Source organism: Ferruginibacter sp. (assembly GCF_028288465.1).
Taxonomy (GTDB): domain Bacteria; phylum Bacteroidota; class Bacteroidia; order Chitinophagales; family Chitinophagaceae; genus Ferruginibacter.
Window position 1 is genome coordinate 1 of the sequence record NZ_JAQBNR010000051.1, and the last position, 57,671, is coordinate 57,671.

At 41.8% G+C, this 57,671-nt stretch carries 49 protein-coding genes, 1 pseudogene and 1 riboswitch (1 of these 51 running past the window's edge); of the genes and pseudogenes, 17 read left to right on the forward strand and 33 right to left on the reverse strand.

Annotation, left to right across the window (positions count from 1 at the left end; genetic code table 11):
- From JWR61_RS19540 to JWR61_RS19565, 6 genes and pseudogenes are all read right to left on the reverse strand, one after another.
- Window positions 1-430 (reverse strand): annotated as a pseudogene (locus JWR61_RS19540) (Mur ligase family protein); the annotation flags it as partial.
- A 115-nt stretch (window positions 431-545) separates the two neighbouring features.
- Complete coding sequence (locus JWR61_RS19545) at window positions 546-1,409, reverse strand: hypothetical protein (protein WP_301929407.1); 864 nt, start codon at window positions 1,407-1,409, stop codon at window positions 546-548.
- A gap of 228 nt (window positions 1,410-1,637) precedes the next feature.
- A complete protein-coding gene (locus tag JWR61_RS19550) occupies window positions 1,638-2,354 on the reverse strand; it encodes an SDR family NAD(P)-dependent oxidoreductase (RefSeq protein WP_301929408.1) in 717 nt (238 codons plus the stop codon).
- A gap of 3 nt (window positions 2,355-2,357) precedes the next feature.
- Complete coding sequence (locus JWR61_RS19555; RefSeq protein WP_301929409.1) at window positions 2,358-3,125, reverse strand: TSUP family transporter; 768 nt, start codon at window positions 3,123-3,125, stop codon at window positions 2,358-2,360.
- Between the two features lie 319 nt (window positions 3,126-3,444).
- Complete coding sequence (locus tag JWR61_RS19560; protein ID WP_301929410.1) at window positions 3,445-4,095, reverse strand: YggS family pyridoxal phosphate-dependent enzyme; 651 nt, start codon at window positions 4,093-4,095, stop codon at window positions 3,445-3,447.
- Between the two features lie 161 nt (window positions 4,096-4,256).
- Complete coding sequence (locus tag JWR61_RS19565; protein ID WP_301929411.1) at window positions 4,257-5,411, reverse strand: acyl-CoA dehydrogenase family protein; 1,155 nt, start codon at window positions 5,409-5,411, stop codon at window positions 4,257-4,259.
- A gap of 365 nt (window positions 5,412-5,776) precedes the next feature.
- Between JWR61_RS19565 and JWR61_RS19570 the strand changes: the two genes are divergently transcribed.
- The 7 genes from JWR61_RS19570 to JWR61_RS19600 all read left to right on the forward strand — a co-directional run bounded on the left by JWR61_RS19570 (window position 5,777) and on the right by JWR61_RS19600 (window position 16,001).
- A complete protein-coding gene (locus JWR61_RS19570; protein ID WP_301929412.1) occupies window positions 5,777-7,144 on the forward strand; it encodes an exonuclease domain-containing protein in 1,368 nt (455 codons plus the stop codon).
- A 68-nt stretch (window positions 7,145-7,212) separates the two neighbouring features.
- Entirely contained in the window at window positions 7,213-9,468 is a 2,256-nt protein-coding gene (locus JWR61_RS19575) for a Tex family protein (RefSeq protein WP_301929413.1), read from the forward strand.
- 383 nt (window positions 9,469-9,851) lie between these two features.
- Window positions 9,852-10,027, forward strand: a riboswitch (cobalamin riboswitch).
- 107 nt (window positions 10,028-10,134) lie between these two features.
- Window positions 10,135-11,115: a ribonucleoside-diphosphate reductase small subunit gene (locus JWR61_RS19580; RefSeq protein ID WP_290340211.1), complete on the forward strand. Its 981-nt coding sequence runs from the start codon at window positions 10,135-10,137 to the stop codon at window positions 11,113-11,115.
- A 123-nt stretch (window positions 11,116-11,238) separates the two neighbouring features.
- On the forward strand, window positions 11,239-13,629 hold the full coding sequence (locus JWR61_RS19585; RefSeq protein ID WP_301929414.1) for a ribonucleoside-diphosphate reductase subunit alpha: 2,391 nt from the start codon (window positions 11,239-11,241) through the stop codon (window positions 13,627-13,629).
- 219 nt (window positions 13,630-13,848) lie between these two features.
- The gene (locus tag JWR61_RS19590; protein WP_301929415.1) at window positions 13,849-14,346 is read left to right on the forward strand and encodes a WG repeat-containing protein; all 498 of its coding nucleotides are present in this window, start codon (window positions 13,849-13,851) and stop codon (window positions 14,344-14,346) included.
- 145 nt (window positions 14,347-14,491) lie between these two features.
- On the forward strand, window positions 14,492-15,136 hold the full coding sequence (locus JWR61_RS19595) for a hypothetical protein (protein ID WP_301929416.1): 645 nt from the start codon (window positions 14,492-14,494) through the stop codon (window positions 15,134-15,136).
- Between the two features lie 199 nt (window positions 15,137-15,335).
- Window positions 15,336-16,001: a DUF2013 domain-containing protein gene (locus tag JWR61_RS19600; protein WP_301929417.1), complete on the forward strand. Its 666-nt coding sequence runs from the start codon at window positions 15,336-15,338 to the stop codon at window positions 15,999-16,001.
- A 50-nt stretch (window positions 16,002-16,051) separates the two neighbouring features.
- On the opposite strand, the gene JWR61_RS19605 is transcribed toward JWR61_RS19600, so the two are convergent.
- From JWR61_RS19605 to JWR61_RS19625, 5 genes are all read right to left on the reverse strand, one after another.
- The gene (locus JWR61_RS19605; protein WP_301929418.1) at window positions 16,052-16,747 is read right to left on the reverse strand and encodes a LytTR family DNA-binding domain-containing protein; all 696 of its coding nucleotides are present in this window, start codon (window positions 16,745-16,747) and stop codon (window positions 16,052-16,054) included.
- A gap of 2 nt (window positions 16,748-16,749) precedes the next feature.
- Entirely contained in the window at window positions 16,750-18,105 is a 1,356-nt protein-coding gene (locus JWR61_RS19610) for a serine hydrolase (RefSeq protein WP_301929419.1), read from the reverse strand.
- Window positions 18,106-18,229: 124 nt separating this feature from the next.
- Window positions 18,230-19,816, reverse strand: a complete 1,587-nt coding sequence (locus tag JWR61_RS19615; RefSeq protein WP_301929420.1) for a sensor histidine kinase — start codon at window positions 19,814-19,816, stop codon at window positions 18,230-18,232.
- A 188-nt stretch (window positions 19,817-20,004) separates the two neighbouring features.
- Window positions 20,005-20,646, reverse strand: coding sequence for a leucyl/phenylalanyl-tRNA--protein transferase (aat, locus tag JWR61_RS19620; protein ID WP_301929421.1), 642 nt, complete (start codon window positions 20,644-20,646; stop codon window positions 20,005-20,007).
- Window positions 20,647-20,875: 229 nt separating this feature from the next.
- Window positions 20,876-21,172 (reverse strand): ATP-dependent Clp protease adaptor ClpS, encoded by a 297-nt coding sequence (locus tag JWR61_RS19625; protein WP_301929422.1) that lies wholly within the window; start codon window positions 21,170-21,172, stop codon window positions 20,876-20,878.
- 137 nt (window positions 21,173-21,309) lie between these two features.
- Here JWR61_RS19625 and JWR61_RS19630 point away from each other — a divergent pair, with 137 nt between their 5' ends.
- Window positions 21,310-23,337, forward strand: coding sequence for a hypothetical protein (locus JWR61_RS19630; RefSeq protein WP_301929423.1), 2,028 nt, complete (start codon window positions 21,310-21,312; stop codon window positions 23,335-23,337).
- Window positions 23,338-23,494: 157 nt separating this feature from the next.
- Here JWR61_RS19630 and JWR61_RS19635 read toward each other — a convergent pair whose 3' ends face one another.
- From JWR61_RS19635 to JWR61_RS19650, 4 genes are all read right to left on the reverse strand, one after another.
- On the reverse strand, window positions 23,495-24,082 hold the full coding sequence (locus JWR61_RS19635; protein ID WP_301929424.1) for a hypothetical protein: 588 nt from the start codon (window positions 24,080-24,082) through the stop codon (window positions 23,495-23,497).
- Between the two features lie 91 nt (window positions 24,083-24,173).
- Window positions 24,174-25,409: an MFS transporter gene (locus JWR61_RS19640; protein ID WP_301929425.1), complete on the reverse strand. Its 1,236-nt coding sequence runs from the start codon at window positions 25,407-25,409 to the stop codon at window positions 24,174-24,176.
- 26 nt (window positions 25,410-25,435) lie between these two features.
- Window positions 25,436-26,119, reverse strand: coding sequence for a DedA family protein (locus tag JWR61_RS19645; protein ID WP_301929426.1), 684 nt, complete (start codon window positions 26,117-26,119; stop codon window positions 25,436-25,438).
- A gap of 33 nt (window positions 26,120-26,152) precedes the next feature.
- Window positions 26,153-27,724: a dicarboxylate/amino acid:cation symporter gene (locus JWR61_RS19650; RefSeq protein ID WP_301929427.1), complete on the reverse strand. Its 1,572-nt coding sequence runs from the start codon at window positions 27,722-27,724 to the stop codon at window positions 26,153-26,155.
- Window positions 27,725-27,866: 142 nt separating this feature from the next.
- Here JWR61_RS19650 and JWR61_RS19655 point away from each other — a divergent pair, with 142 nt between their 5' ends.
- Window positions 27,867-29,522 carry an amino acid permease gene (locus JWR61_RS19655; RefSeq protein ID WP_290338843.1) on the forward strand — a complete coding sequence of 552 codons (1,656 nt, stop codon included), beginning with the start codon at window positions 27,867-27,869 and terminating at the stop codon, window positions 29,520-29,522.
- Between the two features lie 164 nt (window positions 29,523-29,686).
- On the opposite strand, the gene JWR61_RS19660 is transcribed toward JWR61_RS19655, so the two are convergent.
- The 3 genes from JWR61_RS19660 to JWR61_RS19670 form a co-directional block, all read right to left on the reverse strand.
- Window positions 29,687-30,157, reverse strand: a complete 471-nt coding sequence (locus JWR61_RS19660; RefSeq protein WP_301929428.1) for a single-stranded DNA-binding protein — start codon at window positions 30,155-30,157, stop codon at window positions 29,687-29,689.
- A gap of 123 nt (window positions 30,158-30,280) precedes the next feature.
- Window positions 30,281-30,736, reverse strand: coding sequence for an SRPBCC domain-containing protein (locus JWR61_RS19665; protein WP_301929429.1), 456 nt, complete (start codon window positions 30,734-30,736; stop codon window positions 30,281-30,283).
- Between the two features lie 55 nt (window positions 30,737-30,791).
- A complete protein-coding gene (locus tag JWR61_RS19670; RefSeq protein ID WP_290339231.1) occupies window positions 30,792-31,544 on the reverse strand; it encodes a LexA family transcriptional regulator in 753 nt (250 codons plus the stop codon).
- Between the two features lie 151 nt (window positions 31,545-31,695).
- Between JWR61_RS19670 and JWR61_RS19675 the strand changes: the two genes are divergently transcribed.
- Window positions 31,696-32,247 carry a YceI family protein gene (locus tag JWR61_RS19675; RefSeq protein ID WP_301929430.1) on the forward strand — a complete coding sequence of 184 codons (552 nt, stop codon included), beginning with the start codon at window positions 31,696-31,698 and terminating at the stop codon, window positions 32,245-32,247.
- A 168-nt stretch (window positions 32,248-32,415) separates the two neighbouring features.
- Here JWR61_RS19675 and JWR61_RS19680 read toward each other — a convergent pair whose 3' ends face one another.
- From JWR61_RS19680 to JWR61_RS19695, 4 genes are all read right to left on the reverse strand, one after another.
- Entirely contained in the window at window positions 32,416-32,961 is a 546-nt protein-coding gene (locus JWR61_RS19680; RefSeq protein ID WP_301929431.1) for an NUDIX hydrolase, read from the reverse strand.
- 87 nt (window positions 32,962-33,048) lie between these two features.
- Complete coding sequence (locus tag JWR61_RS19685; RefSeq protein ID WP_301929432.1) at window positions 33,049-33,573, reverse strand: YfiT family bacillithiol transferase; 525 nt, start codon at window positions 33,571-33,573, stop codon at window positions 33,049-33,051.
- A gap of 1 nt (window position 33,574) precedes the next feature.
- The gene (locus JWR61_RS19690; protein ID WP_301929433.1) at window positions 33,575-34,381 is read right to left on the reverse strand and encodes an FKBP-type peptidyl-prolyl cis-trans isomerase; all 807 of its coding nucleotides are present in this window, start codon (window positions 34,379-34,381) and stop codon (window positions 33,575-33,577) included.
- A 60-nt stretch (window positions 34,382-34,441) separates the two neighbouring features.
- Complete coding sequence (locus tag JWR61_RS19695; RefSeq protein WP_301929434.1) at window positions 34,442-35,203, reverse strand: ABC transporter ATP-binding protein; 762 nt, start codon at window positions 35,201-35,203, stop codon at window positions 34,442-34,444.
- Window positions 35,204-35,405: 202 nt separating this feature from the next.
- On the opposite strand from JWR61_RS19695, the gene JWR61_RS19700 reads away from it, so the two are divergent.
- Window positions 35,406-36,662 (forward strand): aspartate kinase, encoded by a 1,257-nt coding sequence (locus JWR61_RS19700; protein ID WP_301929435.1) that lies wholly within the window; start codon window positions 35,406-35,408, stop codon window positions 36,660-36,662.
- A 106-nt stretch (window positions 36,663-36,768) separates the two neighbouring features.
- Here the strand turns inward: JWR61_RS19700 and JWR61_RS19705 are convergent, their stop codons facing one another.
- From JWR61_RS19705 to rpiA, 3 genes are all read right to left on the reverse strand, one after another.
- Window positions 36,769-37,497, reverse strand: a complete 729-nt coding sequence (locus tag JWR61_RS19705; protein WP_301929436.1) for a murein L,D-transpeptidase family protein — start codon at window positions 37,495-37,497, stop codon at window positions 36,769-36,771.
- A 244-nt stretch (window positions 37,498-37,741) separates the two neighbouring features.
- A complete protein-coding gene (locus JWR61_RS19710; protein ID WP_301929437.1) occupies window positions 37,742-38,788 on the reverse strand; it encodes an NAD(P)-dependent alcohol dehydrogenase in 1,047 nt (348 codons plus the stop codon).
- Window positions 38,789-38,807: 19 nt separating this feature from the next.
- The gene (gene rpiA / locus JWR61_RS19715; protein ID WP_301929438.1) at window positions 38,808-39,488 is read right to left on the reverse strand and encodes a ribose-5-phosphate isomerase RpiA; all 681 of its coding nucleotides are present in this window, start codon (window positions 39,486-39,488) and stop codon (window positions 38,808-38,810) included.
- A gap of 662 nt (window positions 39,489-40,150) precedes the next feature.
- On the opposite strand from rpiA, the gene JWR61_RS19720 reads away from it, so the two are divergent.
- Window positions 40,151-42,766 (forward strand): glucosidase, encoded by a 2,616-nt coding sequence (locus tag JWR61_RS19720; RefSeq protein WP_301929439.1) that lies wholly within the window; start codon window positions 40,151-40,153, stop codon window positions 42,764-42,766.
- Between the two features lie 29 nt (window positions 42,767-42,795).
- Here JWR61_RS19720 and JWR61_RS19725 read toward each other — a convergent pair whose 3' ends face one another.
- Entirely contained in the window at window positions 42,796-43,509 is a 714-nt protein-coding gene (locus JWR61_RS19725) for an endonuclease/exonuclease/phosphatase family protein (RefSeq protein WP_301929440.1), read from the reverse strand.
- Between the two features lie 83 nt (window positions 43,510-43,592).
- Window positions 43,593-43,961: a VOC family protein gene (locus tag JWR61_RS19730; protein ID WP_301929441.1), complete on the reverse strand. Its 369-nt coding sequence runs from the start codon at window positions 43,959-43,961 to the stop codon at window positions 43,593-43,595.
- 159 nt (window positions 43,962-44,120) lie between these two features.
- Here JWR61_RS19730 and JWR61_RS19735 point away from each other — a divergent pair, with 159 nt between their 5' ends.
- Window positions 44,121-45,521 (forward strand): Gfo/Idh/MocA family protein, encoded by a 1,401-nt coding sequence (locus JWR61_RS19735; protein ID WP_301929442.1) that lies wholly within the window; start codon window positions 44,121-44,123, stop codon window positions 45,519-45,521.
- A 154-nt stretch (window positions 45,522-45,675) separates the two neighbouring features.
- Here JWR61_RS19735 and JWR61_RS19740 read toward each other — a convergent pair whose 3' ends face one another.
- From JWR61_RS19740 to JWR61_RS19755, 4 genes are all read right to left on the reverse strand, one after another.
- Window positions 45,676-46,095, reverse strand: coding sequence for a hypothetical protein (locus JWR61_RS19740; protein ID WP_301929443.1), 420 nt, complete (start codon window positions 46,093-46,095; stop codon window positions 45,676-45,678).
- Between the two features lie 156 nt (window positions 46,096-46,251).
- Window positions 46,252-46,800 (reverse strand): HPP family protein, encoded by a 549-nt coding sequence (locus JWR61_RS19745; RefSeq protein ID WP_301929444.1) that lies wholly within the window; start codon window positions 46,798-46,800, stop codon window positions 46,252-46,254.
- 57 nt (window positions 46,801-46,857) lie between these two features.
- Window positions 46,858-48,777 (reverse strand): chloride channel protein, encoded by a 1,920-nt coding sequence (locus tag JWR61_RS19750; RefSeq protein ID WP_301929445.1) that lies wholly within the window; start codon window positions 48,775-48,777, stop codon window positions 46,858-46,860.
- Between the two features lie 72 nt (window positions 48,778-48,849).
- Window positions 48,850-49,443, reverse strand: coding sequence for a Crp/Fnr family transcriptional regulator (locus tag JWR61_RS19755; RefSeq protein WP_301929446.1), 594 nt, complete (start codon window positions 49,441-49,443; stop codon window positions 48,850-48,852).
- A 231-nt stretch (window positions 49,444-49,674) separates the two neighbouring features.
- On the opposite strand from JWR61_RS19755, the gene katG reads away from it, so the two are divergent.
- Window positions 49,675-51,918 carry a catalase/peroxidase HPI gene (katG, locus tag JWR61_RS19760; protein WP_301929447.1) on the forward strand — a complete coding sequence of 748 codons (2,244 nt, stop codon included), beginning with the start codon at window positions 49,675-49,677 and terminating at the stop codon, window positions 51,916-51,918.
- A gap of 205 nt (window positions 51,919-52,123) precedes the next feature.
- Here katG and JWR61_RS19765 read toward each other — a convergent pair whose 3' ends face one another.
- Window positions 52,124-53,941, reverse strand: coding sequence for a DUF885 family protein (locus JWR61_RS19765; protein ID WP_301929448.1), 1,818 nt, complete (start codon window positions 53,939-53,941; stop codon window positions 52,124-52,126).
- Window positions 53,942-54,135: 194 nt separating this feature from the next.
- Here JWR61_RS19765 and JWR61_RS19770 point away from each other — a divergent pair, with 194 nt between their 5' ends.
- Both JWR61_RS19770 and JWR61_RS19775 read left to right on the forward strand, forming a co-directional pair.
- Window positions 54,136-54,549 carry a hypothetical protein gene (locus JWR61_RS19770; RefSeq protein WP_301929449.1) on the forward strand — a complete coding sequence of 138 codons (414 nt, stop codon included), beginning with the start codon at window positions 54,136-54,138 and terminating at the stop codon, window positions 54,547-54,549.
- Between the two features lie 50 nt (window positions 54,550-54,599).
- Window positions 54,600-54,977, forward strand: a complete 378-nt coding sequence (locus JWR61_RS19775; protein WP_301929450.1) for a hypothetical protein — start codon at window positions 54,600-54,602, stop codon at window positions 54,975-54,977.
- A 233-nt stretch (window positions 54,978-55,210) separates the two neighbouring features.
- Here JWR61_RS19775 and JWR61_RS19780 read toward each other — a convergent pair whose 3' ends face one another.
- Window positions 55,211-56,308, reverse strand: a complete 1,098-nt coding sequence (locus JWR61_RS19780) for a T9SS type A sorting domain-containing protein (protein WP_301929451.1) — start codon at window positions 56,306-56,308, stop codon at window positions 55,211-55,213.
- A 682-nt stretch (window positions 56,309-56,990) separates the two neighbouring features.
- Here JWR61_RS19780 and JWR61_RS19785 point away from each other — a divergent pair.
- On the forward strand, window positions 56,991-57,671 hold the start of the coding sequence (locus JWR61_RS19785; RefSeq protein WP_301929452.1) for a SusC/RagA family TonB-linked outer membrane protein. The gene runs 2,358 nt beyond the window's last position; only the first 681 of its 3,039 coding nucleotides appear in the window; its start codon is at window positions 56,991-56,993; the stop codon falls past the right edge of the window.

The following is a 57,671-nucleotide window of genomic DNA, read 5'->3' on the forward strand; positions in this document are numbered from 1 at the left end:
TTTCTATGATGGCAATATCTACTTTTTGTTGGGCAAAATAATCGAAAGCCATTGCCATGGTGAGTTCAAAAAAAGAGGGTTCAATCTGCTGTGAAATTTGCCGGGTTCTTGCAACAAAATCAACTACAAAGTCTTCCTCAATCATTTCCCCGTTGATCTTTATACGCTCCCTGAAATCTTTTAAATGTGGTGAAGTATACAAGCCTGTTTTATAGCCTGCCTGTTGAAGGATAGCCGCCAGCATATGACTGGTACTGCCTTTACCGTTGGTACCTGCAATATGTACGCTTTTGAATTTGGCCTGTGGATTATCGAGTGCATTACACAGGGCAATGCTGTTGTGCAGATCTTCTTTATAGGCTGCCGCACCAATGCGGCTGTACATGGGCAATTGAGCAAATAGGTAATCAATTGTTTGCTGGTAATTCATTGCGCAAATATAGAATGCTTACCGCTTAGATGAAAGCTAAATTGAAATACAAATTTTAAAACGTGCGACGCCATTGAAGCTAAACCAGGGAAAAAAGGCCAGGCTCAAAAAAGAATTAATTCTGTACTTTGAAATTGAATAAGATGGTTGACACACCTCCATCCGGACTTGTTGGAAATTTAAGACCTGCTGCTTTTCTTTTTGCTATACCGGTGATGGTTGAATTGGATGTTGTAGTCCCCTTTGCAATGGCACTTCCGGTGTATGCGCCAGCAGCATTGTATTGTACATCGAGGTATACTTTTGCATTTTCACTAAAATCATCTTCAAAACGGAGGGCACCTAAATTGAGCGGACGCACACCACGGGTAACACTTACGCCACTTCTGCCACCAGGCGTATTACCATAACTGTCAGGCTTTCCGGAGGGATCGCCGGCATCACCCTTACCACCGGGTTTATTGCCCTGGTAAGTATAGCCATTATCTTCGGTAGCACCATTTCCTCCGCCATTGCCTGCGCCATTATAAGTTGCTTTGGGCTTTTGAGGTTTGGGTGCAGGCATTACAACCGGCGCAGGATTGGTTGTTTTTACCGGTTTGCTAACAGGCTCTTTCGCTATGTTGGTTGCTTTAGGAATTACTTTTTCGGGCTTTGTAACAGGAGCCGCATCCTTGTCTTCAATATCATCCGGCTGAATGTCTTTTGCAGGCGGTTCGGGCGCCGGCGCTGCTTTTGCCTGTGTGGCGGCTACTGCCTGCGATGGCCCCATTTCTCCTTTGATGAGCGGCTGCACCTGGCCAAACCCTTCTTCATTGTTGCCCAGGTTGATTTCAATCAGGTCTTCCACCAACGGTTTGGGCGGTTGCACTATCGGCCACGTAATAAAAAAGGCCAGCAATAATAACACCGCTACAATGATAGCCGTGTAGATAAATGCCTTGCGTTGTCTTTCAGCTTCAAATGATGATGCGTACATAGATTGATTGTAATGTGCCAAAGTTATTTTATTAAAACCAAACGATGCAATTTCGGGTATAAATACATAATTGCTGCTAAAGGTTTAACAAAAGGAAAACAGTCAATAGTCAATGGGCAATTGTCAATTGTCAATAGCTAGAGTGCTTGACCAGTTACCTTTTATTGCTTATTTATTATGCCTGCTGCCTGCCTGACCAATATTTATTGTCTATTGCCTGCCATCAACTTAACCAAACTTTTTGTAGACGCCGATGGGCAATACATTCATCAGCCATGCCACGAGGCGCCACCTTTTTGTTATGTATAATTTGCGTCTTTTCTTTTTGATTCCTGTATAAATCTGCGCCGCTGCTTTATCGACCGGCGCTACCCAAAACTGGCCATTGCCTTTGGCCATTTTTGTTTTGATAAAGCCAGGCTGGATATCAGTTATACGAATAGGTAATTTAAGTTTATGTGCTTTGATGTAAAGTCCTTCCAGGTAATTACTCATGTACGCCTTACTGGCACTATATGCGGGGGCAAAGCTGTTGCCGCGGATAGCGGCGATGGATGAAGTGGCAGCGATATGGCCCTTTCCTTCCAGCATAAAATAATTAAAGGCAAAGTTTACAATTTCTGTAAAGCCATTTACATTGATCAGCGTTGTGTTTTTATCAATTTCCCAATCGAGCGATTCGGAAGGCTCACCATAACCGCTGTTATAAATCAGCAAATCAAGACCACCCAGTTGCTGAATTAAATTCTTCATGCAATCAATGTTCTCATCACCGGTCACATCAAAGCATTCCGTAAGAATATTATCAGGAAAATCTTTTTGTAAACTATCCAGCAAGGCTCTTCTTCTGCCCGTAACACCTACCAGCCAGTCGTTGGCGGCGTACAGGTGCGCCAGTTCTTTCCCTATTCCGGAGGTGGCGCCAATGATGATCACCTTGTTCATGCACTATTTTTTTACAAATATATCATAGCCAAAGCGTATAATCGTTGCCGTTATAACGAGTAAGAAAAACACGCGTATAAATTTGTTGCCCTTTAATATGGCAAGCCTTGCACCAATCACGGAACCGGTGAAATTACACAACGCCATCGGGATGGCGTACTGGTATAAAATATGTCCGCTGCGGGAGAAAAAGAGTATGGATCCGATATTGGTGGAAACGTTTACCAGCTTGGCATGCGCACTTGCTTTTAAAAAATCAAAACCCAGCATACTGATAAAGAAAAGAATAAAAAAGCTTCCGGTACCGGGGCCGATGAAGCCGTCATAAAAACCGAGCAGCAAGGCCATGACGCTGCCCCAGGTATATTCTTTTGTGACACTTACTGATCTTTCTACCGCCAGCCCAAAATCTTTTTTAGTGTATGTATAAATAAATACCAGGATGAGTATCACAAAGAATAACGGCTTCATAAAAGCATTGCTTACATGTGCCACCGTAAGTGAACCCGCATAGGCTGCTACCAATGCAATACTGCACATAACAGCTAACAATTTCCAGCGGATATTTACTTTAAAAGCATATTGAAAGGCAGCAATGGATGTACCGGTCAGTGAAGGGATTTTGGTTGTACCCAATAAACTGGCTACAGGATATTGCGGTAGCGTAATCAGCGTGGCTGGCGTTTGTACCAGGCCGCCTCCGCCAACAATTGCATCAATAAAACCGGCTGCAAAAGCCGCGGTACAAAGAATAATAATTTCCTGGGTCATTAAGAGTATCAGTTTTAAGACAATGGTTTACAACGTTTGGTAGTTGCGTAGTTGTGTATTCAGATTGTAAAAGACTTCGCTAGTTGTTGTTTTCACTTGACTTTTTTTGTCTTGACACAAAAAAAGATAACAAAAAAAGTCAAGCCCGCAACGAATACAGCCCGTTGCTTGCAAGCAGCTTTGTTGAACCATTGTGCATAGTAGTTCCGGCTTTGGTAACTCTATTCTTAGCTTTGTTACAGTTTAACTTTAAACCGGGAATTGCTGTTTTGGAAAACTTCTTAATATTTATTCCTGAAAGTCTTTTTCTTAATCATTATTATTTCACCGGATAATTCCTTTCCCCAAACAACAAACTACCAATACGAACCATCGTACTTCCTTCTTCCACCGCAATGGTGTAATCGCCACTCATGCCCATCGAAAGAACAGAAAAATCAGGGTACTGGTCATATAAATGTTTCAACGTTTTAAACTCTTCCCGAACAAGACTTAAGTCATCAGAAAAAGAAGCCATGCCCATTAACCCAACGACATGAATATTTTTTAAACCATCTTTCTCTTTCATTACTGCCGAAAGCTCTGTTGCATCCAAACCAAATTTTGTTTCTTCTTTGGCGATATGTACCTGCAATAAACAATCAATTACCCGGTTGTTTTTAGCCGCTTCTTTATTGATTTCTTTTAACAGGCTAAAGCTGTCCACGCCATGAATTAAGTGAACAAATGGTGCGATGTATTTTACCTTGTTGCTTTGCAAATGGCCAATAAAATGCCAGTGAATATCTTTTGGTAAAGCCACTTCTTTATCCACCAGTTCCTGCACATAATTTTCTCCAAAATCCCGTTGCCCTAAATCATACAGGGTTTGTATATCGGCTGCAGGCTTGGTTTTGCTGACAGCCACCAATGTAGCCTTGCTATTTAATTCTTGTTGTAGTTGGGTGTATTTTTCTTTATTGATGCTCATGTTTTATTAGATGTTTCATTTTGCACTATCACCTCATCCCTACTCTTCTCCCTCAGGAGAAAGAACTGGAAGTATGGAGTACAGTAATTCGATGGCTTTAATGCATTTGCAGGCTCCATCTCCTCCCTGTCCTCGCCTTTGGGGAGGATAGGTGGGGCTATTCACTTCAAAATACTCCTGCTAATCACAATCCGTTGCACTTCACTTGTACCCTCATAAATCTGCGTAATTTTTGCGTCCCGCATCATGCGTTCCACATGGTATTCTTTTACAAAACCATAACCGCCGTGAATTTGCACGGCTTCAGTGGCAGTCCACATGGCCGTTTCACTGGCGAATACTTTCGCCATACTGCCACTCAGTGTATAATCCAAATGTTCATCTTTTTCCCAGGCTGCTTTCAGGCACAATAACCTCGCACAAGATATTTTAGTAGCCATATCCGCCAGCTTAAATTGTATTGCCTGGTGATGCATAATTTCTTTACCAAAAGCCTTACGCTGTTTGCTGTAGGCAAGTGCTCTTTCATAGGCGCCGCTGGCAATACCCAACGCCTGCGAAGCAATGCCAATGCGGCCGCCCGCCAGCGTTTTCATGGCAAACTTAAAACCAAAACCATCTTCGCCAATACGGTTTGCTTTAGGCACTTTTACATCGTTGAATAAAATGGTATGCGTATCACTTCCGCGAATACCGAGCTTATTTTCTTTAGCGCCCACCACTACACCCGGCCAGTTTTTTTCAACAATAAAAGCATTGATCCCATGACTGCCCTTGCTGATATCTGTTTGCGCAATTACCAAATAAACGCTGGCGCTGTTGCCATTGGTGATCCAGTTTTTTACGCCGTTCAATAAATAATAATCGCCCTTATCTTCCGCCGTGGTTTGCTGCGAAGTTGCGTCGCTGCCCGCTTCCGGTTCACTCAGCAAAAAAGCGCCTATATATAATTCATTGTCTTTTTTACCCTGCGCCAGGGGAATTAAATATTGTTGCCGCTGTTCTTCACTCGCATATTCCTGCAGACCATAACATACCAGGCTGTTATTAACACTCATGCAAACACTCACACTAGCATCTACTTTACTGATTTCCTCCATAGCCAGCACATAACTAATGGTATCCATTCCGCTACCGCCATATTCAGGCTTTACCATCATGCCCATAAAGCCAAGGGCCGCCAGTTTTTCAATTTGTTCCTTTGGAAATTGTTGCAGTTCGTCTCTTTCAATCACGCCGCGCAGGCATTCATTGATGGCAAAATCCCTTGCCGCTTTTTGAATCATCAGGTGTTCTTCAGAAAGTTGAAAATCCATAATCGATCATTTTTATTGCTTTGTAAAAATAAGGTATCGCAATTAACCCATAACAGGGTAAATTTTTTTGTTTACCGGCATTTGTTCCCTGGTTAAGCTTTACAGGCGTCGCACGTTTGAACTGTTGTATTTCAATTGAGCTTTTATCCAAGCGTAAAAAATAAGCGCCGTTTTAAATTTTCTCTCAAAAAAAATAAAATCACATTTAAAAAGGGTTCAAACGGCGTGAATAGAATAACAACACTTGACGAAACTAAAGGGCATTTTTTTACATTTTTACTTTTTAATTTTACCTTTTTCAGTTTTGTCACAAAACAAAAAAAGATCATTGCTAACTCCTTTAGTATTGTTACATTTGACGTCCAATGTATGCAATCGTAGATATAGAAACAACCGGCGGCCATGCGTCAGCAAATGGCATTACTGAAATAGCCGTATTTATACACGACGGTCAAAAAGTGGTAAAGCATTTTGAAACACTCATCAATCCACAACAAAAAATACCCGCCTATATCACATCGCTTACCGGCATCGATAATTATATGGTAGCTGATGCGCCTTCATTTGACGAGATTGCTTCGACCCTGTACAACCTGTTAAGCGATACCATATTTGTAGCGCATAATGTCAACTTCGATTACTCTTTTGTAAAACACCATTTAAAAGCCGCCGGATACGAGCTGGCAGAGAAAAAATTATGCACCGTCCGGTTGAGCAGAAAAACTTTTCCTGGCCTGCCATCTTACAGCCTGGGCAATCTTTGCCGTTCACTGGCATTGCCCATCAACAACCGCCACCGTGCTGGCGGAGATGCCAAAGCAACAGTTATGTTACTGGAACATTGTATGGCCAATGGTGGCGAAGCGCACATCGCACAGATGCTTAAAAAATCATCTGCCGAACAATGGCTGCCATTGCATTTAACCAAAGCCGATGTAGCTGGTTTGCCAGCCGGACCAGGCGTATATTATTTTCATGATGTCAAAGACAAAATCGTTTATGTAGGCAAAGCCATCAACATAAAAAAAAGGGTGAGCAGCCATTTTACGCACAACGATCCGGATAGAAAACGGCAGAATTTTTTGCGCACTATCTGCAAAATAACCTGTAAAGAATGCGCCACCGAACTGGAAGCCATTGTACTGGAAAGCGCAGAAATAAGAAGACTGTGGCCCAAATACAATGTAAGTCAAAAACAGCCACAGCAAAAATATGCATTGTATTTGTTTGAAGATAACAGAGGCTACAAGCGGCTCGCCATCGATAAAAAGAAAAAAAATTTCCCCGCCTTGTATAGTTTTAATTTATTGCACGAAGGATTGGTGATGCTGAAAAAAATGATTGAAGAATTTGAATTACACGAAAAGCTTTGCTTTATAGATAAGACTGCTTTTACTGAAACTGATATCGCTTTTTTAGATCCGCCCCTGGTGTACAATGGTAAAATTAAAAAAGCCCTGGAAGCGCTGGAAGAAAAACTCCCCACTTTTGCGGTGATGGATGACGGCAAAAAAGAAAATGAGAAATTGTGCCTGCTGGTAGAACGGGGCAATTTCTGGGGAATGGGCTACCTGCCTGCAAGCACAAACATTTCCTCTGCCGACGATTTAAAAATATATTTAAACCCATACGCCGATAATGATACCATCCGCAACAGCATTTACCTGTTTGTGGAAAAACATCCCGACAAGCGCATCAGCCTGCCCGCAACTACTGTAAGGTTTCAAAATTAAATTTCCAGTTTTTTCTTTCGTTGCACACCGCTATTTTCGCAACCCTAAAATTAAAAAACAACAACGCAATGTCAGACTTCGTACAACCAATAGCGCAAAAATTAAATATAAAATTACAGCAGGTACAGGCAGTATTAACCTTACTGGAAGAGGGTTCTACCATACCGTTTATTGCCCGTTACCGGAAAGACAAAACCGGTGCGCTGGATGAAGTGCAGATACAGCAGATACAGGATGAAGCCAAATTTTTAAAAGAGTTTCATGAGCGCAAGACCTTCATTGAAAAAACCATTACCGACCAGGAAAAAATGACGGAAGCGCTGCAGGCCAAAATCAATAAGGCCACCACCATTGCAGAGTTGGAAGATATTTACCTGCCATACAAACCAAAGAGAAAAACCAAAGCGCAAACCGCCAGGGAAAATGGATTGGAACCCCTGGCTAATACATTGCTTGAACAAAAAGATATTGACTTAATTGCTACCGCCGCCACTTTCATTAATGAAAAAGTATTGGATGCCGACGCAGCCTTACAAGGTGCCCGCGACATCATCGCGGAGCAAATAAATGAAGATGCACAGGTAAGGGCGAAGCTTCGTAAACTGTTTGAAACCGAAGCCACTCTGCAAAGTAAAGTGGTAACTGATAAAGAAACAGAAGGCATTAAGTACAAAGATTATTTTGATTTTTCAGAGTTGATTTCCAAAACGCCTTCACACAGAATTTTAGCTGTGTTACGTGGCTTTCTGGAAGGCTATTTACGCATTGCTATTTCTCCTGCTGAAGAGGCATCGCAGGAGATGATTGAAGCCATGTATATCAAAGGCATGAGTTCCAGCAGCGACCAGTTGCGAAAAGCTGTGAAAGATGCCTACCGCAGGTTATTACAGCCCAGCCTGGAAACAGAATTCAGAACAGCTTTAAAAGCCAAAGCAGATGAAGAAGCCATCAATGTATTTGCAGAAAACCTGCGCCAGTTATTGTTAAGTTCTCCTATCGGCAGTAAAAGAATTCTCGCTATTGATCCTGGCTACAGAACAGGTTGTAAAGTGGTTTGCCTGGATGAAAAAGGAGAACTGCAAAAGACGGACCTCATCTTTCCGCATGAACACAACCGCGTTGCAGCAGAAGAGATAAAAATTAAAAATTTAGTACAACAATACGGCATCGAAGTCTTTGCCATTGGCGATGGAACTGCCGGCCGGGAAACAGATAATTTCATCAAAAAATTAAATCTGGGGCTGCCGGTATTTTTGGTGAATGAAGATGGCGCTTCTATTTATTCAGCTTCCGAAATAGCCAGGGAAGAATTCCCCAATGAAGACATTACAGTTCGTGGTGCAGTGAGTATTGGAAGAAGATTGATGGACCCGTTGGCCGAGCTTGTAAAGCTGGATCCTAAAAGCATTGGTGTTGGACAGTACCAGCATGATGTAAATCAGTTTCGTTTAAAAGAAAGGTTAGATGCTACTGTAATAAGTTGCGTAAATAACGTCGGTGTAAATTTAAATACCGCCAGCAAACATTTACTTAGTTATGTAAGTGGTATCGGCGGAACACTAGCCGATAATATTGTAAAATACAGAAATGAAATCGGCAAATTTACCAGCCGCAAACAATTGCTGAAAGTACCACGTTTAGGTGGCAAAGCATTTGAACAATGCGCCGGCTTTTTGCGCATCAAAGAAGGCGAAGATTTGCTGGACCAGAGTGCGGTACATCCGGAAGCCTACCCGGTGGTGGAAGCAATGGCAAAAGATTTGGGCGTGGAAGTAAAGGCACTCATCGGCAAAGAAGAATTATTAAAAAAAGTAGATGCAAAAAAATATGCCACCGAACAGATTGGCGAGCTTACCATTAAGGATATCCTGAATGAATTAAAGAAACCGGGGCTTGACCCACGCAGCGAAGCTCAGGCTTTTGAGTTTGCCAATATTTACAGCATTGATGATGTAAAAGTGGGCATGGAAGTGCCGGGTGTAGTTACCAATATTACCCGCTTTGGGGCCTTTATTGATGTCGGCGTAAAGCAAGATGGATTGGTACACGTATCAGAAATTTCGCATACCTATATTACTGACCCCAACGAAGTGCTGAAACTGAATCAGCATGTAAAAGTGAAAGTGCTAGAAGTGGATGCAGTAAGAAAACGCATTGCGTTATCCATTAAACAAACAGAGGAAGCCCCTGCAAGAAAACAATACGGCAACAACAACTCACAAGGCCGGCAGGGAACGCCTCACACAGGAGCCGCAAAAAAGCCAATCGCCGATTTGCCACTAAACGATGCCCTTGCAGCACTTAAACAAAAATTTGGTCGTTAACCCCGGTGGGTCACCCCAAAAAGGGTGGCTCACCGTGCGGTTAGGAAAAGCTCAACGGGCGGCGGGGAAAGGCTTGCTGGGCGCCGAAATCATTAACCATATTTGGCCATGGTGACGTTTTCCTGCAATCTTTTACACGCTTTCCGTTCTCTTGGGTGAGTCACCCTTTTTGGGGTGCCCCACCCGGCAGAACGCCGTTTTTCGGGCTTACAAATTTTGTGGAATTTTCAATATTTTTTTATACCCAATTCGTTAAAAAGATGTTGAAAAATAAGGTATCCCCGGCACAATACGCTGTACACAAAGGTTTCATGCGATATTAACAAATTGTGTGATTAACTTTTACCGCAGCCAATAAAAACCGGTAGTACTATTGCATTAGTTCTTGTACATCTTGTTCAGGTAATTAAGACAAACGAATTTGATAGGGGAACCATGTGAAAATCATGGACTGTTGCGCAACTGTAAGTAACACTATTGATACATATTTCAACCCGGTGAGTATGCCGGTGCGAATCAGTTACAAGTCAGATTACCAGCCTGAACAACCAGTGCAGCATCTTCGCAATAAAGATCACAGCACTTCAATAAACCAACTCAACACAGGGTTTACTGTCGGCCGCCGTTTTCAATATTGCGTTTAAATAAACGAATAATATCACCATCATGTCAGACAGTACAAACAGCAACGAATTACTTTTAAGAGAAAACAAAGAACGTTTTGTTCTGCTTCCAATCAACTATCCCAAAGTGTGGGAAATGTATAAAAAACACGAAGCCAGTTTTTGGACGGCCGAGGAAATTGATTTAAGCAGTGATCAAAAAGACTGGGACAACCTGAATGATGGTGAGCGCCATTTTATTTCTCATATCCTGGCATTTTTTGCCGCCAGCGATGGTATTGTAAATGAAAACCTGGCGGTTAATTTTATGAGTGAAGTACAATTGCCAGAGGCAAGGTGCTTTTACGGTTTCCAGATTATGATGGAAAATATTCACTCGGAAACCTATGCTTTATTAATTGATAATTATATAAAAGATCCGAAGGAAAAATTGCGCCTGTTTCACGCCATCGATACCGTACCTGCTGTAAAGAAAAAAGCAGAGTGGGCGTTGCGCTGGATTGAAAAAGGCAATTTTGCAGAGCGCCTGGTTGCATTCGCTGCCGTAGAAGGTATCTTCTTCAGTGGTAGTTTTTGCTCCATCTTCTGGATGAAGAAGAGAGGCTTGATGCCGGGCTTAACATTCAGCAATGAGCTGATCAGCCGTGATGAAGGATTGCACTGTGAGTTTGCCTGTTTGCTGTACAGCATGCTGGAAACCAAGTTAACAAAGGACGAAGTTTTCACTATTATTGCCGATGCTGTAACGATTGAAAAAGAATTTATAACCGATGCTTTGCCTGTAGCCTTAATTGGCATGAATGCCAAACTGATGCAGCAATATATTGAATTTGTTGCCGATCGCTGGCTGGCAGAATTGGGCTATCCCAAAATGTTCAATGCCACCAATCCTTTTGATTTTATGGAAATGATCAGCCTGCAGGGTAAAACCAACTTCTTCGAGAAGCGGGTGGGTGATTACCAGAAAGCAGGTGTAATGGGTTCCAAAGAATCGCAGGCTTTTTCCCTCGAAGAAGACTTTTAAAAAGTAATTAACATCTGTGGAAACAAAGTAAGCAGCAATTTTCAATATAATTGTTAGCTTTTCTGTCGCTAAGATTTTCAGCAAAAATTAAATTATCTACTCCATATATAAAGTTCAGACGCTATGCATGTAATTAAAAGAAATGGTAAAAAAGAAACCATTAAGTTCGACAAGGTAACCGCCCGTATAGAGAAGTTATCTTACAGTTTAAGCCCACTCGTAAATGCCATTGATGTGGCTAAAAAAGTAATTGAAGGGATATACGACGGCGTTCCTACCACCGAACTGGATAATCTTGCAGCAGAAACAGCGGCCTCACTCGCCACCAAACATCCGGATTATGCGATACTGGCTTCAAGGATTGCGGTAAGCAACTTACATAAAAATACCATCAAATCTTTTTCTGAAACAATGAAGAAATTGTATTTGTATGTTGATAAATCAAACGGTAAAAAATCTCCTTTGCTGGCGGATGATGTATGGCAGGTGATTGAAGAGAACGCCGAAGTACTGGACAGCACCATCATTTACGACCGTGATTTCAGCTTCGATTATTTTGGATTCAAAACACTGGAAAAAGCTTACCTGTTAAAGGTGGATGGTAAAATTGTAGAGCGTCCGCAACACATGTTTATGCGTGTGTCTGTGGGTATTCACAAGGGCGATATAGACAGTGTTATTAAAACTTATAACCTATTAAGCGAACGCTGGTTTACACATGCTACGCCGACCTTATTCAATGCAGGCACACCGAAAGCGCAAATGAGCAGCTGCTTTTTGCTGACTATGAAGGAAGACAGCATCGATGGTATTTATGACACGTTGAAACAGACCGCTAAAATCTCTCAAAGTGCCGGTGGCATTGGTTTAGCGATACATGATATCCGTGCAACCGGAAGTTACATCGGTGGCACCAATGGTACCAGCAATGGCATTGTACCAATGCTGAGGGTATTCAATGATACGGCACGTTATGTAGACCAGGGTGGTGGCAAACGCAAAGGCGCTTTCGCTGTTTACATTGAACCATGGCATGCGGATATATTTGCTTTTTTAGACCTGAGGAAAAATCATGGTAAAGAAGAAATGCGTGCAAGGGATTTATTTTATGCCTTGTGGATATGTGACCTGTTTATGAAAAGGGTTGAAGCCGACGGACAATGGAGCCTGTTCTGCCCCAACGAGGCACCGGGCCTGAGCGATTGCCACGGCGAAGCATTTGAAAAATTATATACGCAATACGAAGCAGAAGGAAGGGCAAGAAAAACCATCAAGGCACAGGAACTTTGGTTTGCTATTTTAGATTCGCAAATTGAAACCGGTACGCCGTACATGTTGTATAAGGATGCTGCCAACAGCAAGAGCAACCAGCAAAACCTGGGTACCATTAAGAGCAGTAATCTTTGCACAGAAATTATAGAATATACCAGCCCGGATGAAGTAGCGGTTTGTAATTTGGCTTCTATCGCTTTACCACGTTTTGTGATCAACGGTACGTTTGATATGGATAAGTTGTACGAAGTGACTTACCAGGCAACACTGAACCTGAACAAGATCATCGATTATAATTATTATCCTGTAGAAGAAGCAAAGAACAGCAATATGCGTCATCGCCCGATCGGATTGGGTGTACAGGGTTTGGCCGATGCTTTTATTCTATTGCGTCTGCCTTTTGAAAGCGACCTGGCTAAGATCTTAAATAAAAATATTTTCGAAACCATCTACTTTGCAGCTATGACGGCAAGTAAAGATTTAGCGATCAAAGAAGGTGCTTACGAATCTTTCCATGGCTCTCCACTGTCAAAAGGAAAATTCCAGTTTGATCTGTGGAACGTGCAACCATCTGACCGCTGGGATTGGGAAAGTTTAAGAAAAGAAGTAGTAGAACATGGTGTAAGAAACAGTTTGCTGGTAGCACCAATGCCAACAGCGTCGACGTCACAAATATTGGGAAACAACGAATGTTTTGAACCCTACACTTCCAATATTTATTCAAGAAGAGTTTTAAGCGGTGAGTTCATCATTGTAAACAAACATTTGCTGAAAGACCTGGTGAGCCTTGGTTTATGGAACAACGACATGAAGAACAGGATCATTGCCGCCAACGGTTCTATACAGAAAATAAATGAAATACCGGCTAACCTAAAAGAACTGTATAAAACAGTTTGGGAAATTAAGCAACGTAACCTCATCGATATGGCAGCCGACCGCGGTGCATTCATTTGCCAGAGCCAGTCACTGAATTTATTTGTAGACAATCCAACATCTTCCAAGTTAACCTCCATGCATTTTTATGGCTGGAAGAAAGGCTTAAAAACAGGAATGTATTACCTGCGTTCACAAGCCGCCACACAAGCTGTTCAGTTTACGATTGAAAAGCAGGGCAGCGAAGAAATGGCACCAGTAATACCGCATATCAATGCTGAAAATAAAAACAATGTAGACGATATTGAAGCTGATTTCACCGGCCAGACTTGCACCATGCAGGATGGTTGTATCAGTTGCGGATCGTAATTAACAAATAAAATAAATGAGGAACGCAGGTAATTTTTTACCTGCGTTTTTTAATCTCAACATATTCATGCGATAGGTTCTTTTTACTGTTGCATCGATGAAGCATATGTATGTTCATTGACGCAATTTAAAGGATTAGGTTGCGTCAATAAACGAGTTATATGCCATTTTAAGATGCGACTTCAAATAAACCTGTTACTCTTTTTATTTCTTTATTGTTTGACAGTATTTGGACAAAGCAATAAAAGCAATGACCATTGGTTATCCTTTGTTGACACGACAAAAAACAAATGCGGTTATTTAAATCAAAATGGCGACACGATAATTCGAGCTGACAATTACAGCTTTTGTTTTACCGACACTTTCAAAACTTTCGCAATAGTAGCGGACAAGACCTTTGGCTTTATTGCAATCGACAAGAAACAAAACATTTTATACAAGGTGTTTCCGTTTGACAACGGGCCAGATTATGCTGCTGACGGGCTTTTTAGAATTATAATGAATAACAAGATTGGCTATGCTGACGAAGCGACTGGAAAAGTTATTATCAAACCTCAATTTGAATGCGCTTTTCCATTTGAAAATGGTATTGCAAAAGTTGGCTTAAACTGTACGAAACATTCAGACGGCGAACATTCTTATTGGACGAGTGAGAGCTGGTTTTACATTGACAAAAAAGGAAGGAAAATAAAAGCCCCAAAAACAGTAAGTGACTAAGCTGACGGCATATGACATTCACTTTTACGCAAGAGTGCCCGACCCGCTAACAATGAGCTTTTAATTATACATTTGATTTCGGTTACGAGCAGACGAAAATATATTTCCCGGTCTGCATAAATGCGTGTCCGTTATGTTCCATTTTATGAGAAACCTAATAACTCTGTTTTCCATCTTCATTTTCACACACTCTTATGCTCAGGTAACGTTTGACAAAACAGTAGAACAACAATATCAAGATGCATATAACAAATTACCCGCTTGGTTACAACAGAAAGCAATTGAAGCTTATAAGGACACAAGTTTTCACGGAGGCTTAGTTGTTTTAACGGAACATAAAATTGACACACTAAATAAAGATGAGGTTGCTAATAGCTACAGTTATAAAAATGATGAAGAAAAGCAATATGACTTATCATTTTGTGGTGGACAAATTAACTCTGACACTTTAACAATTGGAGTAGGGACACAATTTTTTAGTCAATCTATTCAACACAAAATTTTTAAAAATTTGGCGACAACAATTTTCAATGAATATCGCGATAATGGAACTCCATTCAGAACAGAACTCACAAACGACAAGACAAATGATTTAACAATTCCAGCAGAGACAATAAGAATTGTTTTAAGTGCAGATAAATTCACAACGGACGAAACTATTTTTGGATATGCTGAAATAACGACAAAGGCTTTTTATGAGGATGCTGATTCATTCAAAAACGGTTACATCAAGAAGCGGTTACATTATAAATATTTTTTTAAATTCAAACCAACAAAAAACGGCATATAACAAAAATATTTGCAATAGCAGGGTGCAACGGAACGCAATTCAGCAGTAGTAATTATATTCATCATTTGTTATCGGCTGACATTTCTCTGTTGAACATTTGTAGTTAACGTGGGCAAAAGAAAATAAATCAGCTTTGGCGTCGGCTGATGGAACACACAAGCCCTGCCATCGCAAATACTTACCGTTAGCAGAACTTATTATGGAGAATAATCAACCTATTGACATACTTGACTCTGTAGTTTCAGAAACTCTGACTGAAATCAGTACCGAAATTCTAGAAGCTGGTATTGATCAGTTAATAGAAAATGAGTTACTTAAGGACATTCCTATTCTTGGTATCGGTTATAAAACATATAATCTTGCGAAAAAAATTACTGAACATTTCTTAATCAAAAAGATTTTAAAATTCTTATTTCACTTAAAAGATATTTCGCAAGACAAACGAGAGAAATTTATTAAGGAACTAGAAAAAAAGAAGCAATCTAAAACCGTAAGCGAGAAACTGCTTATAGCCCTAAATAGACTTGATGATCTAAATAAAGCCGATATAATCGGCAAGCTATTCAAAGCACTAATTGAGAACGACATAACACAAGAAGAATTTTTTAGACTTTCATCTTACGTAGATCATGCATATATTGATGATTTAATTGGACTCAAGCAAAATGAACAACCATATGGAGTTCCTTACAGTATAAAAGAAAATTTAGCTCAAGTAGGATTCTTTACAAGGATAATTAAAGACAACAGAGCTCAAGAAGAGTATATACAAAAAATGACAGATTCTTCAAGGCATAAAATCGCTCCTACTTTTGAATATAAAATCAACAAGTTTGGCGAGTTGCTATTGAAATTTGGATTATAACTTCTGCTAACATGAACATATTTATACTATTGGGGCTTGACCAACTAACATCAACTAAAAGCTATTTTTTCAATTGCTGAAATATAAGCGGCGCCAATTGGAAGCTCTGTTTGCTTTATCCAGATACTTTTTCTATCCATTTTTTGAATGTGTTTTTTTGATACGATATAAGAGCGGTGAACCCTTATAAAATCGGAAGCAGGCAATAAAGCTTCTGTTTCACTCATAGTGAGGCGGGAGGCAATTTTACGGTTCTCTAAAACAAACTGCATGTAATTGCCGCTGCTTTCTGCATACAGAATAGTCTCCGGTTCCACTTTGATCATTTCGTAACCACTCTTAATAAAAATGGCTGTTGGTTCCTGTGATGGCGCAATGGTTTTATTTCTCAGTAGAAATTGTTCATTGGCTTTATTACAGGCTTTTAAAAAGCGGGCCAGCGAAAAAGGCTTTAGTAAGTAATCAATCGCATCCAGTTCAAAACTCTGTACCGCATGCTCGCTGTAGGCGGTAGTAAATATAACCATCGGCGGGTTGGAGAGGGATTTCAACAAATCAATCCCCGAAATATCCGGCATTTTAATATCCAGAAAAATAAGATCCACTTTTTCTTTCTGTAAATATTCAATTGCTTTAAATGCATTGGTAAAAGTAGCTGCCAGGTCAATAAATGAAATTTTGGAGGAAAGGCTTTTGACCACTTCCAGTGCGATGGGTTCATCATCTATGGCGATTGCTGTAAGCATGTTTACTTTATTTTATTCGCATATTTTGTTACGCCCTTTTGTAAAATCTTTAAGCCTTTTACTTCGCCTGCAGCATCTATATCAATAGTCACTTTTAAGTCTTCATCATGCTCATCATAAAAATATATAGCACTCAAAGGATGCAACAGTGATGTTGGTCCCGGATGCCCGTCCCTTTTTGGTTGAGCAATCAATATTCCATCACCTGCAGTTACATCCACCGTTAAATGTATTTCTTCTATGGTATAAGTGCCGATATATTTCTTTAAAACCGCTGGCTCAATGGCAACTGGTATTAGTTTGACCGGTATGCTGTATGGCTGATGATATAACACAGCAAGCAGTTTATCCGTTATATGCATCACCTCTCCTGTTGAACCACTTTTATTGCTAAGCAAAACAACGCAAATATCATCCTCCGGTATTCTTGCAAAATTACTTCCGAAGCCTGAGATAGAACCACTATGCGACACCATCTTTCTGCCATACACAGAATCTATTTGCCAGCCATAACCATAATTATGCAAAGCGCAGGGCGTATAAGCTTTATCCATCCACTTTTTATTTACAACTTTATACGCCTGCAAACCAAGATGCCATTTATACATATCTGTTACTGTTGAGTAAATTGCCCCCGCACCAAAGGGACCTGTAGAGTCTGTGATGTCAGCAGGTTGACGGGAAGAGCCCATTAAAAAATCATAGCCGGTCGCTTTTTTATCACGGGCAACATGTATAAAATCGAAGCCGCTGTTGTTCATTTTCAATGGTGTAAAAATGTATTTCCTCACTGCCTGCCAGTAACTCATGCCTGACACTTGTTGAATAATGTAACTCAATAGTACATAGCCTGAATTACTGTAGTGCCAATCCGTTCCGGGTGCAAAATCAGGTTTTAATCTTTCAAAATACTGCACCGTTTTTAGTTCCTCAGCTGTATTAATGGAAGAGTCTTCTTCTGTAAAATTTCTTAGTCCTGAAGTATGTGTGAGTAAATGTTCTACGGTAATAACATCGCCATTGGGGAAATCCCTGTAATACTTACTGAGCTTATCATTCAATGCCATTTTATGTAACTCTACCAGCTTTAAAATAACTGCTGAAGTAAACTGTTTTGTGACAGATGCTACCTGAAATCTTGTGCTGACATCATTGGTACTTTTATCCTCCGCGTTTTTTATGCCATACCCTTTTTGCAGTAAGATTTTACCATGCTGTGCTACCAGTACAGCACCATTAAACCTGCCCACGCTTGTAAAAGCAGTCATTAGCTCGTCTAATTTTCTGACTGTAGAATCCTGTGCAAATACAACTTGCGTCAATGCTACTGCAAGGGCAAATACAACTATTTTTTTCATGTTCTTGTTAAGTTTAAATATGATGGTTGCTTTAACGACGCAGCATTTTTTTTGAGCCGGGCCTTGTTACTACTATCGAGCTTCGGTGGCGTCACACACTTGTACCTGCTGTTATCTTTTGATCTTATGGCTGAATGGATAGTTGCACAAAAAACTCTTTGCCCTCTCCGTTCGCTGTAATAGTGTGTTTGCCGGGGTAGATCAGTTTCAACCGTTGCAGCACATTTTTAAAACCAATACCTGACTTTTCTTTTTCAGGATCGTCCTGCTGCCGGAAATGCATGCTGTTGCGTACAGAAAAAATAATTTCTTTTTCATTGCAGGCGAGGTTAATTTTTATCCATGATTTTTCCGTGAGACTGATGCCATGTTTAAACGCATTTTCAACAAAAGGAATCAGCAGCATGGGGGCTATTTTGTGGTGACAGTTTTGTTCACTGATATTATCTTCAATAATAATTTCCGGAGATGATTGGGTACGCAATTTTTGAAGCGCTATATAATTATTGAGGTAATCAATTTCCCGGTTCATGTCAATCCGGTCGAGGTTGTTTTCGTGCAGCATAAAACGCATCATATCTCCCAATTGCTGAATGCCGGTGGCAGTGCGGTCTGCCTTTTCCTGCAGGGCGGCACCATACAGGGTATTGAGCACATTAAACAGAAAGTGCGGGTTAATCTGCGATCGCAAAAATTGCAGATCGGCTGTTGATTTTACCAGGGCTTTTTGTGCACCTACGAGTGCCAATATTTTATCTTTCTTTTGCTGATAAACCAGCCAGGTAACAGGTGTTATAACCAATAATTGCGTGGCCCAACCGATGATAAAAACGCTGATATGATCTGTGGGAAAAGCCAAAGGAAAAGGCAGGGTGAATAAAAAGGTTGTTATCAGCAAGCGGTTAATGACTGGTCTCGCAAAAAATGACCCCTCACCTTTAAGTGGAAAAAGCCAATAGGTATTGCTCATAAAAACCAGGAACAGCGGGATAACCAGCGAAAAAAAGGCTATGACAAACCTGCCACCATGCACCAGGTTAAACGAAACCAGGAAGAACGGCACCAAAAAAATCTGAATTAAAAAAACGGTTACCTGGTTACAAATAAAGGTGCGGAACGCCCGCCTGCCGGAAAATTCTTCAATAGCATTAATTACTGATTCACGAACGAAAGCATACAGCAAATAAGCACCCAATAAAAAAGCAATCATTGCATAACCGCCCCAAATATTCAGCTGGGAGTTGGGATTGTTTTTATTAAAAAAGATGGAAAATCCGGGGTAATGAAATTGCCACTCATGACTTAAATAGACGGCCGCGTTGTAAGCCGTACCAAGCAACAAAACAATCAAAACAAATTGTACTATCAGCCACAATACTTTTTTTAATATTTTTCCGGCAAGTGCGTAGATTATTATTTTTTTGAGCGAGACTGTTATTTGGGCCGTGCCAGCCTCCAACTTTTTTGGCGAGGTTAAACGCGGAATTGTTACCAGGTTTAAAAAAAGGTATGTACAATATAGCAACAGCGCTACGCCAATATCCGGCAATAACACATTGCGGAATAAATTAAACGGCACATGGTTATTGATAAAGGGCCCGGCATATTGCTGCCATGCTGTGTTACGCATGCGCCACACATAACCGCCCAGCAGCATCGCGGCAGCCATGGTTACAAATATCATTTCGTGCTGGCGCCATCTTACTTTCATCGTGTTGTATTTTAAACAAAAGTAAGCTCCGGGTAGAAGGCCTTACAGGCAATGTGACGGAACCTGCAAAAAATGTGATGGGAAGCGCAACCAATAAATTATTTGTTACGAAATGAAGCTATCAAAAGGAAAAATAAAACAGTATTCAGAAATGTAAAACAATAGATAGATCATAAATAGCCAGCCAACTATAGGTTATCGGCCAGTAGCGCCAGAAATTTATTGCGGCTGATCATACCAGCGCCCAGGCTTTCTAAATGCGCTGTGTAAACCTGGCAATCTATTAAGGCCACCTTTTCTTTTTGCAACTGGCGTACATAATTTATAAATGCAAATTTGCTGGCATTGCTTTGTTTGCTGAACATACTTTCACCAAAAAAAACATTGCCAAGGCGAATACCATACAATCCTCCTACAAGTTCACCGTTTATCCATGCTTCTGCGCTGTGTGCAAAGCCTTGCTCATGCAATTGCGTATAGGCGTGCTCGATAGCTGGTGTAATCCAGGTGCCTTCCTGCTCCTTGCGGGTGATGGTTTTACAGTTTTGTACTACTTTGGTAAAAGCCCGGTTAATCGTAAAACGAAAAGTGCCATTGTTGAGCACTGATTGCATGCTTTTTGTTACACGTAATTTTTCAGGAAATAATACAAACCTTGGGTCGGGGCACCACCATACAATGGGTTCGCCTTCACTGTACCAGGGAAATATGCCGCTGCGGTAAGCCAGTAATAATCTTTCCATGCTAAGATCGCCGCCAATGGCAATGATTCCTTCAGGGGTAGCTGTTTCAACAGGAGGAAATATGAGCTTATCATTTAAAACAACCATAGTACAAAGATAAAATTTGTACTCTCCAATCGAACTCCCGCTGGTAAAATAAAATTGTTTCAGCCGGTACGCTTCGGTTAAAGTTGCCCAATGGTATGCGGTAAAAGAGGGCGATGCAACGATGTTCAGCAGCGCTCTTAGCCCGGACCAGTAAAGTTAATGATTTGTTGATGTATACTCTTTGACAGGAAGTCGGGGCTTCAAATAACTCCCCTTCAGGGGAAGGGGGCTACCCTGCAATCACTTCAATCGTAGCACCGATGCCGCGTTCTGTAATGGCGTCACACATTGGTTTCAGGTAGTCGTAACTACCGTCTTTAACCGCATATTTTCCTTTGCTGTCGATGATGATAGCGCACTGCTCGGCCTGTTCGGGCGAATGGCCGCAAATGTCTACAAGGGTTTCTATTACCCAGTCGAAACTATTTACTTCATCGTTCCATACCACCAGGCTATGGTAGGCATCCAGTTCGGTGAGTACGTCCACCTCTTCTTTAAATTTAGTATGGTTATTTGTAGTTGTCATGCTTTCACTGCAAAAATAAGCTGAAATTTTGAAAACGGGTATGAATGCGGTGCAACATAATCCACAGTTATTTTGTCATGGATGTATAGAAGAAGGAGTATCTGGCGTTATTAATCCTTCACCCTTATAAACCAACTATGCTGCGGTCATCAAAAAAAAACAAGGAGGCATTGCCAAAGGCAGAAAAGCAGCAGGCGATTGTGTTGCCCTTGCATTCCGCCAACCGCAGCCTCGATTTTTTGGTTGAGCTGATTGACACCATCCGCCCCGACAGCGCCAAAGACATTGAACAAGCTACCCTGCGTTTTAAGGCATTGTTATACCAGATGAGCCAGGACAGGAGTTCGCTCTTTTCCATGCGCAAAGCCCTGCTGACGCAGTTTCTAAAAACAAATATTGTAAATGCATTAACTGAAAGCGGCATTGTAAGCAGCAGGGGTTTCGTGCAGGAACTCAGGGGGAAAATTTTGCATAAGATATTGCCCGAATTGCAAACACCCGATAATTTCCTGTATGTCATCAACCGTATATTTTATAAAAAAAGAGATCATATATGGGTAGACGGCATTGACAATGATTTATGGATACAGTTTTTTGAGATACTGGGCATACAGATCAACATGACGGAACCTGCGCTGATAAGCCAGCTGCAGCGTTCCTTACAAATATTGAGTCACCGTATCACCACCCTGGGCCTTGAAAAAGAAATTACGCAACGATATGAAAATATTGAAAATGCTATTTTCCCTTTTTTAGAACAAACCCGGCTGGTGAATGAATACCTGCACCTGCAAAACAGCGCTGCCAGCCTGGACACGCAACGGCTTTTACTCGCCAATATTACAGAGGCCCTGCACAATTGCAATCAAACCATTCAGTGGATAAGAGAGCAGCGGATAGCTTACGGCACGAGCCTGGCGCAAACCTTTATCATTACCCGCTTGCAGCAGCAGGTTGACAGGTTATTCATCATACTGGACGTGCTGGACATGGATAATTCCTTCAATACAGAACGGTTTGTTGCCTATTTTAAAACGGTTGTACACAACGAAAGCCGCAAGAATTCTATCCGCGAATTTTTGAGTGAAAACACAGGTTACCTTGCTTACCAGATTGCCGAACATGGTGGCCGAACCGGCGAAAAATTTATTACCACCACCCGAAAAGATTTCTGGCGCATGTTTAAAAGCGCTGCCGGCGGCGGTATTATTATTTCTTTTATCGGTGTTATAAAAAACCTGCTCTCAAAAATTACCATGGCCCCCTTCTGGCATGGCTTTTTGTACAGCACCAACTATTCACTGGGCTTTATTTTAATACAGGATACGGGTTCAACGCTGGCTACCAAACAGCCCGCCTATACCGCCAATAATGTGGCGAGTTCGTTTGACGCACAAAAAATTGGTGAGCAACCCGACCTTAGAAACCTGGCCATTACAATTGGTAAGGTAAGCCGCACGCAGCTGGCATCCTTTACCGGAAACCTCATTGTTGTATTTCCGCTTACCTATCTTTTAGCGTGGCTATTTTTCCAGGCCACCGGTGTAAAAATTGCCGAAGGCACAGCAGCGCACCAGTTGCTGGAGCAGCAGCAACCTTTGCATAGCTTGGCCTGGCTGTATGCCTGCTTTACCGGTTTCTTTTTATTTGCCAGCGGTTTAATTGCAGGGTATGTGGAAAATTATGTGGTGTACGGAAGAATCGCCGAACGCCTGCGCAACCTGGCTTCTTTTAAAAATAGTTTTGGCGAAAAACGGCGGTATAAAATTGTGCATTATGTAGAGAACAACCTCGGTTCGCTGATGGGCAATATTTCGCTTGGTTTCTTTTTGGGAATGGCCGGCTTTATAGGAAAAACATTTGGTATCCCCTTCGATATCCGCCACATTACTATTTCGGCAGCCAACTCTGCCATCGGCTTTTTTGGTCTGGATCACCAGGTGACAGCCAAAGAAATATGGTACACTTTCATTGGTGTGATGGGTATTGGGTTTTTAAATTTTGCTGTAAGTTTTGGCCTGGCATTTTTGGTGGCGGTAAAAAGCCGTGGCATTCATTTAAAAGATTACCCGCAATTTCTAGGCATTCTGTGGCGCTATATAAAAAAATACCCGCAGGATTTTGTAAGAGCGCCGGGGTTTCGCACTGCTGCGCATTTGAAATAATCTTTCTGTATCGCTATGTAATTTTTTTATCCGGGCTAAGAAGCTTTGTGGTACTTCATTGGCGTCGCACACTTGTACAAAAATATATTAATGGGGCTTTGGTTTCCGCGGCGGAAATACTGATTGATAGCAGCAGCCAAATAATACGGCAGCAATATTACTGCTTTAAATAAGCCGTCATCCGGGCATCAATTTTTTTATCCCATAATTCCTGTTTATCCGCCAGCTGACTGTTTTTTGTTTCAGCATCATAGGCATTCTGGGCGGCTGTTAAGTCAGCCTGGCATTGATTGTAAATTTTATCAAGCACTTTGGTGTAGTCGTTCATGGTATACTTCGCCGCTCTTAAGTTGTGTACAAACTGCATGGCGTACAGGTAGGCTAAATCAAAATGGTGCTGTTCGTGATTTAAAATATAGGGCGTTTTGCGGTTGTGTTTTACCCAGCTGTCACTTACCGAAAAAGTGCAATCCACGGTTAAGTGCAGTGTGGCCACATTGTTTTCTGATTTAAACATCATTTTAAAACCAAAGCCTGCATTGGTAATGGCGGCCGCTTCACTTGCTGACACAGGCTTGCCTTTAAAATCATCCCAGCTCAGTCTACGATCTGGTGTATAAAAAATAACGGGCTTGTCAGCCGAAGCATCGGTGATGACATACTGCACATCTACCTGTAATTTTTGCGCAGCTGCAGCAAATGAAAAAAGAAAGGTGATCAGCGGAAGAGCGAAATATTTTTTCATATAAGTTGATAAACGAAAATACAGTCAAATAGTACAGTGTTTAAATGCTGCCATGCAGAATTACAATTATATTAACAGCGAAGGCCGGCAATTATTGCTCCACATAATTCAAATCCTTGCCAAAAGTTTCTTCTGTAAAATAAGCTGCTACGATGGCAACAGACATCACAATGGCGCCCGTAACCCATCCCGCTGTAACATATGGATGTGGCATGGAAGAGAATACGGTTTGCAGCCAGTTAAAAATTAAAAATATCAGCGGCACTGCGCCCCTTACCATATTCGGTGCTGTAGTAGCGGCAGTGGCCCGTAAATTAGTACCAAACTGTTCGGCAGCCATGGTAACAAAAATAGCCCAGAATCCAGTACCAAAGCCAAGAGCAGCGCATATAACATACATGCCCGCAGCGGTGCCATTTTGCTGGTTAAAGAAAAATACAATTGAGATGATAGTGAGAATATAAAAAATATACAATGCTTTTTTTCGGCTTTTAAGCGATTGACTTACAAAACCAATCAGCAAGTCTGCAATCGAAATACACAGGTACGCAAACATGGTAGAAACCTTTGGCTTCACAGTTTCTGTGATGCCAAATTCCCTCGCAAAATTATTGGAAAAAGCCACTAGTACACCAATTACGTACCAGGTAGGCAACCCAATTAAAATAGCGCAGATATATTTTTTAAAACGCCGGGCATCTGTAAAAAACATGAAGAAGTTGCCGCGGCTGACACCGGATTTTTTTGTCTGTGTAAACATGCCACTTTCAAAAACGGTGATGCGCAGTATCAGTAAACAAAAACCTAAACCTCCGCCGATGAAATAGCACATGCGCCAGCTAAAATTCTGTGAAACAAAAAATGCAGCCACTGCCCCCATCAAGCCGATGCCGGCTACAAGTGAAGTACTTAGCCCCCGCTTATCTTTATGTACCAACTCTGTTACCAATGTTATACCGGCACCCAATTCGCCGGCCAGGCCAATGCCAGCTATAAAACGGGTGAGTGCATATTGGTCAGAAGTATGTACAAAACCATTGGCAATATTGGCCAGAGAATACAAAACAATAGAACCGAACAGTACGCTCAAGCGGCCTTTTTTATCTCCCATAACGCCCCAGATAATGCCACCGATTAACAGCCCCATCATTTGTATGCTGATGATAAATTCGCCCTCAGTTTTTACCTGGGCGGCTGAAAGTCCCATATCTGTGAGGCTGTCTACTCGTACAATATTAAACAGCAGCAAATCGTAGATGTCAACAAAATAGCCGAGGGCTGCAACCAATACGGCAATTGTAAAAATAGAAGAAGTAGTTTTTTGCATATGTCAAATCAGTTAGAACAGGCAGCTTATTTTTTCTTCTTTTTTTCGGTGAATATTTTAATAAACACCGGCGCTGTTGTAATCAGCACAATGCCTATTACAATTACTTCCAGGTGCTTGGTTAAGTCAAAATGAAATGCTCTTAAAAAAAGCTGCTGCAGGTAGTGGCCGGCGAACAACATAGAGAAAACCCAGGCCACACATCCAACAATATTGTACCAGGTAAATTTTTTACTATCCATGCCTACAATGCCTGCTACGATCGGCGCAAATGTTCTAACGATTGGTATAAACCTTGCCATGACAATTGCCCCGCCGCCATGCTTATCGTAAAATTCTTTGGCCTGTAATAAATATTTTTTCTTGAATAGAAAAGTGTCTTTGCGTTCAAATAAAAATGGTCCGCTTTTTCTGCCAAACCAGTAACCGGCATAGTTGCCGAGGATGCCTGCAAGAGAAATTACAATGCCCAATACAACCAGGTTGACAAACGAACCGCCGAAGCTGATACCCAACCCTTTTTGTACCAGGTCATTACTAAAAATACCGGTCACAAAAAGCAGCGAATCGCCGGGTAAAAAAAAGCCGGCAAACAAACCCGTTTCGGCAAAAACAGCAAACACAATAAACCAAAGGCCTCCATTTTCGATGTACCATTGCGGTTGCAATAATTGTGTCCAGTGAAAATCAAGTAAAATTAAATCAAGCATAAAAAATATATCTGGATGTAAAAATAGCTGTAATTATTTATGTTCAAGTTCGCCTTCCCACTTACTTACTACTGCGGTAGCAATGCTGTTGCCTACCACATTCGTAGCGCTGCGGCCCATATCCAGCAAAGGATCTATGCCCAGCAATAATGCAATGCCTGCTTCAGGTATATTAAATGTTGCCAGTGTACCTGCAATTACCACAAGCGATGCCCTTGGCACACCGGCAATTCCTTTGCTGGTAAGCATCAGTACCAGCAGCATGGTGAGTTGCGTACCCAGCGGCATGTGCATGCCATAACTTTGTGCAATAAATAATGATGCAAAAGTCATATACATCATGCTGCCATCCAGGTTAAAAGAATAACCCAGCGGCAATACAAAGCTTACAATTTTATCCTTGCAGCCAAAGCGTTCCAGCTCCAGCATTGTCTTTGGAAAAGCAGCTTCACTGCTGGAGGTACTAAAGGCCAGCAAGATGGGCTCTTTCATTCTTTTGATTAAAGTGAAAACCCGTTTTTTTATAAACAGGGAGCCAATTAGTATCAACAATATCCACAACATCAGCAACCCAAAATAAAACTCCCCGATAAAAATGGAATAAGTTTTTAGAATTCCAATTCCCTGCTTTGCGATAATGGCCGTCATGGCACCAAACACGGCAACAGGCGCAAAACCCATTACATAGCCGGTTACTTTTAAAATGATATGGGCGATGGCATCCAGTGCATGGATGACCGGTTTTGTAATCTCACCCAAAGCGGCCGCAGCAACGCCAAAAAACAGGGCAAATACCACAATTTGTAAAATTTCATTTTTAGCCATTGCATCAATTACGCTGGCTGGAAAAACGTGGTAGAAAAAATCTTTCAATGTCAACGCAGCTTTATCAATACCGGTTGAAACATGGCTGTCGGGAAGTGGCAGATGCATCGCATTTCCAGGCTCAAATAAATTTACCAGTAACATGCCGAGCAACAAACTCAACAGGGAAGCGCTGATAAACCAAAGCAGTGTTTTACCGCCAATTCGGCCAACGGCTTTTATGTCGCCTAATTTAGCAACACCTACCACAAGGGTTGTAAATACCAGTGGTGCGACGATCATTTTTATGAGGCGTAAAAAGATATCTGCCAAAATAGTAAACCAGTCAAGCTTGCCGTCTCTTGATTTGATACTGTTATTTTTTTGTACCGCGATGATATCCCGTTGCTTTTGCAATGTTTTATAACCTGCCGAAGCCGTGTCTGTAAGTGCCGCTAATCTTACCTGTAATTGCTGAATGGAATCTGAGAGTATTTTTATTTCGGCCAGTGACTGCGTTTCATCAGGCGTACTCAGCAAACTTTTTTCGGCTTCCTTTTTTTGCGACTGTAACTTTTTTTGTACAACCAGCAGCGCATTGGCAGCCGTGGTATCCTTAATGGTTTCGAAAGGCAGCATGGCATTATCAATATGTGCCAACTGAATGTCAGCATTGGAAATGCTGGCATTTTCGATACCAACATAATTTTTATTAAGAATAAACCCTGCCGCGATGCCGGCTAACAATGCAATACCAATGTATAAAGTGAGTTTACTGCGCCCTGCGGGTTTTATTTCCATACTTAAAAAATAGAATTGCAATATAGTATTTAATGCTTGTTATGGGCTGCCAGTGAGTAAAAATGATTAATTGCCACTGCTGGTAAGCTATTTTTGATTATTTTGCCTAATCATTATTTTAAAACCAAACCAAAACAGATATATGAGTTTATTTGTAAAGAAGCCAATGAGTGTATTAATGGCAGAGGCGACGGATACCGAACATGGATTAAAAAAGACACTGGGATCCCGTTCGTTGATTGCGTTGGGTATTGGAGCAATCATTGGTGCAGGATTATTTTCTATTACTGGTGGTGCGGCGGCTAACCAGGCAGGTCCTGCAATTACGATTTCATTTATCGTGGCAGCATTAGGGTGTGCATTTGCCGGGTTGTGTTATGCTGAATTTGCTTCTATGATACCTGTTGCAGGTAGTGCATACACTTATTCATACGCTACAATGGGCGAATTTATTGCATGGATTATTGGCTGGGACCTTGTGCTTGAATATGCAGTTGGTGCGGCGACCGTAAGCATAAGCTGGAGCAGGTATCTTGTTAAATTTTTGGAATCCTTTGGCCTGCATTTAGATCCTTCCTATACCGTAGGACCATGGGATGGTGGAATTATCAATTTACCTGCTGTGTTTATCGTGGTGTGCATGAGTTTGTTGCTGATAAAAGGAACTTCAGAATCTGCGAAGGTGAATGCAGTTATTGTAGGCGTAAAAGTATTGGTAGTACTTATTTTTATTGTCTTGGGATATGGCTACATCAACACCGCCAACTACCATCCTTACATTCCAGAAAACACAGGCAAGTTTGGTGAATTTGGATTTAGCGGCATCATACGTGCAGCAGCCATTGTATTTTTTGCTTACATAGGCTTTGATGCCGTTAGCACTGCAGCCCAGGAAGCAAAAAATCCCAAAAAGGATATGCCGATCGGTATCCTGGGATCACTGGCTATTTGTACTGTATTGTATATTTTGTTTGCACATGTTATGACGGGTGTTACCAGTTATACTACTTTCCGCGGACAGGATGGTATTGCCCCGGTAGCAGTTGCTATTGAACATATGGGTAAAGCGGATGCTGCTGGTGTTATTCACCCTGACTATCCCTGGTTAAACAAAGCCATTATCATTGCCATTCTCGGCGGATATGCTTCCGTTATTTTGGTGATGCTGATGGGACAAAGCCGCGTATTTTACAGCATGAGTAAAGATGGATTGCTTCCAAAAGTATTCAGTGAGGTTCATCCAAAATACCGCACACCTTCAAAAAATAATTTATTATTTATGTTCGTGGTAAGCCTTTTTGCTGCATTTGTTCCTGCACGGGTGGTGGGAGAAATGACCAGTATAGGAACGCTATTTGCCTTTATATTGGTTTGCATTGGTGTGGTGGTTTTAAGAAAAGCGCAACCAGATCTTCCCCGTGCTTTTAAAACACCCTGGGTACCGGTTATTCCGATATTGGGCGTTTTTACCTGCCTGTTTATGATGGTATTTTTGCCTACCGATACATGGATACGTTTAATTGTTTGGATGTTAATTGGTTTGGATGTATACCTTTTTTATGGTGTTAAATACAGCCTGCTTGGTCCTGGTGTATTTAACCGCAAAGGTGTATCAATTGTGAGCAAAGTAGGTCTGCTGCTGAGCTTGGGTTTGGTGGTCATAGCCTATATTCATAAAAGCTCGCTGGATGCAGGAAGCGACGATAATCTCTTCATGATTTCTACTGTAATTGCTGTAATTCATTTCATCATTTTTGGACTCAAATTATCGCAGGTGAAAACATCTGCCGAAGTATAAAAAATAAATATTGTTAATCAACAATAAAGCCCCGGATATCCGGGGCTTTATTTTTTTAATCATTCCCCGTTACCAGGTCCTTACCCGCGCAGCAATAATTTCTTTTTATGTAAAACAAAAAGCGCCGCAAACCTGCGGCGCTTTTTTATAAATTTTCTGTAAAATTAAAAGGGAAGATCATCTGCTGCGTCTGAAGCCACACTCGCCGCTGCGGAAGACATAGGATTGTTACTGGCAGGCGTGTAAGAGGAATTGCTTTGATTACCCTGATTATAATTGCTGCTGCCACCTGATTGCTGGTGAGCAGGAGCATCTACACCACTTCCGCCTAACAATTGAATATTTTGTACCCGCATACGCAATGTTGCGGCAGCCTGGTTGTCCTTGTTCATGTAAGCTTCCGCTTCCGGCGCCCCTTCCGCATATACTGTTTTGCCTTTTGTAAGGTATTGTGCCACGGCAGTTTTATCCGTCCAATAAGCACATTCTACCCAGGTAGTTCTTTCTTTTTGATTGCCCTGCCTGTCCTTGTAACGCTCTGTATGGGCTACGCTGAAATTGATTACGTTTTGTCCGTTTACCTCTTTTACGATGCAATCTTTACCTAAATTGCCTACGATTTGTAACTTGATCATAATTGTGTGTTTTAAATGTTTAACCGATGTATCTGAATGTGAAAATTATGAAAATGTACTTTTAAAAACTTATTTAGTTATAGGCTTTTTACTAACAAAAATTACCTGTTATAGTGATTGATTTCAGGCTCCTGATTCTGCAACGGCTTTTATTTGCACCAGTATCGGGTTCCAGCCGTCGCCATTATTATATACGTCCTGGTATCTTTTTTCTCCATCGGCAGCTCCTTCAAAACCATCCTGTGTTACCGTTAAATTTACTTCACCATCTGGGCCGGACAATTCATATGTCACGTTCAAATAATTTTCAGGAATATCGGCCATGGTTGCATTCGGATCTATGACGGTATACTTCAGCAATTTTTGTTGTACAATATCAACGATGGTACCTTTTACAAAAACTGTTTCCTTTCCTTCATACATGGCGCTCCATAATAATGGACTGCCTACTTTCCAGTCGGACACCGTTTTGCAACCAAACATATATTTTTTTGTTTGCTCCGGGTTTATTAATGCATCCCAAACCGCCGCCGCAGGTGCATTGATGATAATATTATTTTTTACAACTAGGTTTTCCATTGAACTTTTTATAATGCATGACCAGGAAATGAACAAAAAGGCCGAAAAGTATTTTTTAGTTCAGCTTTTTCTTTAGCGTGCTTACCTGGCTCTGCAAATTATTTACCATACTTGCCAAAGAGTTCATGTCCCAGCGCTGTTGCGCACTTACTTTGCTGATGACCATTTGCGCCTGCCACAGTTCTACCACGTCTTCTACATTTACCTGGTAGGGCTGGTATTGCGGATTGTCACTTACCAGTGTGAATTTATTTTTGAGCTTATTATTTTTTACCACTCTTTTATATACAATTCCTTCGTGCCGGCTTATAACAATGTAGGCCTGGTCACTTTTCACGTCTTCATTAAAATCTACCTTTTCACCTACAATAATACTGCCACTTGGGGTGGGTAACATACTGTCTCCAATAATTTCAAAGGCCCTGTAGTTACCGCCGGCAAGCATGGGTAATGTAAACGTGTTCAACTCATCAATAAATTCACTGTCTGCATATCCGGCCAGGTAACCGGCAGCAGCCTTTACAGGCACAAAATGAATGATGTTTCTTTCGGCTGTCAGCATTTTTTGCTGCCTTCGTTTGGCAAGGTAAGTACTGGCAGTGTTGCTCAAATCCTTAAGCAATAATTCGTCCAACGTAAGCTTAAAAATATCGCATACAATTTCCAGTACTTCCAAACGGGGGTCGGCCCGCTCTTCTTCGTAAGCACCGATTAAAGACCGCTTGATACCTAATTTTACTGCAAATTCTTCCTGTGTCCAGCCACGCAATTTGCGGAGATACTTCAGATTTTGTCCTGCTTGTGACATAATGCAACTAATTTGATTAGCACAAATATACTAATATATTTAGCTTTGCAAAATTTATTTTTTAGGTGAAGCGGGTGTGCAATTATATTAAGCCATCTTTCAGGCAACTTAATCTCTTGGTTATTGTTATCATTGCTAAAGCCATGCGTTTATGAAATCAGCCATGCAAAAAACAGCTGTTGTTTTAATTGCGTTCTTCCTTTGTATTCAAAGCAGCGCACAGATTTTTTTGCCTGTTGATGCAGAATCATCCATAAAATTCTCTATTAAAAACTTTGGACTGCCTACTGTTGGTCATTTTGCAGGGCTGAAAGGAAAAATACAATTTGATGCAGGTAATATAACATCCGCCAGTTTTGTGGTAAGTGTTGACGCCGCCTCTGTTAATACAGACAATAATACAAGAGACAAACATCTGCGAAAAGAAGACTATTTTGATGTTGCAAAATATCCTTTGATCAATTTTACTTCAACGAGTATAAACAAGGATGCGGCAGGTAAGTTTTTGGTGACTGGTAACCTCTCCATCAAAGGTGTAACAAAACAAATTTCGTTTCCGTTTACTGCAGGGGTGCAAAACAACGGGTATCGCTTTTCGGGGTCATTTACTATTAACCGGCGTAACTTTGGCGTTGGTGGCAACAGTATAGTGCTGGCAGATAATTTGCAGGTGTCTCTGGATGTTTTTGCTAAAAAGAATTGAGCTTTTTAGAATGGCTGATTCATACAACCTGAAACGGAAAAGGCGTTCAACTAATTGAAAAAAGTGGCACCGCACACCGCAGCTGCTTAGGAAGATACAGTACAAGAGGGCGATGCAACAATGCCCCACAATGCTTCCCTGCCCGGACCAATTATTTTGTAGCCGGATTTATTTCTCTTTGCTATCTAACTTTTGAAATGCATATAACATGCAGCTTACGTGCAGGGCCTGTGAGAACTCGTTGCGTTGTAACATGCTTCTCACCTCCTCTACCGGTACGAGATGGATGTCGATTTGTTCGTGGGCATCCAAACTTTGTGCGTTGACTTTTTTTCCGCCCGTGGCCAAAAACAAATGTGTATAGCCGCTTAACACACCGGGGTTGCCTGCTACTTTTCCTACCTCATCTATCTGGGTAAACTCGTAGCCTGTTTCTTCCAGCAGTTCCCTTGCAATGGCTGTTGCTGCATCTTCACCTTCATCTGCAAAGCCGCCGGGTATTTCGGTAAGCACTTCACCAACCGGGTGACGATACTGTTTTACAAGAATTACTTCTCCCTCTTCTGTCATGGCCATCGCACAAACAGTGGGCGGCAATTCTACCACAAAATAAGATGGTACCAATGTGCCATCGGGCATTTCGCACACGTCTTTACGGGCTGTAAAATAAGGATGGTTCGAAAGGTATTCGGTAGAAAGTATTTTCCAGTGCATATTGTTGCTTTAAAAATAAATCCGTTTAAAAACAAGCATTGCAGCAAGCCAAAGCGTTGCCATCTTACTGTTTTTAAACGGATACAATTACCAATTCATTCTTTGCCTTAAGGCAGTGATATGTGCTGTATGATGCCGGCTGTGCCATGCATACATACCCAGCAAGTGCCATAAGGTAATTTCTTTTTTTTGTTCGGGATGAAACACGGTTTTGTTCCACTCGTCTTCTTTAATATTTTCCAGCACCGCCACCCATCTTGTGTGCAGCGCAAACAATAATGTGAGCGATACATTAATTGGAATGGCTTTGCTGTCGTTTAACAATGCCCATGCGCCTTCATCGTATGGCTTTATTGTGGGGTTATTTTCTGTAAGCCCCAGTTTAAAACGGATGTAGGCATTCATATGGCTGTCGGCCACGTGATGTACCAGTTGCTTCACCGTCCAGCCGTCAGGGCGGTAAGGTGTTTCCAGCTGGTGTTCATCCAGGTTGATGACCGCATTTTCCAACTGGTTCGGCAGGTATTTAATATCAATGATCCACTGCTCCAGCTGCTTTGCAGAAAAGGGTTGTGGCTGATATTTACCAATGGGATACTTTAACTCTTCCATATTAGTTTTGTGGCTTTGTTGTATCGGGGGTGGATGGAGCCGGAGCCGGAGCCGGTGTTGCTGTTGCAGCTGCCGCTGGTTTAATACCCAGTAATTCCATTTCAAAAATTAAGGCAGCACCGCCGGGAATATCAGCGCCAGCGCCTCTTTCGCCATAACCCAATTCACTTGGAATAAATACTTTGAACTTATCGCCGATGTGCATTAACTGCAAAATTTCTGTCCAGCCCCTGATCACACCGCCTACAGGGATAGTTAATGGTTCCCCTCTTTTGTATGAGTTATCAAACTCTTTTCCGTCAATTAATGTACCTGCATAATTTGCTACCACTGTATCTACTGCTTTAGGTGTTGCTGAAGTCGCATCCCCTTTCTTCAATACTTCATATTGTAATCCGCTTGGCAAAGTAATTACACCAGCGCGCTTTTTATTGGCTTCCAGAAAGGCAGTTGCTTTTGCTTTTTCAGCCCCACTTTTTTTAGCTGCATTGGTCTGCAATTTTTGCTGGATACACATATTGGCCTGCTGATCATTCAGTGCTGCGGTTCTCTTTTTAAAAACATCTTCCATGGCTTTTTCCATAGCAGCGTATGTTATTTGGTCAATGCCCTGTTGTTTTAAATTGTTGGCTACGTTCATACCCAGTGCATAGCTGAAAGAATCAGTTGAACTTTTTAATGCGCTTACCGCTGGTTTAACTGCCGCTGTTACAGGTTTTGCTGCTGTAGCTGTTTTTGGCTTCGATTGCGCACTTACCTGCATACCTGTAATTGTAACCGCACAGGCCACTAAAAAAAATTGCTTCATTGTGTTGTTTTAATTGTTGATTGATATTTATTGAATATTGATTTTTAAACCGGTACAAAATTATTCTTCTCTTATTTCTTTTCCTGTCAGTTGAATAAATACATCCTCCAGGTTGGCGGATTTTACTTGCCTGGGTCTTTCAAAACCTGTAGCCACCAGGTCGTCAATCAGCTGATCAGGCGAAGCCAGCGCTATGATTTTACCTTCATCCAGGATGGCGATGCGGTCGCACAATTGCTCGGCTTCATCCATATAATGAGTAGTAATAATTACTGTGGTGCCTTTTGAGCGGATGCTTTTAATCAGCTCCCATAAACTTCTTCTTGCCTGCGGATCAAGCCCGGTTGTTGGCTCATCTAAAAAAACAATTTTAGGCTGGTTGATCAACGTAGTAGCGATCGAAAAACGTTGCTTTTGTCCACCGCTTAACTCCTTGTATTTATTCTTTGCCTTATCTTCTAAATTTACCAGGTGCAGCAGTTCCATTGGTTGTACCGGCCGGTTGTATAATCCCGCAAATAACTGTATCAGTTCCAGTAAAGTCAACCCCGGGTAAAAGCCCGATGTTTGCAACTGTACCCCGATTATTTTTTTGATGTCATCCGCTGCCGTATCCAGGTTCAGCCCGTCTACTATCACTTCCCCGCTCGTTTTATCCCGCAGGGTTTCAATAATTTCCAAAGTGGTAGATTTACCTGCACCATTAGGCCCCAGCAAACCAAATATCTCGCCTTCAAAAACGTCAAAAGAGATTCCTTTTACCGCTTCGAAAGTTCCGTAACTCTTTTGCAGATTTTTAACTGAAATAATGGTGCGTTGCATGTAAAACTCCGTTTGCTAAAAAAATTATTTGCAAATTAAGCGAATTTGGCCTGTTGTAAACCAATTATTGCCTGATGCTCCTCAGAATTGGCGTTTACTTTAACTTTTAAGCGCCCGAATAATGGTTTACAAAGCAAGAAGTGCGACTTTTGCAACTCAATTTATTTTAACAATTACTCACTCACCAATACCCGTAGTACAAATGAAGGTTTTTAAATTTGGCGGCGCCAGCATCAACAGCATTGAAAGGATACAAAACGTAGCACGTATTATTCAATCTTTTTCAGGAGAAAAATTACTAATCATTATCTCGGCCATGGGCAAAACAACCAATGGACTTGAAAAAGTAGCAGAAGCTTTTTTTGCCGGTGATAAAGAAATGGCTCTGCAGCTGTTTCACCAAATTAAAGAAGAGCATGTGAAAGTGCTGGCTCAATTAAACCCGGCAGCCACCAATATTTTAAGCGATTTATTTACCGAAGTAGAATGGTTGCTGCACGATAAACCACTGAGAGAATATGATTATTACTACGATCAGATTGTTTGTTGCGGCGAGTTGCTGAGCACTGCCATTGTAAGCAATTATTTAAACAGTATTGCTGTAACAAATAGCTGGGTCGATGTGAGGGATATTTTTAGAACGGATGACAACTTCAGGGAAGCCGGCATCGACTGGCAGTTTACTGAGCAAAAAGTACAGCAGGACATTGTACCGCTTTTTGAGAATACTGACATCGTCATCACGCAGGGGTTTGTTGGAGCTACCGATGAAAATGAAAGTACTACGCTCGGCAGGGAAGGAAGCGATTATACCGCCGCCATTTTCGCCAACATGCTGAACGCGGAAAGTCAAACAATCTGGAAAGATGTGGAAGGAGTGATGAATGCAGACCCAAAGCTGTTTCCGGATGCACAATTCATCGCCGCCTTAAGTTATACGGAAGTCATTGAAATGGCTTATTACGGGGCCCAGGTCATTCATCCAAAAACCATCAAGCCGCTACAAAACAAAAGTATTCCCTTGCATGTACGTTGTTTTTTAAAACCAGCGTTACCCGGCACCATCATCGGCAACGAGCCGGTGCGGAATCTTCCGCCCATAATTGTTTTAAAAAGCAACCAGGTGCTGATGCAGTTTAACTCAAAAGATTTTTCGTTTGTGGAAGATACGCTGGTAAGCAAGCTGCATGACTTATTTGTTGAGATAAAGATCAGGCCTAACCTTTCGCAAAACGGCGCTATCAGCTTATACTGCAGCCTGGATAACTGGCCTGAAAAAATAGAAAAGCTGGCACTTGCAGCAAGTGAATTATTTGATGTACAAGTGGAGAAAGACATTGTATTGCTTACTGTACGTCATTACACCGATGCTGTTGTTGCAAAACTTACCGCCAATAAAACAGAATTGCTCAGCCAGCGGACAAGAGAGACTTTGCAGGTACTTTTGAAAGATAAGTAGTATCGCAGAAGTGAATAAGCAATAGTGAATAGGCAATAACTCATCCGCCTTTTTATTCTTTAAACGATACCATCTGATAATTTGAATACAAAGTGCAGAAGTAAAATCAATCAATGATATAATGCCCGGCCTTATTGACAATGATTACCGGCAGTTTCTTTTTTTCTTCAAAATAGTCAAATGCTTCTTTTAAACTAATAGCGAATTTTTGAAGTCCCTGGTTTTCTTTGGTGGCCAATGCAAGGTATTCGAATGATTTTTTGTTACTGTATTTTACCGGAAAAACATGCACGGGAATAAAGTCCTGCCCGTTTTCTTTAGCCAGGCTGGTCATCACATACAATTCTTCTATGGGTTCATCACTGATTGCAATACATCCGGTAGACACACAATTGCCATGTATATAAATATTGTTGCCAGGCCTAAGGGAATCACTTAAAATCCGGTCGCTTGCGTTGGGATAATTCAGTCCAAGTGCCAAATGATAATTGCTGTTGGGATTAAATTCATTGATGTAGTAAAAGCCTTCCGGTACCTGGTAATCTCCTTCAAAACGTTTGGGGCCCATCGATCCGCTTTGCATGCAAACCTTGTAGGTTTTAAATAGTTTAAAGGTTTCCTTATCAGCGTTTTTTACCCACACTTCCAGTTGCTTATCGTATTTAAAACTGCGGATATAAACTTCTTCAGGGGGCCATTGCAATTTTTTTTGTTCAAACTGTTTTTTTAAACTGTCTTCTGTTTTACTGAAACCGTCAAATAATCTGCCGGTTGATTTTGATATGCTGATAAAACTGTTTTGAGCCGACAATCTACCTCCTGCTATTAACAGCAAAAACGATAAAGTAATTTTTAACAGCCGGGTTTTCATTATATAATAATTATCAGATATAACAGGTACATAAAAATAAGAATTTTATTGAAAGTTCATCGTTAAACATCCAATAAAACATTTGGGTTTTGCCGGTAAGGCGTTAAGTCGCTTTTATCTCCATTGAAGAATACACTTTAGTTGCGCATTTTAAAACGTTCCTGACAGTCCACCGGCTACAAAGTCCTTCAAAATATAATACTGATTATTACTTTAAACTTGCCATGTCAATTACAAACCGATATTTCACATCATTTTTCAACATTCTTTCATACGCTTCGTTGATGTATTGCATTGGTATAACTTCTACATCCGCCACAATATTTTTTTCGGCGCAAAAGTCGAGCATTTCCTGTGTCTCGTCTGTACCGCCAATCATAGAGCCGATGATACAACGACGATTTTTGATTAGTTCAAAAGTGTTTACTTTGGGTTGGTCGCTGGGCAAACCTACTACCAGTAACTTACCATTTAAATCCAGCAGCTTCAGATAAATTTCATAATCGTGGTTGCCGCTTACTGCATCCAATACCACATCAAAATGGCTCTCCAGTTTTTTCATTGCTTCTGTATCAGAACTCAGCACAAAATGATGCGCCCCCAGCTTACGGGCATCCTGTTCTTTAGAAGGTGACGTGCTTAACATGGTTACTTCTGCCCCCATCGCTACTGCAAACTTTACCGCCATGTGTCCGAGTCCGCCAAGGCCGGCTACGGCCACTTTATCACCCGGCTGTACATGGGCATATTTTAAAGGAGAATAGGTGGTAATGCCTGCGCACAACAAAGGAGCAACTCCAGCCAGATCAAGCGAATCCGACACATGATACACCCATCTTTCATCACAAACAATTTGTGTACTGTAGCCACCTTGTGCAATGGTTTTCTTATCTCTTTCATAACCGTTGTAAGTACCTGTCATTCCTTCTGCGCAATATTGTTCCATGTACTTTTTACAGGGTTTACATTCGCGGCAACTATCTATCATTACGCCTATCCCCGCTGTTTGACCTGCAGTAAATTTGGTTACACCACTACCCACCCCAATTACTTTTCCCACAATTTCATGTCCCGGAACCATTGGATACATGGAGCCGCCCCATTCATTCCTTGCCTGGTGCAGGTCGCTGTGGCAAACGCCTGAAAACAAAATTTCAATCAGCACATCCTGTTCTCTTAAATCTCTTCTTTCAAAATCAAACGGCGTTAATGGAGAGGCTGCGCTTTGTGCTGCATATGCTTTTACTGGTATCATCTTTTTAATTTTTATATTGTTATTTTTCTATAATCTGTATGCCTTCATTCCCTGCAATAATTACTTTAGTAACCAGGTTATAAAACAACGATGTTTCCACAACTCCGGTGATGTTTTTCATGGTCAAATTCAGTGATTCCAAATCAGGCCATTTGTCAAACCACACATCCATCAGATAATTACCATTGTCTGTAATGGTGGCGCCATCCTTCTTATTTCCCATGCGCAGATCGGTTTTTGTGCCGGGAAATAATTGCTGAATGCGTGCGGTAACATAGCGCAGTGCTTCGGGCAACAATTCAATTACCAACGGACATTGGGTCGTAAACCGGTCTACATATTTTGAATCATCGCCAGCAATAATAAACCGGGTTGCCATTGCCGCCAGTAGTTTTTCCCGGGTGTGGATGCCGCCACCACTTTTCAGCGCCTGCAAATTATGATCTACCTGGTCGCAACCATCAAAATACAAATCGATTTTTTCAACATCTGCTGCCGGCAATACTGTAAAGCCATTCTGCAGTAACAACTGGCGCGTTGTAAAAGAAGAAGTGAGCAATTGTATTTGTAATCCATTTTGAACCTGCTCCGCCAACCATGTTACCATATATGCAATGGTGGACCCGGCTCCCAAACCAATTATCTGCCCGGACTGTATCAACCCTGCAGCTTTTACTGCGGCAGCTTTTTTAAAATCCATGCTTCTCTTTAATTTATTATTATAATTTAATGTTGGCCGTTATACACACGAATGATTCTTAACTCAATATTGCAATGTCAGTACAAATATAAGTGCACCGTTAGTAGTTTCATTCACTGGTATAGATTTAACCTTTGCAACGGGATGTAAGTCATTCGCGGGGTAACTAAAATGTTTAAGTCCTTGCAGAAGGAAATTTTTACGGAGACAAAAGCAGCTATAAAAAAAGCTGCCTGAAATTAATCAGACAGCTTATTCCTCTTAAAAATCCCCGGGCTATTTTTATTTTAATCAGCAGTTTTCTGCTGCGCTTTTACACTACAATGCTGTTTGAGTACGTCCCATTCGCTCTTAAGCAAATTATCTACGTATTGGAATTAAAAAAGGTTGCCTGAGGGAAAAAATATTTTTTTCCTCCATCCTCTCTTTGCAAACATTCATGCATTAACACAGTCACTTCAACTCCGGAATGGAATTGCTGGATCTGATTTCCCGGAATTTCTTTGTACCCTTGGAGCCTTACTTCCTTTGCTTACCGCAATATTAAAACCACCGGTAAAATTTTACATTAGGTTATTAAATATATTTTTTATCCTGAGCAAAAAGTTATTTTTAGTTATGATAATTCCATTTTCTATGAGATTAGTAATTTTAAACGCATAATGTTGGATAAGGTAGAAAAGGAACGGTTATCCCGTTCAAACAATAATAAAAACTGGAAAAAGTGGGGACCATATTTGTCTGACAGGCAATGGGGTACCGTAAGAGAAGATTATAGTCCGAATGGAAATACGTGGAACTATATCAACCACGACCTGGCCCGAAGTTATGCTTATCGTTGGGGCGAGGAAGGCATAGCCGGCTTTTGCGACAGTGACCAGATTTTATGCCTGGCGCCGGCATTCTGGAACGGTAAAGATTCTATTTTAAAAGAGCGACTTTTTGGTTTAACCAACGGGGAAGGCAATCATGGTGAAGATGTAAAGGAACTATACTTTCATTTAGACTCCTCGCCTACCCACTCGTACTGCAAATTCCTTTACAAATATCCCCAGCAGGCATTCCCTTATCTTGACCTGGTAGATAAAAATAAAAAAGACCGGTTAAGCCCTGAATATGAATTGATGGATACGGGCATCTTTAAAGACAACCGTTATTTTGATTGTTATATTGAATATGCCAAAGATGAAATAAATGATATTTTGATGAAGGTTACGGTGCACAACCGCGGGCCTGAAACAGCCACCATCCATGTATTACCGCACCTGTGGTTCCGCAATTTCTGGAAACACAATCCCCGTTTTACCAGGCCCGAAATTGTTTCGCTTTCACCCAATTGCCTGCAAACAAGCTCGGCCCGCAATGGCAGTTTCTATTTTTATCACGAAGGTGGTGAGCAATTGTTTTGTGATAATGAAACCAATAACCAGCGGATGTACAACAGGCCGAATGACATGCCCTTTGTAAAGGATGGCATCAACAACTATGTCATCAACAAAGAGCAAACAGTCAATACAAAAAAACAAGGTACCAAAGCCGCCGTTTGGTTAAAAGAAACCATTCCCCGGGGCGCATCAGCCACATTTAAAATAAGGTTAAGCAAATACCAGCTGGAAAATCCATGGACTAAATTTGATCAAATTTTTGACAAGCGTCTGGCCGATACGGATCAATATTATGAGGAGCTCTCACCAAAAAAATTATCAACCGAACATCAAAGTTTGCTTCGTAGCACCGTGAGCGGTTTGCTATGGACCAAACAGTTTTATTACCTCGATGTATTTAAATGGTTGTTTGGCGAACCGGGTGAAACACCACCCCAGCGAAGTCATCAACGCAATTATGACTGGCAGCACCTTACCTGCCGCAACATTATTTCGATGCCGGATAAATGGGAATATCCCTGGTTTGCTGCCTGGGATCTTGCGTTTCATGCAGCCACTTTTATTCATGTTGATCCTGATTTTGCCAAGCAACAATTATTGGTTGTACTGCGGGAATATTACATGCATCCCAACGGACAAATTCCGGCATACGAATGGAATTTCAGTGACGTCAATCCGCCGGTACATGCATGGAGTGTTTGGTACGTGTATGAAGCGGATAAGAAAAAAACGGGCAAGCCCGACTGGGATTTTCTGGAAAGGGCTTTTCAGAAATTGCTCATGAATTTTACCTGGTGGGTAAACCAAAAGGATGCCAACGGAACCGATATTTTTGAAGGTGGGTTTCTTGGCCTGGATAATATTGGTGTGTTTGACAGAAATCATATGCCGCCCGGTATTAAAAAATTACAGCAGGCAGATGCTACCAGCTGGATGGCCATGTACGCTATCAATATGCTGCACATGTCGCTTGAGCTGGCACAGCACAACCAGGCTTATGAAGAATCTGCTGCCAAATTTTTCCGGCATTTTTTAAATATTGGCTGGGCCATGCACCACATGGGCAAGAAAGATATTTCCTTGTGGGACGAAGATGATGCTTTTTATTATGATGCCATACAATTTGAAAACGGCGCCAGCCAGCGGTTAAAAATCCGTTCTTTAGTGGGCATTATTCCATTATTGGCTGTTGAAATTATTCATGGCAGCGTGTTTAAAAATTTGCCTCAATTTAACACCCGTTTGGAAGTGATCAGGCTTACGCGGCCTGACCTGACACGGATCATTTCCGGCATTGATAACAAGAACAAGGATGGCAATTATTTATTTGCCATTATGATTGATGACCGCCTGGAAAGCTTACTGAAAAGGCTGCTGGACGAAGCGGAGTTTTTATCCGATTATGGCATTCGTTCGCTCTCCCGCTGCCACAAGGATAAGCCCTATGAATTTGGCTACCAGGGCAATAATTACAGTATTCAATATGAACCCGGTGAAAGCTCCAGTTCCATGTTTGGTGGTAACTCCAACTGGCGTGGACCCATCTGGCTGCCACTGAATTACCTCATCATTAATTCTATTCGTAAATACTATACTTATTATGGCGACAGTTACCACTTTGAATTTCCGGCTGGTTCGGGGAATATGTTAAGCCTGAAACAAATTGCCAATGCCCTGACTAAAAGAATTTTAAAAATATTTGAACGCAATGAAAGCGGGCAATTTCAATACCATGCCAGCGATCAGCCTTTATGGAGCAAGGAAAATTTTAAAGAGCATCACCTGTTTTATGAATTCTTTCATGGAGATACCGGCCAGGGTTTGGGGGCCTCTCATCAAACTGGATGGACGGCTTTGATTGCTAATTTATTGCTGGAGATGGATGAAGAATAAATTTGGTTAACCTGGCGTTGCAGGTATCATCAGGATTTGAATGTTACAATAACCGGAACATGATCACTGTACTGCTTCCAGAAATCATAGTCCCCAATTTCGACTTGTTCAATGCTGTCCATCATGTCAGAAGAAGCAAAACAATAATCAAGATGATAGGGTTTATCTTTGTGACGGTAAAGATAAAATGTGGGATGTAGCTCCTGCCCCTGCACCTGTTGATGATGCGAATGGTAACAGCTGATAATACCTTTTTGCTCCAGGTGCTCTACAACATTCGAATGATTGCCTTCCCTGTATTTTCTATCCCAGATGGAGTTGCTGTTAAAATCGCCAATGAGGATGGTTTGTTTTGTCTTTATTTTTTTGTCGTAATGATGAAGGGCTTTCCAAACCTGCTCAACATATTGTCCGTCCGGATCTGCCGGATTGTTTGCCCAAACTGCATACAAAGTAAAGTCGCAATGGCCACCGGTAACCGCAATAGGTATAATCATTTTTAATTCCGGGTTATGATTTTTAAGCAGTTTTAATTTGAAGCTGCCATACGAAAAAATACCAAGACCCTTATGTTGATTGGTGCCGTACCAAAGCATGTCAGTTGGCTGCTGTATACCTTCACCAAATGCCAAATTTTTAATGCATTCACATTCGGGAACAATTAAAATATCTGGCTTATACTTCAGGATGAAAGACGCCTTTTTTCTAAAGGCCATATTGCAGTTCCATGTAATAATTGTCATGACCCGGATTACTTTTTAATTATTAAACCGCAAGAAGCTTTACAAAACCCCCTTTCATATTCGCGTATAACAATTGCTGCTTTTTAGCCGTTGTTAAATTGCCCGAAGTGCCAGAGAATGCCGGACGGATCATGTAAAAAACACTCGCTGCCCCAGGTGTCGTTTTTAACGGGCGTTAATCTAACACCGGCATATTTCTCCTCCAGATTCAAAGCAAGTAACTCTTTCCAGTAACGGTTAACATCATCTACTTCCAAAAAAATCATCGAATTATCAATCCAGTCCTTCACCCAGGCCTTCTGCAAATAAAACCCCAGCAGGCCGGTTTTAAACAAACACATATCAGGTGACAGTACTATTTCTTCAAAGCCAAGGTCCCGGTAAAAGGCTCTTGAAAGTTCATAGTCTTTTGCGCCAATGAATGGCCGGATTGAAATGGCTTTATGGTTCATTGCTTTATATTTTTTTCAGTGAATGTTATCTGCTCCTGTTTTAAGTATTTATTATAAGCTAAAAACACGAACTATTTCAAAGCAAGATAATATATTTTGTCGCAGTTGTTCACCGCTAAACGGTGTTCAGTAAATTTGGTAAACAATAAAATTCATTACATGTCAAAACAAACCCAATCATCCCGCAGGCGTTTTTTGCAACAGATCGGTGCCACTGGCATGCTGGCTGTAGCTGCCCCGTTAAGCACTCTGGCTGCACAGGAAAAGGCAGAAGAAAGAACACTGTTTTATGAAAAGAAAATTTCAACAGGCGATACCATCCGCCTTGGCGTAATCGGCTATGGCATACAGGGGCATTTTGACCTGGACACGGCGCTGAAAGTACCGGGTGTGGAGCTGGCCGGTATTTGTGACTTGTATACGGGCAGGCTGGTAAATGCAAAAGAAAAATTTGGCAACAATCTTTTTACAACAAGGAATTACAGAGAGCTGCTGGACAAAGCTGATATAGATGCTGTGATTATCGCCACCACGGATTGCTGGCATGCCCGCATTGCAAAAGATGCACTAACAAAAGGCAAAGCTGTGTATTGTGAAAAACCGATAGTGTACAAAATAAGTGAAGGTGCTGGTGTAATTGAAGCACAAAAAAAATCGGGTAAAGTATTGCAGGTAGGCAGTCAGCGGGTAAGCAGTATTGGCCTGGCAAAAGCAAAAGAATTATTAGCTGCCGGTGAAATAGGCAAACTAAATATGGTGAATGCGGTGTACGACCGGCAAAGCTCCATCGGTGCGTGGGAGTATACGATACCAAAAGATGCCAATGCAGAAACCACCGACTGGAATAAGTTCATTGAGGTAACAGCAAAAATGGAATATGATTCTAAAAAGTTTTTCTGGTGGCGTGCGTTTAAAGAGGTAGGTACAGGCGTAGCGGGAGATTTGTTTATTCATTTGCTGAGTGGCACACATTTTATAACCAATTCAAAAGGCCCGCAATCTATTTACGGTTCGGGCCAGTTCAGTTATTGGAAAGATGGCCGCAATATGCCGGATGTTATGGCTGGCGTGATGCAATATGGTGATACACCCGAGCATCCGGCATTTCAGTTAACACTGCAGGTAAATTTTATCAGTGGCACAGGCGGGCAGGAAGTGATACGGTTTACAGGGTCAGAAGGTGTGATGGAAGTAAAAGGAAATGACATCAACATAAAGCATAGCCTGATGCCTGAAGCGCCTGGCTTTGGCGGCTATGATTCTCTCTTTACTTTTTCAAAAAGTATGCAGGAAGAAATGCAGAAAGACTACGATGCAAAGTGGACAGCCGCACAAAAAAAGCGACCTGTAAAAGACGATGTAACATTTAAAGCCCCGAAAGATTATAACGAACATTTAGATCATTTTACCAATTTCTTTGACTCCATACGGACTGGTAAGCCGGTGGTAGAAGACGCCATTTTTGGTTTCCGGGCAGCAGCGCCTGCCTTATCGTGCAACGAAAGTTATTTTCAAAAAAAGATCATTCAGTGGGATCCGGTTAATATGAAACTGGTATAACATTCATACATCCCAATATTACAGCACAGCACTTTTAAAAACGCTGTGCTGTTTTTTATTTACAGGGTCAGTCTCGTAATTAACAAAATATAATGTCAGCAAATAACTTTGCAGATAAAAAATTGATTTGTTTACGCTGGTGATATTACCATTGCTATTCGCTCTTGCTTACTGCTTGCTTAACTATTGCCTTGTTATAAACAAACAATAAAACAATATACACCAACCACACAATGGAGAATGCAATGAGACCCTTGAGATTGGATTGCACATCTTCCGGATCAAAACGACCGTGTATTTTTACATGCAATAATTTGTTGGAATATTCCTGCGCATACTCAACACCTATTCCAAATAAAAAAAGGAAAATAAATATCAATACATGAAGGGTTACTTTTCTGCCCGCAAAAAGTACATTCAAAAAGGCAGCCGCTAAAAAATAAAATGCAGCGTGCAGTTCCTTGTCAATATGCCGGAAGCCGGATGGCAGCTTTACCATGAAACCAATAACAGATGCTGCTAGAAAAGCAGTCACCAACAATATTTTAATCCAGTTATTGATTGGTAATTTCATTGATTGATGACATGTGTTAGGTGTCAAAAATAGGACTTCAGTCTCACTAACAATACTTTCAGCAAACAATGTTTCTGTTAAAAAATAAGCAAGTAAAAATTGCAGGATTGAAAAACAAAGTTATGGCTGGAGCAAAGTCTTTTGGTTACCTGTTGCTCATTTCCGGTAAGGATAATTTCTATCGTCGGGAATATTGTTTACAATAATTGCCACGAGTAACAGAACTAAAACGCCACTCATTACAGGGGAGAGTACATAATAAAAGCCCAGGCTTTTTATTTTTTGCGAACCGATATTAGCTATCAGTGCCGTTGCACCGCCGGGCGGATGCATTGTTTTAGTTATCTGCATGGCCACAATAGAAAGCGATACCGCCAGGGCAGAACACAACCACATTTGATTGGGCAATATACATTGTACCGTTACACCAATTATCGCACACACCAAATGCCCGCCTACCAGGTTGCGGGGCTGTGCCAGCGGGCTGTTGGTGGCGCCAAACACCAGCACGGCCGAGGCACCAAATGATCCAATCAGGAAAACATTATCACTATCACTTAATTTAGTTGTCTGTAGCAATCCAATTAATCCAATCCCGGCAAATGCGCCAATAAATGTCCACAGGTGATCAATGGGTTCTATAATAGTTTGCCGGTACACAACGTATTTAGCCAAACGGTAACTCCGCTTTATTTTTTTCTTCACTGATTATTTATTTTGGATAGAAGGGCCAGGTGTGGCTTGTAAAAAACAACGGCACATTTATATCTCCACGTCCGTTTTATTCAACTGTTTTAATTGCTTGTCTTTACTAATGTTCATCAGTCGCTGGCCACGGACCAGCATTTTAAGGCCTTGCTTTTTTAACGATATGGAAGGTTGTTTTCGTTCATGCTGCTGCGCCTCCCGGCTGTAAGCGCCTATAATATCTGAGTACCCAAGTACGCCGACAATTTTATTCTCTTTTGATACAATGGGCAACACATCTACATTTTCTGCCGCCATTTTTTCAACCGCCGCCTTCAGGCTGCTGTTAACGGATAGACAAATATTTTTTCGCTTAATGAGCAATCCTACCGGGCTTGCAATATCATGCTGGCTGTTGAATAAACTGGATGAACTGATGATGCCTTTAAAATTGCTTTGGCCATCTGTTACGATAAAATAATTCGCTTTGTTTTCATCCTCATTCTCAATCCAGTTTCTAACTTCTCCTACTGTATTGTCATCACTTAACAGCACCGCATCACCTTTCATCACATCTGCTACCATCTTTTTATTTAAAATATCAGGCTCAAAATGATCCGGTGTTTGCACCCCTCTTCTTACAATTTTTTCTGTCATGATGGTAGTTTCCATCAACAGAAAAGAAACAAAATAGGCACCCGTGCAGGCAGCAATCAAAGGCAGCAACGCATTGTACTGCCCCGTAGTTTCCAGCGCAAAGATGATGGAAGTAATAAAGGCTCTTGAAGCGCCCGCAAACATGGCTGACATACCAATTAAAGCCGCCATCGGTATGGAAATGCCCGACGAAGGAAACAGGCTGAGCCAGGCGGCACCCAGCAAGGCGCCGGTAGCACCGCCGATCGTTAACAGCGGCGCTAATGTTCCGCCCGAAGTGCCACTGCCCAATGCCACAGACCACGATAAAAATTTAAAAGCACATAACGATAAAATAATGGCAACAGATAAATTGCCTGAAAGGATATCAGTAATGTTTTCGTACCCTACTCCCAACGTACGGGGATTGATGTACCCGACCGCTCCTACCATTAACCCGCCAATTGCAGGCCACCACATCCAGTGCACCGGTATCTTTTCAAAAATATCTTCAATGAGATAAACAACTTTTGTTGTGATTACGGCAAGTAAGCCAATGATCATTCCTATCAGGCTGTAACTGAACAGGGCGGTGTTGGATGATGGTAACATTGTTTTTGCAACCATAAATACCGGTGCCGCGTCAAATAAAAAATGGTGGCCCGCTGCGCCTGTTATGCAGCCCAGTGCCACCGGGATAATGGAACGGGGCGAAAATTCAAACAACAACAATTCTATCGCTAAAAAAATTGCAGCGAGGGGGCTGCCAAATATGGCAGACATCCCCGCTGTGGCGCCGGCAGCCAATAATATTTTTCTTTCGTGATGGGTAATATGCAGCAACTGGCCAAGGGTTGACCCCATTGCACCACCGGTTGCGATGATAGGCCCCTCCGCACCAAAAGGTCCGCCGGTACCAATGGCAATGGCCGCAGAGACAGGCTTCAGGTAAGTGATGGCGGGTTTAATTTTACTATTGTTGGTCAGCACCTGTTCCATTGCTTCAGGTATCCCATGGCCGCGGATGGCTTTAGATCCGTACATGGCCATCAACCCCACAATAATTCCACCGATAGCAGGCACCAGTACAACCCACAAACCAAGGGCATTTCCCAACGGGCTTGCATGAGCAGTGGAAAAAATTCCGTGAAAAGAAATATTGGTGACAAGATTGATAAGGCCCACCAATGCTTTAGCGATAAAACTGATGCAAACGGCAATGCCAATAGCCAGCACCGAAATCAACACCACCCGTTTCCTGTTCTGTGTTTCACGGGGATGAATATTTTCCGACTCCAGTGTGGAGATTAAAGACGTTGATAAAGGAATTGTTTTATTACCAAAAGCGTGTGTACCCATTACTAACCTGTAATTTTTTGCAAAGGTCTGCCACATCGGCCAGCAATGAATTGCCATTTGGCAAGTAATGAATTATCGTTTTGAAATTTCTTTCCTGATCCTGCTAAGGGAAGTATTGGTAACGCCCAGGTAAGAGGCAATGTATTTAAGGGGTGCATTTTGAAAAACATCCGGACTGGAATGTATCAACAGGTTATACCTTTCTTCCGCCGTATCCTGCACCATGGATAGCATGCGTTGTTTTAAATCTGCATAAGCGGTCACCAGCATAGACCGGCCAAATTCCCTGAACTCAGGCATGGAATGAAAAGCGATTTGCAGATCGGCAAAACTGATATACCAGGTACTGCAATCAGCAAGTGCCTGAAAATTTTCTTTGGTTGGCCGTTGCTTAAAGAACGAAAACATTTCGCACACCACCTGTTTATTGGAATAAAAATTGGTGGTAACGTCATCTCCGTTTACATCATGCGTATACGACCATACAAAGCCTTCATCTAAAAAATGAAACTCCTGGCATATCCTACCCTCCTGCAACAAAAATTCATTTTTGGCAACGGTCTTTTCCCGGAACCTGTCTGCAATTTCCACTGCCTTTCGCTGCGACACCGGAATAGTGGCATGTATGTACTGAAGCAAGTTTGTTTTATCCCGGCTCATCATCATTTAAAACGTTTATAATAAACTTCCTCAAATATAACCACCAACAGTCATTTTTACCATTCGGGTTTATAATAATACCGCAATAGTAAATGCATGGGTAAATATTGCTAAAATCAAAGCTATATAGTGGTTATACAATCATAGATATTATCTATAAGAGTATAAGATTTATAAATATCAATTATCAAAAGAACAGGCTACATTTGACCTTTAAAAATTTATAAACCTAGCAATATGGAAAATGTAACTCCACAGGGCACCAAGGCCCTCAACGTAAATGATGATGGACCAAAATGTCCGTTTCATAGTGGTGCTCTTAAACAAAGCGCTGGCAGCGGCACCAGGAACCGTGACTGGTGGCCCAACCAGTTAAAATTGAATATCCTTCGTCAATACTCTTCACTCTCCAATCCAATGGGTGAAACATTCAATTACGTTGAGGAGTTTAAAAGCCTTGACCTGGCTGCTGTTAAAAAAGATATTTTTGAATTGATGACTACTTCGCAGGAATGGTGGCCCGCAGACTACGGTCACTATGGTCCTTTCTTTATCCGCATGGCATGGCACAGCGCAGGTACGTACCGTATCTCCGACGGCCGCGGTGGTGGCGGATTTGGAACGCAACGTTTTGCGCCCCTTAATAGCTGGCCGGATAATGCCAACCTGGATAAAGCCCGCCTGTTGTTATGGCCAATCAAAAAGAAATATGGCAAAAAAATTTCCTGGGCAGATCTGATGATCCTTGCAGGTAACTGTGCCCTTGAGTCAATGGGATTAAAAACCTTCGGCTTTGGTGGTGGTCGTGCAGATGTTTGGGAACCAGCAGAAGATGTGTACTGGGGTGCTGAAAAAGAATGGCTGGGTGGCGACAAACGCTATACCGGTAACCGGGAACTGGAAAACCCGCTGGCTGCTGTGCAGATGGGATTGATCTATGTAAATCCCGAAGGTCCTGATGGTAAACCTGATCCGGTTGCTTCTGCCCGCGACATACGTGAAACTTTTGGCCGCATGGCGATGAATGATGAAGAAACAGTGGCATTGATAGCCGGCGGGCATACATTTGGTAAAACACACGGCGCTGCAGATCCTGGAAAATATGTTTCTCATGAGCCTGCAGGTGCCGGCATTGAAGAACAAAGCCTTGGCTGGAAAAATACTTTCGGCAAAGGCAATGCAGGCGATACCATTACAAGCGGCCTGGAAGGTGCATGGACTACTACGCCGACAAAATGGAGCAACAACTATTTCGAAAATCTTTTTGGCTTTGAATGGGAACTCACCAAAAGCCCGGCTGGCGCACAGCAATGGAAACCCAAGGATAATGCAGGCGCCGGTACCGTACCGGATGCACATGATCCATCTAAGAAGCATGCGCCCTTTATGCTTACCACTGATATCGCATTAAGAGCAGATCCGGTGTATGAAAAAATTTCCAGGCATTTCTTCGAAAATCCTGATCAGTTCGCAGATGCATTTGCCCGTGCCTGGTACAAACTAACGCACCGCGATATGGGTCCCATCACCCGCTATCATGGTCCGGAAGTACCAGCCGAAGTATTGATCTGGCAGGATCCGATTCCAGCTGTTACACATGAACTGATCAACGATGATGACATCACTTCATTGAAGAGTAAAATATTGGCATCCGGACTTTCTGTAGGTCAGCTGGTATCAACTGCCTGGGCTTCCGCATCCACCTTCCGTGGTTCCGATAAACGCGGGGGTGCCAATGGTGCACGCATTCGCCTTGCCCCCCAAAAAGACTGGGAAGTAAATGACCCGGCGCAATTATCAAAAATATTGGATACGCTTGGTGGCATTCAGCAGGAATTCAACAGTGCACAGCCTGGTGGCAAAATGGTTTCAATGGCAGACCTGATCGTGCTGGCAGGATGTGCAGGCGTAGAGCTGGCTGCAAAAAATGCTGGTCACGATATTAAGGTGCCATTTACACCGGGCAGAGCCGATGCATCACAGGAGCAAACCGATGTTGAATCGTTCGAAGTATTGGAACCAAGTGCAGACGGCTTCCGCAACTACATCAAATCAATACACACGGTATCGCCTGAAGAAATGCTGGTGGACAAAGCGCAGCTGTTAACGCTCACTACTCCCGAAATGGTAGTATTGGTTGGCGGAATGCGTATGCTGAACACCAACTACGACCAGTCGCAACGTGGTGTATTTACCAATCGTAAAGATGCACTTACCAATGATTTCTTTTTAAACCTGCTTGATCTTGGAACGAAGTGGCATGCCACTTCCGATGCACAGGATGTTTTTGAAGGAGTTGACCGTTCAAGCGGTGAACGTAAATGGATCGGTAGCCGTGTTGATCTGATCATCGGCTCCAACTCCGAATTGAGGGCTGTTGCTGAAGTATATGGTTGTGAAGATGGACAGGATAAATTTGTGCAGGACTTTGTTGCCGCATGGACCAAGGTGATGAACCTGGACCGTTTTGATCTTGCATAATTTCGAAGCAATATTATCAGGAAGGTGGTCCGTTACTGGACCACCTTTTTTAATTGCTGTCTTTAATCTTATTAGCTAAACGCAATTATTTATTTTTTTGCAGCCAGCATTTATTATCAATTAAACATCGTTGCGTCGCACACTTTTACAGCATACCATTGGGCAACTTTATCGAAGCGGAGTTTTAACTCTGATCTGCCTTCATCTACCTGGCAGCCTGCTTCTTCGCCCATTCGTCCATTGATTTTTCAATAATATCCAACGGCATACAACCATCTTTTAAAAACTCATCATGAAAGGCGGCGAGGCTGAATTTGTCTCCCAGCAATTGACTGTATTTGTTCCGAAGCTCCCTGATTTTTAATGCCCCGGTTTTATAACTCAATGCCTGTGCAGGATATACCATATAACGTTCTATCTCCGCCACGGCCCCCTCTTCACTAATGGCTTCATTTTGCATCATGTATTGGATGGCTTCTTCCCTTGTCATTTTACCGGTGTGCATGGCAACATCGACCACCAGCCTGATGGCCCGGTGAATTTCGTCGCCCAATGCACCCATATGCTGGTAAGGGTCAGTGTACAGGCCCAGTTCCTTTCCTAAACTTTCGCAATACAATGCATAGCCTTCGCCATAAGCGCCATACCAAATAAAGCGGCGAAAAGCCGGCAATGATTTATTCTCTGTTTGAATACTCGTTTGATAATGGTGCCCGGGAATGGCTTCATGCAGAAATAAACTTTCCATACCACTGGTAGTATTGAATTTGGTAGCGTCAACAATAGGCACATAAAAAATACCAGGCCTGCTGCCATCCGGCAAACCCGGGTAATATTCCGCACTGGCACTTGCCGCCCTGAAGGCTTCTGTTTGCCTGATTTCAAATTTTGTTTTGGGCGTTAGCGTAAACATTTTTTTAAGGTTCGGATCAATGGTTGCCTGGATCTTTCTAAATGCATTCAATACTTCATCCGCCGTTTTATAAGGCATGAATTGTTTATCCGTTTTCATAAAAGAAAAAAAAGAATCAAGGCTTCCTTTAAAACCCACTTCATTCTTAATCGTTTCCATTTCCGTCCTGATGCGTTTCACTTCTGAAAGTCCTGTTTGATAAATGGCATCCGGCGTTTTGCTGGTGGTGGTCCAGTATTTAACCAGGTACCTGTACAAGGTATCACCTCCCGGCAATGCGTTGATGCCGGTACTTGTTCTTGCCTTGGGCAAATATTCCGTTTGTAAAAAATCGCCCAGGTTTTTATAAGCCGGTACAATCATGTTATTGATCATAGCGACGTAGGCCGCAGTCAATCTTTTTTTATCAGCTTCAGGAAATGCAGCAGGCATCAAATGAACGGGCGCATAGAATAAACTTTTGGTGGCATCGGCAGTCACCATGTCTTTCATTTGAGGAATCATTTTTATCACCACTGCTTTCGGCAGCACATAATTAATTGCCATTCCTTTTTTAAAATACACAATAGCACTGTCAGCCCAAGCCGAAAACGCGGCCGCTCTTTGCAACCAATTGTCATAATCAGTTACTGTTTTAAAAGGCTGGTTACCGCTACCCGAACCCATTTGCCCGAAAGAGATGGGAACGCCGTTAAACTGATCAAATGGCATGTAACGGTTATCTGCTATGGCTGAGCTCCCCATAAAATTCAGCGCAAGACCTTCCAGCGCCATATCCATTTCATACTTGAAAATGGCGTAGCTTTTTTTATCATTGTCATTCAGCGTCACCGGGTCAAACCTGCTGATCGAATCTTTATATCGGCTAAAAAAATGGTTCAGCTTTGAACGGTAGCTGTCTGTAAAATCTGCAGGCAACAAATTATTAAAGCGCTGGTCCCCGTTTACGGTTGCTTCCACCGGAAACAATTCCATTCTTTCATTAAAATAGGTATCCAGCATTGTAGCTAATGCAGCATTGGCGGATAGGGCTTTAGTGTTGTTTGTTGAGTTTGAATTACATCCCGCAAAAAACATGAGCGTGATCGCCAGGTAAATTATTCTTTTCATGTTGCTGTTTTAAACTATGAATATAAGACTAAAAAACAAGGGTGGCAGCAGTACACGTCACCTTTAAAAATACCTTTTAACCAATAGTGCGACGAATGCCCCTTATTCTGCGACGCAGAGCACATGTTGCATTTAAACGAAGGGCTCCATTCAACATCTTATATACATTGAATCACTTTTTAAAATTTACAATCATGAAAAAGATTTTTACACTTGCTTTACTTACTGCAGGTACTATCAGTATCGCTGCAGCACAATCAAAAGATAAAAGATACAATCCTTATAACAGTAATAAAAATGAAACAAATGCTGTGGTAATCGATTACAATCACCAACGGGGTTTTGATAAAAACAAAGGCGATGCCTACAATGTTCCTTCCTTTTATTTTAAAGAAAAAGAACAGCAGATTGAAAAGATCAACCGCACATTTGACTGGAAAATTGACGCCGTTAAAATGAACAGGCATTTAAGAGGTTTTGAAAAAAACAAACAAATCCGCATGCTGGAAAACCAACGCAAAGAAGCAATTAGCCAGGTACAATATAGATACGAAACAAGCAATCACCACAATGTTGGATTCGAAAAAAACGATCACCATCAATGGTAACCTGAGTTCAGATGCTTATTTTATAGTAGTAACAATTTAAAACAAACACAATGAAAAAATTAGTCGTAATACTTACAGCAATGGTGGCTTTTAATGCAGCCTCTGCGCAACAACATAATAATAGCAACTACAGAAATGATCCGTACGAAATGAATAACACAAGCCACAACGATCGCTACGGCAGCCAGTACCATGACTACGCTTACAATGAAAACAGCCGCAACAATGATGAGCATAACCGTGATCGTATGGACAGGCAATATGATGAAAGGAACAATGACTACAGAAATAACCGATCCATGGATAGCCGCGAAAGAGGCGGCCGTATGAACCAGGGAAGACAACAAAGAAGGGGTGCGTCATTCGGCACCGGCGTAACAATAGGAGCAGTTGCCGGAGTGTTGCTAGGCGTATTAATTTCTCACTAGTTTTACAAAACAAGTAATTAAAGGCTGGTACAATACCAGCCTTTTTTATAAATAGTTATTTCACTTTCCGTATACCATGGCGCTGGTTTACTGCTAAAAGTAGCAATTGCTGGCGCAACAGTTTATAGCCACTTTTTTAATACGCCATTGTTGCTATCGATCACCACAAGAGAAGAACCCGATCTGCAAATAAATCTTCACAAAAATGACCAACATATTTGTTTGTCCTGGTGCTACATTTTTACAAATAATTTTTCAGATATAATTTTTCCATTTAAGGAGAGCAATTTTACAACGTAGCTTCCTTTCGATAAATGACTGATCTCAATTTTTTGTCCGTCAACATAAGGGCTGACAATTTTTACAGTAACCCCATCTACGGAGACAATTTTAATTGCCTTTAAATCCATTGGATAGTCACAATAAACCTGAATGAACTCTCCTGAAGGGTTGGGTACAACCCTTAAACCTGCTTTGGTTTTGAATATCAATTTCCTGGTTTCAGAATAATCGTTTGTCCCATTTTTATAAATCATTTTCAGGCGATATAAAGCAGTTCCGCCAACGCCGTAATGTTTAAAACGATAGGTATGGTTAACACCTTCAGCAAACACCCTGGCTAAATCAATAAATGATGTACCCGCTCCGGCATATTGAACAATATAGCTATCCAAATTAATTTCGTCTGCAGCTTTCCATTGCAACACCGCCGCATTTGCATCTGTGGAACAATTAAAATACTCCAAATTAACAGTTACAACCTGCATCGGTGTTACCCGCATATTATCTGCCATAAAAATTACACCATAATCCTGGCAGGTGGGCGGGCGGCTGTCGTAATGCACCACAACGCTATCAAAACCCTGCTGAAAACTGCAACGCAGGGTATCAACCGGCCAGGTTCCAGGGTTGCTTGCCGTTTTAGTATTGGTGCCAACTAAACTACCATTCATGTAAGCCGTTACCCGCATGGTTGCCGCATCATCGCAGCCCAGTTCCTGGCAGGAATACATGATAGAGAAATCCGTAAGTTTTGTGTCGAATCGTACCAGCAGATCTGCAAGGAATATGCTGTTAGGGTAAATAACCCTGCCCGAAAACCCCTGTGGCGTAAAACCGAGGACGTTGGCATCTTGTATAGAATATCCCTGACCTGTACCGGTTAACCGGTCCGTGATGCCGTTAGCGGTTTGGCTGATTGGAAAACCTGAATGAAGCGGGGCATTATCAAAATCAAAAAGTACCGACTGTCCAAATGCAGTGGTAAAGAACCCGGCATATATGCAATGCACAACCATTGCAATTAAATGGCTGCAAATTCGTGATTTCATTTTCAATAATTATGAAGGTTTATAATTATTGTTTGAAAGTAGCAACGATGAGAAATCAAAACAATGACTACCATCACTCAGATTTGTAAATCCCGTCAGTCAAAAAACCTCTGCTCTGATACCCCGGCTGTAATCGTGCCATCCTGTGCCGGTTTAATAACACCGGCTTCTGTTGCAGCGTGGTAATTATTGCAGGTTGTTCAGCTGTATTTTCGCAAGCCCGTGTACAAAATAATGTTGAAGAACCGGTCCCGTATGCCCAGGTTGAACAAGGTTTTAAAAATCGCTGCACGGAATTATAATTCAAATATCACCTGCTTCGCATCATTTGCAGTTATAAATATTCGGCCCGGGCGTGAACATTCTTATTGCGGCCAATGCCATTCAGCCGGGTGTTAACTGCAATATAGTTTGATAAGTTATCCGTACCAACCTTACATACGCTATCACAACCGGTTAAAAAAATGATTACGGTAAGATTTGCTTTATTGTACAACTTTGCCGTAAATACTGTGTATGTTTACCCAGCTTTAGAATGATATCGCAGCCGGCCGCATTATAGCTACCCTGGAAATAATGTAGCCCAGGTGTTCTAAAAAATTTGCATGCAGCGAATTGTAAAAAATGATGTCAAAGTAGGTATTATAATTCACCATTATTATTAAAAAATAAACAAACTCTCATGAGAAAAATTGCAGTGGTCTTTACTGTACTTCTGTGCAGTATTTCTGCCGTGTTCGCCCAAAACACAGTCAAGGGCAGAGTAACGGATATGAAAGACGGTACTCCTATTGCAGGTGCCACAATTAAAGTAAAAGGAGAAAAGAAGTCCATTACATCAGGTGCTGACGGCTCGTTTGAAATTATTGTAAAGCCGGGAAGCGCAATAGAAATCAGCGAAGTAGGGCACAGCCCTCAAACAGTTCAGTATGATGGCTCCGGCGATCTGGATATAAAGATGACACAGGACACCAAGGCCCTGTCTGAATTAGTAGTAACCGCCCTCGGTATCAAAAGAGAAAAAAGAAATTTAACCTACAGTGTGCAGGAAGTAAGAGGAGATGCTATCGTTGCCGCAAAGCAGGATAACGTGGTAAATTCTTTGGCGGGCAAGATTCCAGGAGTTCAAATCACCAACTCGACCGGTATGCCGGGAAGTGCCTCACGTATTGTAATCCGCGGCGCAACTTCTTTAACTGGCGAAAACCAGGCCTTATTTGTTATTGATGGTGTGCCCATGGATAACGCAGAAACAGGTTCACCGGCTGCGGGCTCGCTCACAGCGGGTTCATCTGCCAACAGGGCGATAGACATTGATCCAAACATTATTGAATCAATTACTGTTCTGAAAGGTTCTGCTGCC

Bases quoted from the DNA above. Each gene is read 5' to 3' on its own strand.
- katG (WP_301929447.1), top strand. From the start codon at position 49,675: ATGGAAAATGTAACTCCACAGGGCACCAAGGCCCTCAACGTAAATGAT.
- JWR61_RS19625 (WP_301929422.1), bottom strand. From the start codon at position 21,172: ATGACAACTACAAATAACCATACTAAATTTAAAGAAGAGGTGGACGTA.
- JWR61_RS19770 (WP_301929449.1), top strand. From the start codon at position 54,136: ATGAAAAAGATTTTTACACTTGCTTTACTTACTGCAGGTACTATCAGT.
- JWR61_RS19675 (WP_301929430.1), top strand. From the start codon at position 31,696: ATGAAATCAGCCATGCAAAAAACAGCTGTTGTTTTAATTGCGTTCTTC.
- JWR61_RS19725 (WP_301929440.1), bottom strand. From the start codon at position 43,509: ATGACAATTATTACATGGAACTGCAATATGGCCTTTAGAAAAAAGGCG.
- JWR61_RS19655 (WP_290338843.1), top strand. From the start codon at position 27,867: ATGAGTTTATTTGTAAAGAAGCCAATGAGTGTATTAATGGCAGAGGCG.
- JWR61_RS19690 (WP_301929433.1), bottom strand. From the start codon at position 34,381: ATGAAGCAATTTTTTTTAGTGGCCTGTGCGGTTACAATTACAGGTATG.
- JWR61_RS19550 (WP_301929408.1), bottom strand. From the start codon at position 2,354: ATGAACAAGGTGATCATCATTGGCGCCACCTCCGGAATAGGGAAAGAA.
- JWR61_RS19735 (WP_301929442.1), top strand. From the start codon at position 44,121: ATGTCAAAACAAACCCAATCATCCCGCAGGCGTTTTTTGCAACAGATC.
- JWR61_RS19740 (WP_301929443.1), bottom strand. From the start codon at position 46,095: ATGAAATTACCAATCAATAACTGGATTAAAATATTGTTGGTGACTGCT.
- JWR61_RS19585 (WP_301929414.1), top strand. From the start codon at position 11,239: ATGCATGTAATTAAAAGAAATGGTAAAAAAGAAACCATTAAGTTCGAC.
- JWR61_RS19580 (WP_290340211.1), top strand. From the start codon at position 10,135: ATGTCAGACAGTACAAACAGCAACGAATTACTTTTAAGAGAAAACAAA.
- JWR61_RS19645 (WP_301929426.1), bottom strand. From the start codon at position 26,119: ATGCTTGATTTAATTTTACTTGATTTTCACTGGACACAATTATTGCAA.
- JWR61_RS19635 (WP_301929424.1), bottom strand. From the start codon at position 24,082: ATGAAAAAATATTTCGCTCTTCCGCTGATCACCTTTCTTTTTTCATTT.
- JWR61_RS19710 (WP_301929437.1), bottom strand. From the start codon at position 38,788: ATGATACCAGTAAAAGCATATGCAGCACAAAGCGCAGCCTCTCCATTA.
- JWR61_RS19660 (WP_301929428.1), bottom strand. From the start codon at position 30,157: ATGATCAAGTTACAAATCGTAGGCAATTTAGGTAAAGATTGCATCGTA.
- JWR61_RS19720 (WP_301929439.1), top strand. From the start codon at position 40,151: ATGTTGGATAAGGTAGAAAAGGAACGGTTATCCCGTTCAAACAATAAT.
- JWR61_RS19610 (WP_301929419.1), bottom strand. From the start codon at position 18,105: ATGAAAAAAATAGTTGTATTTGCCCTTGCAGTAGCATTGACGCAAGTT.
- JWR61_RS19630 (WP_301929423.1), top strand. From the start codon at position 21,310: ATGCTGCGGTCATCAAAAAAAAACAAGGAGGCATTGCCAAAGGCAGAA.
- JWR61_RS19665 (WP_301929429.1), bottom strand. From the start codon at position 30,736: ATGGAAAACCTAGTTGTAAAAAATAATATTATCATCAATGCACCTGCG.
- JWR61_RS19780 (WP_301929451.1), bottom strand. From the start codon at position 56,308: ATGAAATCACGAATTTGCAGCCATTTAATTGCAATGGTTGTGCATTGC.
- JWR61_RS19545 (WP_301929407.1), bottom strand. From the start codon at position 1,409: ATGTACGCATCATCATTTGAAGCTGAAAGACAACGCAAGGCATTTATC.
- JWR61_RS19575 (WP_301929413.1), top strand. From the start codon at position 7,213: ATGTCAGACTTCGTACAACCAATAGCGCAAAAATTAAATATAAAATTA.
- JWR61_RS19755 (WP_301929446.1), bottom strand. From the start codon at position 49,443: ATGATGATGAGCCGGGATAAAACAAACTTGCTTCAGTACATACATGCC.
- rpiA (WP_301929438.1), bottom strand. From the start codon at position 39,488: ATGGATTTTAAAAAAGCTGCCGCAGTAAAAGCTGCAGGGTTGATACAG.
- JWR61_RS19565 (WP_301929411.1), bottom strand. From the start codon at position 5,411: ATGGATTTTCAACTTTCTGAAGAACACCTGATGATTCAAAAAGCGGCA.
- JWR61_RS19605 (WP_301929418.1), bottom strand. From the start codon at position 16,747: ATGCTTACAGCAATCGCCATAGATGATGAACCCATCGCACTGGAAGTG.
- JWR61_RS19640 (WP_301929425.1), bottom strand. From the start codon at position 25,409: ATGCAAAAAACTACTTCTTCTATTTTTACAATTGCCGTATTGGTTGCA.
- JWR61_RS19680 (WP_301929431.1), bottom strand. From the start codon at position 32,961: ATGCACTGGAAAATACTTTCTACCGAATACCTTTCGAACCATCCTTAT.
- JWR61_RS19765 (WP_301929448.1), bottom strand. From the start codon at position 53,941: ATGAAAAGAATAATTTACCTGGCGATCACGCTCATGTTTTTTGCGGGA.
- JWR61_RS19670 (WP_290339231.1), bottom strand. From the start codon at position 31,544: ATGTCACAAGCAGGACAAAATCTGAAGTATCTCCGCAAATTGCGTGGC.
- JWR61_RS19750 (WP_301929445.1), bottom strand. From the start codon at position 48,777: ATGGGTACACACGCTTTTGGTAATAAAACAATTCCTTTATCAACGTCT.
- JWR61_RS19730 (WP_301929441.1), bottom strand. From the start codon at position 43,961: ATGAACCATAAAGCCATTTCAATCCGGCCATTCATTGGCGCAAAAGAC.
- JWR61_RS19700 (WP_301929435.1), top strand. From the start codon at position 35,406: ATGAAGGTTTTTAAATTTGGCGGCGCCAGCATCAACAGCATTGAAAGG.
- JWR61_RS19595 (WP_301929416.1), top strand. From the start codon at position 14,492: ATGAGAAACCTAATAACTCTGTTTTCCATCTTCATTTTCACACACTCT.
- JWR61_RS19685 (WP_301929432.1), bottom strand. From the start codon at position 33,573: ATGGAAGAGTTAAAGTATCCCATTGGTAAATATCAGCCACAACCCTTT.
- JWR61_RS19695 (WP_301929434.1), bottom strand. From the start codon at position 35,203: ATGCAACGCACCATTATTTCAGTTAAAAATCTGCAAAAGAGTTACGGA.
- aat (WP_301929421.1), bottom strand. From the start codon at position 20,646: ATGGTTGTTTTAAATGATAAGCTCATATTTCCTCCTGTTGAAACAGCT.
- JWR61_RS19570 (WP_301929412.1), top strand. From the start codon at position 5,777: ATGTATGCAATCGTAGATATAGAAACAACCGGCGGCCATGCGTCAGCA.
- JWR61_RS19775 (WP_301929450.1), top strand. From the start codon at position 54,600: ATGAAAAAATTAGTCGTAATACTTACAGCAATGGTGGCTTTTAATGCA.
- JWR61_RS19650 (WP_301929427.1), bottom strand. From the start codon at position 27,724: ATGGAAATAAAACCCGCAGGGCGCAGTAAACTCACTTTATACATTGGT.
- JWR61_RS19615 (WP_301929420.1), bottom strand. From the start codon at position 19,816: ATGAAAGTAAGATGGCGCCAGCACGAAATGATATTTGTAACCATGGCT.
- JWR61_RS19560 (WP_301929410.1), bottom strand. From the start codon at position 4,095: ATGAGCATCAATAAAGAAAAATACACCCAACTACAACAAGAATTAAAT.
- JWR61_RS19600 (WP_301929417.1), top strand. From the start codon at position 15,336: ATGGAGAATAATCAACCTATTGACATACTTGACTCTGTAGTTTCAGAA.
- JWR61_RS19555 (WP_301929409.1), bottom strand. From the start codon at position 3,125: ATGACCCAGGAAATTATTATTCTTTGTACCGCGGCTTTTGCAGCCGGT.